General features: G+C 42.1%; 29 protein-coding genes (1 of these 29 cut by a window edge). 13 read left to right on the top strand and 16 right to left on the bottom strand.

Going from position 1 to position 40,446, the window contains the following annotated elements:
* Together HUS61_RS15800 and HUS61_RS15805 are read left to right on the top strand one after the other, a co-directional pair.
* On the top strand, positions 1-788 hold the end of the coding sequence (locus HUS61_RS15800) for a monovalent cation:proton antiporter-2 (CPA2) family protein (RefSeq protein WP_175083097.1). Its footprint begins 1,084 nt before the window's first position; the window shows 788 of its 1,872 coding nt (coding positions 1,085-1,872); its start codon lies beyond the left edge, outside the window; its stop codon occupies positions 786-788.
* A 651-nt stretch (positions 789-1,439) separates the two neighbouring features.
* Complete coding sequence (locus tag HUS61_RS15805) at positions 1,440-1,760, top strand: hypothetical protein (RefSeq protein WP_175083098.1); 321 nt, start codon at positions 1,440-1,442, stop codon at positions 1,758-1,760.
* Between the two features lie 311 nt (positions 1,761-2,071).
* Here HUS61_RS15805 and HUS61_RS15810 read toward each other — a convergent pair whose 3' ends face one another.
* From HUS61_RS15810 to HUS61_RS15820, 3 genes are all read right to left on the bottom strand, one after another.
* Positions 2,072-4,615 (bottom strand): TonB-dependent siderophore receptor, encoded by a 2,544-nt coding sequence (locus HUS61_RS15810; RefSeq protein ID WP_175083099.1) that lies wholly within the window; start codon positions 4,613-4,615, stop codon positions 2,072-2,074.
* A 315-nt stretch (positions 4,616-4,930) separates the two neighbouring features.
* Positions 4,931-5,581, bottom strand: coding sequence for a UPF0149 family protein (locus HUS61_RS15815; RefSeq protein ID WP_175083100.1), 651 nt, complete (start codon positions 5,579-5,581; stop codon positions 4,931-4,933).
* 82 nt (positions 5,582-5,663) lie between these two features.
* A complete protein-coding gene (locus tag HUS61_RS15820; protein WP_175083101.1) occupies positions 5,664-6,623 on the bottom strand; it encodes a sensor histidine kinase in 960 nt (319 codons plus the stop codon).
* 95 nt (positions 6,624-6,718) lie between these two features.
* On the opposite strand from HUS61_RS15820, the gene HUS61_RS15825 reads away from it, so the two are divergent.
* Positions 6,719-8,026 (top strand): HD domain-containing phosphohydrolase, encoded by a 1,308-nt coding sequence (locus tag HUS61_RS15825; RefSeq protein ID WP_175083102.1) that lies wholly within the window; start codon positions 6,719-6,721, stop codon positions 8,024-8,026.
* 78 nt (positions 8,027-8,104) lie between these two features.
* Entirely contained in the window at positions 8,105-9,127 is a 1,023-nt protein-coding gene (gene hemH, locus HUS61_RS15830; RefSeq protein ID WP_054553442.1) for a ferrochelatase, read from the top strand.
* Between the two features lie 60 nt (positions 9,128-9,187).
* Here the strand turns inward: hemH and HUS61_RS15835 are convergent, their stop codons facing one another.
* Together HUS61_RS15835 and HUS61_RS15840 are read right to left on the bottom strand one after the other, a co-directional pair.
* On the bottom strand, positions 9,188-10,336 hold the full coding sequence (locus tag HUS61_RS15835) for a benzoate/H(+) symporter BenE family transporter (RefSeq protein WP_175083103.1): 1,149 nt from the start codon (positions 10,334-10,336) through the stop codon (positions 9,188-9,190).
* A gap of 142 nt (positions 10,337-10,478) precedes the next feature.
* Positions 10,479-11,426, bottom strand: coding sequence for a RimK family alpha-L-glutamate ligase (locus tag HUS61_RS15840; protein ID WP_175083104.1), 948 nt, complete (start codon positions 11,424-11,426; stop codon positions 10,479-10,481).
* 195 nt (positions 11,427-11,621) lie between these two features.
* Here HUS61_RS15840 and HUS61_RS15845 point away from each other — a divergent pair, with 195 nt between their 5' ends.
* Positions 11,622-12,158 carry a hypothetical protein gene (locus HUS61_RS15845; RefSeq protein WP_175083105.1) on the top strand — a complete coding sequence of 179 codons (537 nt, stop codon included), beginning with the start codon at positions 11,622-11,624 and terminating at the stop codon, positions 12,156-12,158.
* Positions 12,159-12,837: 679 nt separating this feature from the next.
* On the opposite strand, the gene HUS61_RS15850 is transcribed toward HUS61_RS15845, so the two are convergent.
* Genes HUS61_RS15850 through HUS61_RS15865 form a run of 4 tightly spaced genes read right to left on the bottom strand, consistent with a single transcriptional unit; the run spans position 12,838 to position 19,557 of the window.
* Positions 12,838-14,031, bottom strand: coding sequence for an alkaline phosphatase family protein (locus tag HUS61_RS15850; RefSeq protein WP_175083106.1), 1,194 nt, complete (start codon positions 14,029-14,031; stop codon positions 12,838-12,840).
* 12 nt (positions 14,032-14,043) lie between these two features.
* Positions 14,044-15,801, bottom strand: a complete 1,758-nt coding sequence (locus HUS61_RS15855) for a hypothetical protein (protein WP_175083107.1) — start codon at positions 15,799-15,801, stop codon at positions 14,044-14,046.
* A gap of 17 nt (positions 15,802-15,818) precedes the next feature.
* Complete coding sequence (locus HUS61_RS15860) at positions 15,819-18,134, bottom strand: PEGA domain-containing protein (protein ID WP_175083108.1); 2,316 nt, start codon at positions 18,132-18,134, stop codon at positions 15,819-15,821.
* A 10-nt stretch (positions 18,135-18,144) separates the two neighbouring features.
* Positions 18,145-19,557: a glycerophosphodiester phosphodiesterase family protein gene (locus HUS61_RS15865; protein ID WP_258536034.1), complete on the bottom strand. Its 1,413-nt coding sequence runs from the start codon at positions 19,555-19,557 to the stop codon at positions 18,145-18,147.
* Positions 19,558-19,775: 218 nt separating this feature from the next.
* Here HUS61_RS15865 and dgt point away from each other — a divergent pair, with 218 nt between their 5' ends.
* A complete protein-coding gene (gene dgt / locus HUS61_RS15870) occupies positions 19,776-21,233 on the top strand; it encodes a dGTPase (RefSeq protein ID WP_175083109.1) in 1,458 nt (485 codons plus the stop codon).
* Positions 21,234-21,342: 109 nt separating this feature from the next.
* Positions 21,343-23,643 (top strand): hypothetical protein, encoded by a 2,301-nt coding sequence (locus HUS61_RS15875; RefSeq protein WP_175083110.1) that lies wholly within the window; start codon positions 21,343-21,345, stop codon positions 23,641-23,643.
* 314 nt (positions 23,644-23,957) lie between these two features.
* On the opposite strand, the gene HUS61_RS15880 is transcribed toward HUS61_RS15875, so the two are convergent.
* Both HUS61_RS15880 and HUS61_RS15885 read right to left on the bottom strand, forming a co-directional pair.
* Positions 23,958-24,650 (bottom strand): hypothetical protein, encoded by a 693-nt coding sequence (locus HUS61_RS15880; RefSeq protein WP_175083111.1) that lies wholly within the window; start codon positions 24,648-24,650, stop codon positions 23,958-23,960.
* 78 nt (positions 24,651-24,728) lie between these two features.
* Positions 24,729-26,039, bottom strand: a complete 1,311-nt coding sequence (locus HUS61_RS15885; protein WP_175083112.1) for a BamA/TamA family outer membrane protein — start codon at positions 26,037-26,039, stop codon at positions 24,729-24,731.
* Between the two features lie 137 nt (positions 26,040-26,176).
* Here HUS61_RS15885 and HUS61_RS15890 point away from each other — a divergent pair, with 137 nt between their 5' ends.
* Entirely contained in the window at positions 26,177-26,869 is a 693-nt protein-coding gene (locus HUS61_RS15890) for a LysR family transcriptional regulator (protein ID WP_175083113.1), read from the top strand.
* 90 nt (positions 26,870-26,959) lie between these two features.
* Here the strand turns inward: HUS61_RS15890 and HUS61_RS15895 are convergent, their stop codons facing one another.
* On the bottom strand, positions 26,960-27,685 hold the full coding sequence (locus HUS61_RS15895; RefSeq protein ID WP_175083114.1) for a hypothetical protein: 726 nt from the start codon (positions 27,683-27,685) through the stop codon (positions 26,960-26,962).
* Positions 27,686-27,837: 152 nt separating this feature from the next.
* A complete protein-coding gene (locus HUS61_RS15900) occupies positions 27,838-28,710 on the bottom strand; it encodes a nuclease-related domain-containing protein (RefSeq protein ID WP_175083115.1) in 873 nt (290 codons plus the stop codon).
* 358 nt (positions 28,711-29,068) lie between these two features.
* On the opposite strand from HUS61_RS15900, the gene HUS61_RS15905 reads away from it, so the two are divergent.
* Positions 29,069-32,221: a DUF3427 domain-containing protein gene (locus tag HUS61_RS15905; protein ID WP_175083116.1), complete on the top strand. Its 3,153-nt coding sequence runs from the start codon at positions 29,069-29,071 to the stop codon at positions 32,219-32,221.
* Between the two features lie 12 nt (positions 32,222-32,233).
* Here the strand turns inward: HUS61_RS15905 and HUS61_RS15910 are convergent, their stop codons facing one another.
* On the bottom strand, positions 32,234-33,316 hold the full coding sequence (locus tag HUS61_RS15910; RefSeq protein WP_175083117.1) for an HNH endonuclease: 1,083 nt from the start codon (positions 33,314-33,316) through the stop codon (positions 32,234-32,236).
* A 243-nt stretch (positions 33,317-33,559) separates the two neighbouring features.
* Positions 33,560-34,153 (bottom strand): bifunctional 2-polyprenyl-6-hydroxyphenol methylase/3-demethylubiquinol 3-O-methyltransferase UbiG, encoded by a 594-nt coding sequence (locus tag HUS61_RS15915; protein WP_175083118.1) that lies wholly within the window; start codon positions 34,151-34,153, stop codon positions 33,560-33,562.
* Positions 34,154-34,453: 300 nt separating this feature from the next.
* Between HUS61_RS15915 and HUS61_RS15920 the strand changes: the two genes are divergently transcribed.
* From HUS61_RS15920 to HUS61_RS15935, 4 genes are all read left to right on the top strand, one after another.
* A complete protein-coding gene (locus HUS61_RS15920) occupies positions 34,454-35,224 on the top strand; it encodes an EAL domain-containing protein (RefSeq protein WP_054563209.1) in 771 nt (256 codons plus the stop codon).
* 310 nt (positions 35,225-35,534) lie between these two features.
* Positions 35,535-36,536 (top strand): alpha/beta fold hydrolase, encoded by a 1,002-nt coding sequence (locus HUS61_RS15925; protein WP_175083119.1) that lies wholly within the window; start codon positions 35,535-35,537, stop codon positions 36,534-36,536.
* Positions 36,537-36,903: 367 nt separating this feature from the next.
* A complete protein-coding gene (locus HUS61_RS15930; protein ID WP_055022127.1) occupies positions 36,904-38,049 on the top strand; it encodes a porin in 1,146 nt (381 codons plus the stop codon).
* Positions 38,050-38,061: 12 nt separating this feature from the next.
* A complete protein-coding gene (locus HUS61_RS15935) occupies positions 38,062-38,469 on the top strand; it encodes a phosphate ABC transporter substrate-binding protein (RefSeq protein ID WP_175083120.1) in 408 nt (135 codons plus the stop codon).
* Positions 38,470-38,525: 56 nt separating this feature from the next.
* Here the strand turns inward: HUS61_RS15935 and HUS61_RS15940 are convergent, their stop codons facing one another.
* A complete protein-coding gene (locus HUS61_RS15940; protein WP_175083121.1) occupies positions 38,526-40,151 on the bottom strand; it encodes a methyl-accepting chemotaxis protein in 1,626 nt (541 codons plus the stop codon).
* Between the last annotated feature and the right edge of the window lie 295 nt (positions 40,152-40,446).

The following is a 40,446-nucleotide window of genomic DNA, read 5'->3' on the forward strand; positions in this document are numbered from 1 at the left end:
CTTACAGTGTGTCTAATAATGTTTTAGCCGCAGCCGTTGCCGACCAACTATTACTGGTTGTGACCTTATCAATGCTGCTTTCGCCGGGGTTATTTATTCTTTATCAACGTGTGATAGCACCGCGCTTTATTTGTGAGCAAGCAGGAAAAGAAACAGAAGAGTTCCCTGATGATAGCCATGTGATCATCGCAGGCTCAGGCAGAATGGGTGGACTTGTTGACCGTATTTTACAAGCTGGCGGCTATAAAACCACCGTGATTGATTACAACTACAAACAACTTGAGGCCCTTGAGCGTGTTGGTATTCGTAACTTTTTTGGTGATGCCACTCGACCAGATCTACTCAGTGCTGCAGGCATTGAAGATGCAAAACTGCTGGTTGTTGCACTTGATGATGCCGAACAAATAACTAAATTAGTTCGTTACGCGATGCAAAATTATCCGCATTTACATGTTGTTGCCCGCGCTGTAGACCGCCATCATGTATACGATTTATGGGCTTACGGTTGTCGAGATATTATTCGCGAAACTTACGACAGCACTATGCGTATGGGCCGTTCAGCCTTTGAAGCACTCGGTATTGAACGAGAAAAAGCCCAAGAGATGGTCGATATTTTCAGTGAGTTTGATAAAGAAATGCTACGAGAAGCTGCCGATGTCTACGAGATCGGCGTGCCATTCGAAGAAAACCATGCCTATATCGAACGTATCACCAAATTATTCGATGAAAAAGAACCCGAAATAAAACAACAAATGCGCGAGATATGCGAGCGAGTTAAAAGGGACTAGGTTCGAGGGGTTAGGGACTAGGGACTAGGAGCTAGGTTCGAGGTGCGAGATACGAGATGCGAGGTGCTGGGTGCTAGGTGCTAGGTGTGAGAATAAACGCGATATAAAATCGCTGCTACGAATTTGATGTCGTTTGTAGGAATGGCTTCAGCCATGAGCTCCCAAACACCACACCTATGTAAAACCAGTAGACGTAGGCGTGAAACTTGTTTCGCGCGCCATGCAAGCATAACGCCTACGTAGCAGCGGCTTTATTCCGCGCCATTGGTGAGGGATGCGAATTATGAGATGAGATGTTCGAGGCGCTAGGTGCGAGATACGAGATGCGAGGTGCTGGGTGTGAGAATAAACGCGATATAAAATCGCTGCTACGAAAATTTGATGTCGTTTGTAGGAATGGCTTCAGCCATGAGCTCTCAAACACCACACAAATGTAAAACCAGTAGACGTAGGCGTGAAATTTATTTCGCGCGCCATGCAAGCATAACGCCTACGTAGCTAGGTTCGAGAGAAACGCGATATAAAATCGCTGCTATAGGCTCGTATCTCGCACCTCGAAACTCGAAACTCGAAACTCGCGACTTTCCCCTTAACTCTCGTAACTTACCGAAATATAAAGGTATTAAATAATGTAATAAGGAGTATTACAGTATGGAAACGCTTAATAAAAAGGAAAAGCTACTATCTATTTTGTTCGGATTGGCAGCAATTATTAATTTAACTGTCGGTATTTATTTGCTTATATTACAAGGCCTAGACTGGTTTGAGTTCATTAGTTGTCTAGCAATTTCACTTATAATTTTAGCGGGTAGCTTAAACCCAAAGCTATTCTTTAAACCGGTAAAAAACATATTTTCACCACACTTCACTTTAGAGCCAATAATTAATTCGACTGTCTACTACACAATTATAGTTGCAGGTTGGATTTTGTTATTTGCAAGCATTCTACTAAATAGACTTTGGAGTGCTTAAATGCATATGAAAACTCAAAAAAGCGAAATAAAACGCGATATAAAATCGCTGCTACAAACTCGAAACTCGAAACTCGAAACTCGCAAACTTTCCCCTTGCAACTTTCTCCTTGCAACTTTCCCCTTGCAACTTTCCCCTTGCAACTTTCCCCTTGCAACTTTCCCCTTGCAACTTTCCCCTTGCAACTTCCCACTTGCAACTCTCTAATTAAAGACAGCTGTCATTAATTAGAGCGACAAATGTCGGATACTACAATTAAGCAAAAAAATAGCGCCGTTAGGCGCTATTTAAGTTTCATATCAACTTAGGAATTAAAAACTAAAACTTAGTTTTGCGTAGTAGGTCATACCATCAAAACCATAAGGTAGTGCACGAACAGGGTATTTGAATGCTTTATTCGTAATAAAATCAAGCGCTTCATCTTCGCCTAGCTCGTCTGGCGTTACATCAAAGATATTATCAATACCCGCCGATAGCATGAGTTCGTCAGTTAGCTGATAGCCCACGTTAACATCCACTAATACCGCTGATTCTACCGTGCTTGTGTCTTTAAACTCACCGGTAGGTGATAACTCATCAGGCAAGCCAATGTGGTCATTACCAAAGTATTTAACGTCTGTTTCACCATAGTAGTTAAAGCGTAGCATGCTGTTGAAATCACCACGATCGTATTCAAACGTTAGCGTTGCACGCTCACCAGGTTGACCGTCTGTTAAGAAACTACGTTGTAAATCATCAAGGGCGATTGACTCAGGAATCCCCTCAGGTGCATTTACATCATCAATTTCAGTTTCGTTAATGTTACCCGCAAAGGTTGCTGAGAAATTACCGTTATACAAATCGGTGCGGTACGAAGCAATAATATCAACCCCTTTGGTGGTTGAATCAACTGAGTTTGAGAAGTAGTTAGCTTGCTGTGCCCCTGTTGCATTAAGCGCAGCCACGGCCTCAGCACTAAACGAAACATCGTCCGCAGACATTAAGCTGCCAAGGGTAATTCTGTCTTTAATAGCAACATGGTAAAAATCAACGGTTAGCGATAAATCGCTAGTTACGTTGTAAACAAAACCTGCACTTAAGTTTTCTGAGCTTTCAAGGTCAAGGCTATCAACGCCAAGTGCAGATGGGAAATCAGAGCCCGCTGTTGCTGTGAATGATTGCAATAACACACCACCAGCACCTAAGTTGGTGGTGTAGGCTGTATAGGCACTTTGTTGCAGTGATGGTGCTCTAAAGCCAGATGAAATCGCACCACGCACGGCAAAGTCATCGGTAACTTCATAGCGCGTTGCGAGCTTACCAATGATGTCATCACCGGCATCAGAGAAGTCTTCATAACGAAGCGCTGTGCTTACTTGCCATGCGTCCGTGATCAGCGTTTCGGCATTTACATAAAATGCATAGCTGTGACGGCTCTCTTTGTTTGACGCTTCAGGGCGCAAACCGTTATAAGCTTGGAAACCACACTCAGCAAATACGCTGCTGTCATTTACCGCAGGGTATGAGCTATCTGAGTTAGCTAAACCACACGCATAAGAGGCTTCTTCGCCCGGCACGATTTCATAGTTTTCTTTACGGTATTCAGCACCTACAGATACATATAAAGGCTCGCTGCGACCAATATCAATAATACCATTAAGGTCTGCATTAACGGTTGTTTGATCAAATCTAAAACCACCTGAGTATCCGCCTGAAGGGCCCGCGTTAGCAGCAATATCAGCATCACTTGCATCTGGGTTATTCGCCACATATTCAGCAGCATACGACGCATTTAGAGTATTTTTTGAAGTGAAATCATAGCTGTTTTCACCATATACGGCAGATACGTCATAGCTCCAATCTGGATTTAACTCTCCGCGCAGCCCTAGTGAAAACGAAATATCTTCGGCTTCGTTATCAATACGAGGTAAAAAGCCATCGCCATATACTTGCACAACGTTCTTCGCTGCTTGGTCAAAGTTACGGTAAAAACCATTACCTAGCGCAGTACGGTTTGAGTATCCGCCAAATGAGTAAAGCTCGGTCTCACCAAATGGTAATGCCATGTTATAAAACACAGAGGTAAATTCGCTATCCGCATTACCCTGTCCCCAACGAACTTCGTCAGACAGCGTACCTGCAGGTACATCAACTGAGCCACCAGTATCACGCTCTGCGCGGTTGGTGCCATCAGCATCACGGTATTCTAAAGAAAAGTTAATGAAGCCGCCTTCATCACCTAAATCAAAGCCACGGTTTAAACCCATTGAAATAGTGTCACCATCGCCTTCACCTGTGCTACCTGCTTGCACATAGCCCGTTGTAACACCCGTTGAATCGTTTAACGATAAGTTGATAACACCGGCTATCGCATCAGAACCATATTGCGCAGCAGCACCATCACGAAGTACTTCAACGCCTTTTAACGCAGTAAGCGGAATCGCGTTCATATCAGTACCCGCAGCACCGGCACCTACAGTACCATTTAAGCCAAAAATAGATTGGTTATGGCGGCGTTTACCATTGATAAGCACTAACGTTTGGTCTGGCTGTAAACCACGAAGAGTCGCAGGTCTAAATAAGTCAGAGCCATCTGACACTTGCGTACGAGAAAAGTTAAATGAAGGAGCCGTCGCTTGCAGACTTTGGCCCAGTTCAGTGAAACCACCTTTGTTTAAGTCGTCAGCATCAATCAAATCAACCGGCGATGTTGATTCGGTAGCTGTACGATTGGCAACCCGCGAGCCTAATACAGAGATTTGTTCGATGTTTTTATCTGCTTTTACAGCAGATGCTTGCTCTGCTGCCTGCACTGAAGTCGCAGAAACAGCCACACTAACCGCAACGGCCAGCATACTTAAAGAATGTGTTGTCATGTGTATCCTGTTGATATTCCGGCTTTCCTTAAAACAAAAAGACGCCCCTTTTGGAGAAATTAAGAAAAGCACTAAGCACGTGTTGTTGATTTTAGAAATCACGATTTTGAAAGCTAACTCAAGCCTGCGAATTAACTCTTGCAAAACATCCTATCAACAAATCCACAAAATGAAAGAAAAATCAGGTACGACTTAGGTATAAATATTTCCATTTGTAGTATTAATGGAATTTTTAAGGTTGGAATTATTCGTTTTTCAGTAGAAATAAGCAAAATAATGCAACTATCAGCTTATCTCTACTGAGGAGGGAAATGTTTACTTATCTTGCTCAAGCATCGCCAGTTTTTCATCTTCAAGCATTAACGCCATAGTGGCAATCTCAGATAAGCTCTCGTCTAGCGCATTAAGGAAGGTGACAAACCCTTCGCCTAGTTTTTCTGGTTCAGGATGATTTGCCAGCGCCTGATCCCACATTGCAAAAGTAGTAAGTAAATCGAGTGTTGCTTCAAAATTATCAATAAACAACTGGCCATCTTCGCTTTCGTTTTCTTGCTGCGAATCAGCCTTGAGTAAAAATTGTAAATCGCTGTGCCAAATATCTTGGTTCACGATATACGCCGCAATATACCCGCTACAAAAGTCTTGCAATGCTTGGCTTGGTTCATTGCTGTTAACTTCATTTGGGTATAATTCGGCTAAGATTTTCTTTTGTTCAACTTGTGCTTCGGTTACATTGTCGAGCAGCTCAATCATTGCATCGCGCGGCTCTGAATCTGTCATTAAGGTGTTGAATACAGCTTCATCATTATCGGCAATATAATTTGCTAACTCTGACTCACCAAAAAACTCTGAGCAGGCTAACAAACCAGACATATAGCCAATCACTTGATCCAAGCTGACTTGATTAGTTTCGCTTTGACTAGCGAGGTAATTTTTAAATACATCCGAACTTTGTTGGTTAAGCATATTGAGCCTTTACATGTTGTTTTGGTAAGGGTGTATTCCTACCCTAGCGAATTCACAAATTTTTGCAACAACTGAAATGCTGTCAGCTAGTTACAGTCTTCCTGACCTGACTTTGTACCGGGAACACGCAGCTAATTCGTGTGCCCATTCCTTCTGTACTTTGAATATCAATGCACCCTTGATGTTCATGCACTATGGCATAGACCATAGTCATGCCCATGCCGGTGCCTTCACCAACAGGTTTAGTGGTGTAAAAGGGATCGTATATTTTCGCAATGGTTTCTTCTGACATACCGGCGCCATTGTCTTCAACATCGATATAAATATGCTGCTCAAGTTCATACACAGCAACGGATATTTCAGCTTTTGCGCTTAAATTATCACAAGCTTGTTTGGCATTAATTAAGATATTAACAATCACTTGGCTTATGGCGGGTAAGTTACACCAACTTTGTGATATCGGACTGTATTGGGTATGCAAATGGCAATTACGAAGTTGATTAGCAAGTAGTTTAACGGCACTTTTTACCGCCTCGGTCATATCGGCAAATTGCTTGTCGTGACCTTTTGGCCGAGAAAAATCCAGTAAATTGGCAACGATTTTACTGATCCTTTGCAAGCCTTGTGAGGTGTCGCTTATTAGTTCAGGTAAGTCATCAGCCATAAAGCGAAACGAGTGCACTTTATTAAGCTCTGTTAACTGCTTACAAAACGTGGCTTTATCAGTATCGTTGCAGGCAAATTCATCACATACAGCAAGTAACTCGCTAAAGTAATTACAGTAATTTTTTAAACAATCGACATTACTAATGCTATAGGCAAGAGGGTTATTTATTTCATGGGCAACCCCAGCACAAAGAGTGCCTAAAGTGGCCATTTTTTCGGCTTGAATGAACATAGCTTGATGATGCTCTAAGTCAGCAATTTTTTGCTCAAGCTCACTGTTTAATGCCACTAGAATACGGCTTTTGTCTGCGAGCAATTGTTCAGCTTCTTCTCTGGCCGCTTTTTCTAACAAATAGGCTTGCTTAAAGTCATCCATATTCGTCTCAAACTCTGTTTGTCTCTTTTAAAACCTAGCACAAGGCTTGATTTAAGGCTATGTTATTGATTAACGATGACTCATAGTAAAACGGTATGGCAGAACAAGTTAGCAAGCAACATATTCAGGTTTTATGCATTGATGACGACGAAATCGTCTTGAGGACTCTTTTGCGCCTGTTATCAGCGAATAACATCACTGCAAAAGCATGCTCAGATCCACTTGAAGGGCTAAAGGTTTTGGCTACTTATAGCTTTGATGTGATCATTTGCGACATGCGTATGCCAAATATGGACGGCGCCGACTTCTTTGCGCAAGCACTTAATATTGACCCAGAACCACACCGGATTTTGCTAACCGGTTACTCAGATATCGACAACACCATTGCCGCCGTTAATAGAGGTAAAATCCATGCCTATATCCAAAAGCCATGGCAAAACGAATTACTGCTACGCAATATTAGTGATGGCATAGAAAAAACCTCATTAAAGCGCCAAAACAAGCAGTTAGAGAAAAAAATCAAAGCGCAAAACAGCCAGTTAAAAGAGCTCAACAACAACCTTGAGCAAATGGTAGAAAAGCGCACTCTACAAATTCGAAAAGTGCTCAAACAACTAGAAGAAGTCAACGAACGTGAAAAACAAGAGCATCGCAGTACTTTTGAGATTTTATATAACTTTATAAACGCCAATCCGTACCTGGATGGTATGCAAGCGCAAAACATCGCCGCTACCAGCAAGCAAATTGCAGAGCAACTTGCTTTAGATAAACAACATATCGAAAGAGCTGAAATGGCAGGTTATCTTGCACAAATAGGCTTGCTCGCCATGGAGCCTGAGCTTTATAAAAAGCCAACAAGAGAACTAACCGAAAACCAAAAAAAAATCTTTTACACCCACCCAAGTACCGCTCAACTGATGCTCATGCCAGCGACCCATTTACATGATGTCTCTGAGGCTATTTATTACCAGTTTGAGCATTACAATGGCTCGGGCACGCCGAAGGGCTTAAAGGGCAAAGAAATACCAATTACGGCAATGATTTTAGCGGTAGCCCGCGATTTCTGGCAGGCTATTGCGCATATCACAGTGCAAGATAACAGCCGTTACGAAAGCGCACTTGATCAGCTACGGCTATACAGCGGCACTCACTATCACCCAAAAATTTTAGACGTATTAGATAGCATTAAAATAACCTGTGCGAGCGATCAAAAAGTCGGCACCATGAAAATTATCTCGGCTCAAGATCTTAAAAACGGTATGGTGCTTGGGCACGCACTAAGAAGCTACGACGGTATCTTGTTATTACCTAAAGGGCATGTGTTTGGCGCAAAATCAATTGCAAAACTGCAGCAGCTTGAAGCAAGAAAACCGAATCCTTTCAGGATCATGATCAAAAATTAGCGAATAAAGTGATCACTTAGTCAGCTTACTTCGTTACAATGTGATTTATATTACGATTACTTCATATAGGAGCACTCAGTGTCGCGATTTTCCGCCATTACCGATAAGCCTCATGACGGCCGATTCAACAAAAAAACGGGCATTTTACTGACCAACTTAGGGAGCCCAGACGCCCCTACTACCGCGGCACTTAGAACTTATTTACGCGAGTTTTTATCGGACCCTCGCATTGTCGAGATCCCACGTTTTATTTGGATGATCATCCTTTATTGCTTTGTCCTTACGTTACGCCCAAAACGCTCAGCAGCACTTTATAAAAGCATCTGGACTGAAAACGGCTCACCGCTCACGCATATTACCCGAGAGCAAAGCAAAAAATTGGCAGCCCTTTTAAAAGACAAAGGACACCACGACACTGAAGTGGTCATGGCCATGCGCTACGGGAACCCTTCAATTGAAGCGGGCCTTGAAGAGCTGCGCGAAAAAGGCATCACTCGCGTGATTGTACTGCCAATGTACCCGCAATATTCAAGCACCACGATTGGCTCAACGTTTGATGCTGTATCGAATGTTCTTCGTAAGTGGCGCTGGGTGCCTGAGCTACACTTTATTAATGGCTATCACGACAACCCGACATACATTGATGCCCTAGCCGCTAGCATTAGCGAAGATCTAAATGCCCATGGCACGCCGCAAAAATTGGTGTTTTCGTACCACGGTACACCTAAACTGTTTTTAGAAAACGGCGACCCTTACTATTGCTTTTGTATGCAAACCACCCGTTTAGTAGCAGAGAAACTTGGCTTTGAGAAAGACTTTGCTGTAACAACTTTCCAAAGCCGTTTTGGTAAAGCTGAATGGTTGAAGCCATACACAGACGCAACCCTTGAAAGCTACCCTGCTGAAGGTATTAAAGACGTTGCAATTCTAAGCCCTGCATTTAGTGCCGACTGTTTAGAAACGTTAGAAGAACTCGAAGGCGAAAACCGAGAAAACTTTGAACACGCAGGCGGTGAAAAGTACCGCTACATTCCTGCATTGAATACCCGCGATGACCATATCAATGCGATGTTTGAAGTAATAAAACCATTACTTAAATAACGAAAGGCCCTGGCTATTATATACAGTAACTAGGGCCTTTTTTAATGTTGAAGCGTGTCATTAATCTTTACGTGTCATAACCAAGGTCACCGTACCTGCAACAATCCCCCAAAATGCAGAACCAACCGAGAACAAAGTTAGGTTTGAAGCTGTAACTAAAAAGGTCACGATAGCAGCTTCGGTATAATAAGCCTCTGTTAAGGCTTGCTGTAAGCTGCTCGCAATGGTGGCAAATAGCGCAATACCTGCCAACGCCAAAATTAATGCCTGTGGCAAACTTGCTACCAAACCGACCAAGGTTGCCGCAAGGAGCGCCATAATAATGTAAAAAACACCACCAGCAATGCTTGCCCAATAACGTTTGCTTGGGTCTTTATCGGCCTCAGGGCTCATACAAATGGCAGCCGTTATAGCCGCCAGGTTAATGGCATAACCACCAAATGGTGCAATAAATACATTTAATAGTCCGGTTACATTTAGCGCTGCCGATACAGGGGCTTTGTATTGGTGCGCTTTTAAAACAGCAATACCCGGTAAGTTTTGCGACGTCATGGTCACAATAAATAGCGGCAACCCAACACTTATCATAGCGTTCAAGTCAAACTCAGGCGCAATATAAGCAAACTCGCTCATTTTCCACTGCCAGCTAGAGGTATCAATTTGCCCTGTTACACCTGCCATTAAAAATCCCGCCACAACCACAGCAAGCATAGCAAAGCGTGGGAAATAGCGCTTACCACATAAATAAACAGCCACCATTAAACCAATGACTAAAGGTAGCTCATTCATAAAGTTGAACACATCAATACCAAAATTCACCAGCACGCCTGCAAGCATGGCACAGGCCAGTTGGCTAGGGATCTTGTTCATCATTTTTTCGAACACGCCGGTAATACCAGATAAAAACACCAGCGCAGCAGAGAACATAAACGCGCCAACAGCTTGGTTTAAGCTATAACCTTGGGCACTTGAAATAAGGAGTGCCGCTCCGGTTGTTGACCACGCGATAAGAATGGGCACTTTGTAGTAATAAGACAACGCAATCGAGCTGACGCCCATCGCAAGACCAAGCATTAACACCCAGCTGGCAACTAAATCAGGTGTTCCACCTAACACCATAACAACCTGATAAATAAGCGCGATTGAACTGGTAAAGCCAATAATAACGGCCACTAACCCCGCGGTTGCTCGACTGATGAGCTGACTCATGTACACACACTCCTTGGCAATTAAAAATCTACCATATCCTATGATTTGCCAGATGGCACTGTACACTTTTGTAGTATTTTAAGATTTATTTACTATACAGATGACGCAAAAAAGGCGTGTTATAAACACGCCTTTTGAAAGTTTACACGGCCTCTAAACAAGGCTCTTCGACAACTTTTGGCTTATCAAAAATGCCTAAACGAATACGAATGAAGTGCAAGATTTCTTTGGCGACATCAATACCCAACGCACCTTCTAAGCCTTCAAAGCCAGGGCTTGAGTTTGCTTCACAAATTTTAAAGTGCTGCTCATCAAACAATAAATCAATGCCAGCTACATCAAGGTTAAGTACGTTCGCAGTTTGGGTTGCAAGCCATTCGATTTCTGGCGTAATAGGAAATGACTTACCTGTACCACCAGCACTGACATTAGCTTTAAAGTTTTTACCCTGTGAGTTACGTTCCATACACGCAACAGCACGGCCACCGATAGTAAGTACTCGCAAATCACGACCATGACTCGACTTAACAAACTGCTGTAAAATGATGTTTGCTTGTGGGTTTGCCGCTTCAATCAGCTGCATTAAGTCATCAAACTCTTCTTTTGATTTTGATAAGAACACGCCACTGCCCTGCGAGCCCGATAACGTTTTAATAACCACAGGAAAGCCAATCTGCTTTTCAACCAAATCAATATTCACCGGAAACTTAACCAACATGGTATTCGGCGTAGGTAAATTACATTCAGCAAGAATTTGCTGTGTAAACAGTTTGTCTTTCACTGTTTCGATTGATTGCGAGCTATTGACACAATAAACGCCTAAACGCTCAAGGTGGCGAATAATCGCCAGCGCAAAATAGGTTGTACTTGCACCCATGCGAGGAATAACAAAGTCTGGTAATTCAACAGATTGACCATCAATTAAGATACTTTTACCGTCTTCACGGGTAATAGTTAGATCAAATTGATCTGGCGAGTAAACTTGTAAATCTATACCCTCTTCTTTGGCTGCAGCAAGTAAACGTTCTACTTCATAGGTTTCTTGCTTTAACAAGCCTTGGCTATCTTTATAAATGATCCACCCGCGCATGGTCGGTACCTCTAGTCTTGGAGTTTCGGTGACAAAAAAACGCGGATTATGCTCAGCATTCAGAGCCGAGTAAAACAAATTAATTTTATCGACACGATAATAAAAACCACTACTTAGTGATTAACTATTGACCAAGTTGTTAACTTGAGGTAAAAACTAACAATGAGTTAACATAAAACCCCGTAAGAGAAACATGTGAACAGGACGCTTGCATTAATCTTCATTCTGCCACTTACAGCATTTGCACTGAATGAGTGGCATATTCAAAGTGATGGTTTTAAAACAAAACCAAGCACACTGCAGTTTGTTGCCTCTTACAAAGCAGAAGCCGATCAAATAGCCCCACAGCCCATTGTGAACTTAACTGCGCCACTTAATCAGCTATCTAATCATGCGCACGATTACCTATACAAACAAGGCCGTTTGCCTGACCAATTAGCAAACACCGCGTTCAGCGAATTTGATTTAGACACCCTAAAAACCCTACAACCTGGCGATCACTTTATTTTAGTGATCGACGAATACCTCAGTTACACCGTCGAAATTAGTAACATCATCGAAGCCAGCAATGGCGATAGAAGTGTATTTGGCAAGGTCAATGATCAAACTAAAACAGGCCATCAAGCCGTGATGACCCTCACAGAAAACACCCTACAAGGCCAATTTGATGCCGGTAATCAAAGCTACAAGTTTCAAAGCCATGGTGAATACGGGTGGGTAACGAAGTTGTAGGTTACTAGTTGCTAGTTTCAAGGGGAAAGGGGAAAGTTAGCGAGTTTCGAGATTCGAGATACGAGGTGCGAGATGCGAGATGCGAGATACGAGTTTCGAGTCTGTAGCAGTGATTTTACATCGCGTTTGATTGATTGGTTTATTTTTTAAAATAAAAAGGTTTACATGGATTATGTTGGGTATCGCTCCGCTCGACCCAACCTACCCTAAAAATGTGCAGTTCAAATGCAGAGAAAAGCACACGACCTAACCAACCCCACAGTTCGTCTGATATCTAATATCTGACCTCTAACGACTAAAAGCCAGCGATTTTACATCGCGCCCTAACGCCTTAATCCTAGCACCAGCTCCTAGAACCGAATGCCTTAATTCGTAGGCGTAAAACTTGTTTTGCGCGGCTGAAAGCTGAAGGTTGACCGCTCTGATTCAGGTTTGATTCGGCACTAAAGTACCTCCTACAAGAGCTCCTACAAGGCTTAAATCGCTGAGAAGAACACTCGACCTAACCATTCCCACAGATCGACTGACATCTAATATCTGACCTCTAACGACTTAAAGCCAGCGATTTTACATCGCGTCCTAGTGCCTAGAGCCTAGCGCCTAATACCCAGCTCCTAGCTCCTTTCCCCTTTCTAACTTTACTCTTTCCCCTAGCAACTTTCCCCTCGCCAACTCACACCTACTCTTCAATCGCCGGCCATAAACTTGCACCGTCGCTGTCGATTGGGCTTAAAATCTCAAGGCCTAGAATTTTGGCGATCAGCGGGTACACATCTAAATTACTAACTTCATCTAAACGGAGGCCTTGTTTAAAGGCGGGGCCGGTGGCGATAAAGGTTGCGGCCATATCTTCGCTATAAGCGTAACCATGGGTGCCTAAATAACCGGCCATTTTACTGTCGGTAAACACCCGAGGCGCGTCGGTTTGTAAAATAATATCGCCAACGCGTGGGCCTTTATCATAGTGATAATCATGCTTTTGCTGCTCACTTAGCACGATATAGCGACCATCTGCAGCTTTAGCGAGCTTTTTACTGAATCCGCTGATGTCTGCTTTACTATCTGGTTTTGCATAATATAAAACCCGAGGGCCGGTGTTTTGCACTATGAAGTTTTCGTCTTGCGGCAGGCTATCAATTTTAATGCTAAGGCTTGGATCAACAGACGCCATACCGTGATCAGACACAATCACTAAGTTAATGTTTTCATCAAGCGCTTTTAAACGGCTCGATAAATCAGCCATTAAACTATCTAGCTTTTGCACTGCGTCATAAGTTTCATTAGCATCAGGGCCAAACTCGTGCCCCATGCTATCGACCAACGAAAAATAACTTATCACTAAACGTGGGCGCTGTGCTTTTGGCAAGCTCAACCACTGAATAATCTGATCAACACGCTTTTGGTAATCACTGTGTTTTGAATAATGATAAAAGTAATCAGGAAGCATGCCGTTAAAGCGCGCATCTGATTCAGGCCAAAAATAGGTGGCGGCTTTTAAGCCTTGCATTTGTGCAAGGTTCCAAAGCGGAATGCCATTTACCCAAGTGCTGTCGTCTTTCCCTTTACCCATTTTGTAGCAGTCGTTACGCTCAGTATCACAAAAGCGGTTCTCGACAATGCCATGATTAACAGGCAATAAGCCGGTAATAATCGACAAATGATTCGGGAAGGTTTTGGTCGGATAAACAGGGCGCATTTTGTTTGCTCTCACGCCCTGTTCACTGATTGCTTTTAAGTGCTTTGCATGGTGTTTTTCAATGTAATCCCAGCGAAATCCATCTATCGAAATAAGTACCACAGATTGCTCTTGCTCCGCTTTTACAAGAGAGCTGAACGCTAATAAACCCGCTAAAACTAATTGCCAAATACGCATGCGAAACCCTTTTTAGTTCAATTTGTTAATTTGCTCAGAAACTTTACCAAACTGTTTTGAAAATTTTGTGATCATGCTTTCAAGCTTTTTCACACTACGCTTTAAACGTGAGCCGTTTATTTGGCTATAAATAAAGCCCCAAACGCCTGTAACCACACTTAACACAATAAACACAGCAACTGGTAGGCCATCTAAGTGTTCAACCACTTGCGGGTAATTATTGAGTAAATCAATGCCAGCATCTGGTACAAGTGTATTTACTAATGGGTAAAAATCACGGGCGTCAAAGTACCACGCTAGCCCTACTGACGTAAGACCAAGCAATACCATACGGTTAAAGCCATGCACCATACCAAAGTTTCTGACTGAAGAATTGTTGTACTTAATGTCTTTACTCACATTAACCGCATACTCACGGTAATACTCAGAGTAACGCTTAGTATCAACACTGCTGTAGGCGTAATACACCCAATCACCAATATCAACAGAGCCCAGTAAATCTTCACCCGCTTTAAAAATAAACGGCTCACCCGATGCGGTTTCGAGCATGATTTCACCTTTTAAGGTGGTGCTACGATTACGATAAACCTCAACGCGCTCTTTTACATCGCTGCCAACATACATGCCACCGCGATAGGTGGTTGTGGTTTCTGTAGTGGTCACTGTTTGGCGACTTTCATTTGCATGTGCGCTTTGCTCTTTTTCTAATACTTTGCCAAGCACTGCACAATGACTAATGGTGCCTTTTTCGTTACGTGCCCAAACATTTTTATGCTCATAAGCGTTTTCATATGCAAGGCTATACTCATCCATAATGGCATGCTCAAGCTGGGCAATACTGGTTGGTTTTGTTTTGCTTGGCTCTAACGCTTTTTGAATGCTAATGGCTTGCTCATCATCTTTTGCAAGTGATTGTTCTTTTTCAGCAATCGCTTCAACGTGTTGCTTAGCGCCACAGCAATAACAATGCGCAGCATCTTGGCTAATACGCTGCTGGCAAGAGATACAAATAACATCTGACTTACTCGGCGTTCTTGCCAGCATGTTATAACCCAATTGATTAAGGGTGGTCGATAGCATCACATCTGTTGCCGCTAAAATCGCATCATACTTTGCTTCTTGTTTGGCTTTAGCTTTTTTATGGTAGTTGTGCTCTGCCATAAATACCCCTATTGCCACAGGCAATGACGCAAGTAGCGCAGGCAAAAACTCAAGCTTTGCAGCAAACAACATGATTAAGAATGTAATAACACTTAGCACAAGCCACAAAATGGTTCCGCCAGTGTAGTTTCGGCTAATGGTTTTGTCCCAGCTGCGATATTGTTGATCGGCAAAATGCACAATCACAACTGGCATAAAGCGGTCATTTTTAACTACCCGCCTAGCATTGCCATCAGCAATGCGATAATTAAGCGTTAACGGTGTTTCCTGAAAAGCAGTGATTACATTGCCCTTTTGTAGGTTAGCAATTACATCTTTTTCTGCATCAACACTAAACTCATGAATAATGCCGTCTTTGTCTTCTACTTCTAGCCACCAATAACCATATAGCATGTTGTCGTTATTGGTTTTATAACGGCGCTTATAGTAATACATTGATTTCACAACGCCTGTGATCGTACTCGCTTGTGGCGCATAATTTTTTACATCAACTAGCAAGTCAGGGCTGAGTTCTTCAACCGTGTGCATTTGTCTTTTTTGCTCAAGAGCTTCTCCACAATCACAACAGTGAAGATCGGTGGCATATACCGTAGTTTGGCAATGTTGCATTTTCATTCCTTGCTTAATTAATTGCTTAAATCAATGGTTAATGTTTGTTCGCCAGCATCTACTTGGTGCCAACGTCGATACGTTTTATACCCAGGCGCCGACACTTGAATATCATAAGCGCCAGTTTTTAATGTCATGCCGGGGCGATATTTAGGGCCGATATTCATAATGCGAATAGTGGCGTTCACCGGGTTTGTAGTAATGGTAAGTTTAGTTTTTTGCTCAACCAGATATTGTCTACGCTGTTGCTGCTCAGCACTTAAACTGGCATCGCCGTGGCGCAAAATATCAACCTTGGCTAAAGCATGGCTCAGCGGGCTAAAGTTCTCGTAAATATGCAGTTTTTCTTCAAACTTTAAACCAAGCGGATGCAGTAAAGGCTGGGCATGCAAAGTCCAACGAATCGCATAACTAAACACCGGATTGCTCGACTCATCGACCTTGTCTAAAAAGTAGTTAACAGGGCTTTGGTCGTCTTCGGTAAAGGTGTTATGCACAAACATTACTGGCACTATCAAAATCAGCGCAGGCATAATCAGCTTTTGCAAAACAGATACAGCAGTGGTTGGTTGCTTTTCTTGCTTGGGTTTAATCAATTGCCACAGTTTTAACGGCAGCTTGCTAAAGGTTAAGCAAATCAAAAACAGTGACAACGACATCGAGATAGGCGGAATAATCACCGAACGCAATGCTTGCTTACCGTACTCGGCATACTCGCCACCATCAGCAAATTTACCTTCTGAGCTATTGAGCATGGCTAGGTATTTGTCAGTGCGTTTTGCAATGTTTGGATCAAGCACCTTGTCTTTAAAGTTCTTTTTATTCCAATCGGCACGAATGTTTTTTACGTATAAATCACCCATTCTATCGGCAATTTTTGCTTGAATTTGCGGGTGTAGTTGAAACGCAACCCAGCTTAAGTTTGGCTTTAAACTCATGCCGCGTTTACGCATTTCGCTTTGCCATTGTGCATTAGCTTCACTTGTAACCTTATTGGATACAGCATTAGCAAACGCTTGGCGTTGATTCACATTCCAGTTGCTTTCAAGCTGTAACCCTTTGCTGGCAAAATGTCCTCTAAGCTTCTTTTGTGTTGTTTCGTGAGCACGAAACGCCATTAAGTTTTCAATCGTAAATGGGTAGCCCGTTTCACTCACAAACATCTTATGAAAGTTCGGGTGCTGTAAAAAACGCAGCTGATAATGATCTGGGTCATCGGTGTATTTGTAGCGTTTATCTTTAAAGCCGCCATCACCACCGGTTGCTAAACTAGCAGCCTGTAGTGCGGTATAAACACCACCAGTGAGCACACCCATTAAAATAGTGCCTGCGGCATTTTCAGCAACCGAAACATCTTCTTCAATAAGCCAGTAATCAGGCTCAATGTAGCCAATACCCGCTTTTAAAATATTGCTTCGGTAGTCTGCTGCTTCGCGTTCATAACAACGATTTCGGCGGTCTTTTTCGCTGCTTTTGTCATAACGCTCACGGCATTTTGCAATGCTGTGGTGGTAATCATAAATCTTCGGGCCATACTTTTGTGCACGTGCTGACGCTTTTGCAATATGGGCTTTTTGCGCTTGTTGGTACTTGTTCCAGCCGCTATTGATCTCTTGTTCAACTTGCTGCCAATAACCTTGCTCGCGCTCACCGATACTTGCCAAAGTGCTGTTGTACTTTTTACTACCATCAGCATAGGCTTTGTATTTAACCACCAGCTCATCATATAACTGGCTGTAGTTTTTATAATGTTTATCAAAATCTTGATACGCTTTTTTCTGTACAAACGCAGCAATAATCTTTCGCTTATCTTGCTCTAGGTTGTCTGAAAGGGCGGCATCGCTATACAGTAAGCCACCAAACAGCGCCAAAAAGGTCAGGTTTTCTGAGCTATGTAATTGCTCAGGGTTGTAATCAAGGTCGTTCACTTTAATCGAGTTAATCGCCAGCGCGTCTCTAAGTGCAGCACTGTAGGTAGCAAACTGGCGCTGCTCTGCGGTTGAAGGCTCAATTAAGGTTTTTTCAATGGCATATTTTTGGCCAAAAAACACCACCGGCCAAACTAAGCACAATAAAGCGATAAACGAGATAATGCCACGGCCTACTTTGGCAACCATGGCTTTAGGTAAAAAGTCAGCTAACAGCAGTGCAACACCTACTCCAGATACAGCTCGGCCATAAATTTCGAGGTGTTCAAGGTCTTCAGCAGAAGGCGTTCCTAAACCGACTAAAGAGACTAACTGGGCATTAAAAATTGCCTCGGGTATTAAATATAAAGTAGCTAAAACAAGTAGCAAACAGCGCCACCAAAACGGCTTTATTAAATCAGTCATAGTCTTGTTCTTATTGTTTTTTACGCAGTTCTAGTTCAACAGCAGGATCTGTTTCTAGGCTAAAATCTTCATCGGCTTGGCGAGTCCCTATTTCTAAATTAGGTGCTGAAGGAGCCGATGTTACTTTGGGAATATAAGTCTGTGCTTGGGTTGACTTAAGTGTGCCGCCCACCGCTGGATAAAGCTGGTTCCCTTTATAAGCATACAGCTCATCTAGGCGTTCTAAATCAAGGTCTGCGGGCATGCTGGCAATTAACTTAGCGTCTGCTTCATCGCTAAAAAACGGCTGCATTTTTGGTAATTCGAATACAGAACAAAAGCCATAAACGGTGTCATCCATGATCACAGAATCAGGGCGAAGTGAGCGTGACTGCGCTAATAAGCTGCGCTCATGGTAGTCGTGGCCGTTAATAGAATAAGTGGCAATCATAATACCGCGCGCTTTAGCGACTGGTTTTAAGCGTGCTGCACTTTGCTCGTAATGACGAATATCAAGCACATAACCAAAATTACGTTTGAGCTGCTTGGCTAATTTATCGAGCTTAACTGGGCTGTCGTAACGTTTTTCACGATGATGGCGATTACCTAGTGCTTGTAGGCTCTCAAGTTCTTCTTTGTTACGCTCGTAAATGGGGTCGCTACCGGCACCACGCTTAAGATCGCTTGCTAACTTATTCATCGAGGCTTTTGCCGGTGATTGAATAAATGCCAAGTAAATATCCGGATTAATGTCACGCATACGGGTCAGATTGCGCATTTCTAAACTGCTAAAAAAGTAGTTACCGCCGCCAACAAATTCATATGCTAAGTAATCAAGCATTTTTAAATCATTTACTGAGGCATTTGATTTTATTTCTATATTCAATTTTTGATGGGGTTTGCGATAGCGCGCAAACGTGGCAGCAAGCTCTCTGAATGAAGGTGGTATATCATCGGTAAGTAACCCGGTATCTTGGTTACGATGACGTAAATAACCCCACTCTTTTTTATAGCTCATCGACTCAATTTTGCGGCGCTGGTTATCAACGGTGCCAGTTTCTCGACCAGTACGGGCATCATGATGCACAACCCACACATCGTCACGGGTAATTCGCACATCAATTTCAACAACATCAAAGTTGTTGTCGATGGCATCTATCACCGCGTTAAGTGAGTTTTCGGCATAGCGAATTGAGCCACGGTGGCTCTGCAAATTAAAGTTACTGCATTGCCTAGCAGAGGCGTAGTTGATATTACCAAGTTGGCTTTCATAAAACCCTCGTGCATACAGTGCACCCTGCTTGGCCTTAATGGCATTTTTTTCGGCCACCGTTAAGGTGCTTTCAGCGCTTGGCTCTGGGGTGCTCTTACAAGCCGTTAAACCAATAAAACACAGAAGAATACTAGCTAGTAGCCATGGTTTTTGAGACAAAGTTTGCATCATTGCTTTATAGCCAAAAGGCTTTCCTTTCTAATACAAGATAATGAAGAAGTGCGTAAAACTGAATAATATATGAATAAAGGCCACGATTTAAAGTAATAACTTTAATAAAAATGAATATTTTAATTTAAGATACAAGCTGTTAGATTTAATTTAATAAATAGCAAAATGTTGCTAACAAAACGCAAAAGCCCGACTTTACCGCTTTGTGGGAATATAAAATGATCGATTTTGGTAAAAAAATAACGCCTGCGCGCGAAATGCGCTCTACCAATAATTTACACACTGCGCTTGAAAGTGATCGGGGCCGCATTATTAATAGTGCAGCAATTCGCCGTTTGCAGCAAAAAACCCAAGTTTTTCCACTCGAACGAAATGCTGCAGTGCGCTCAAGGCTTACCCATTCGCTTGAAGTACAACAAGTGGGCCGGTTTATTGTGCAAACCATTTTTAATAAGCTCAGTGATGCAAAACAAAAAGAATATGGCTTAGCTGGGCTTGAGCGCGCGCTAGAAAGCCTAGTAGAAATGGCGTGCCTAATGCACTACATAGGCAACCCGCCGTTTGGTCACTTTGGCGAAGCAGCCATCAACCAATGGTTTGATAAACACTTAGACGCACTGACTCCTGAGCGCTGTAAAGGCATTGGTATTAGTGTGATCTTTAAACACCTAGCCCAAGACATAAAAAGTTTTGAAGGTAATGCCCAAGGTATTCGCATAATTCATTCATTACTTTCTCTAAACTTAACCTACAGCCAAAGTGCCGGAATTTTAAAATATACACGCCCGGCCAGCATGGCGAAAATAGACAGCCCGCAAGATAAAAACTACTTGATGAAAAAAGTGGGTTACTACTTCAGCGAAAAGCCGTTTATTGAAGCCCTGCAAACTGAACTCGAAATTGAGCAATACTGCCGTCATCCTGCTAGCTACATTATGGAGGCCGCTGACGATATATCGTATTGTTTGGCCGATATTGAAGATGCGGTAGAAAAAGGCATTATTAGTGTTGAGTCGCTTTGCGAAAAGCTAAAAGAGCAATACACCCGCACACTCACAAACCTAACCATAGACGATACCAAACACAGCGACTTTGCCGAAAAAGCCATTGATTATGCGTTAAGTAAAGCGCAAGAGCAGCCGTACAATTTTAACAGCGAATTTTTTATCTACCTGCGCGTGACCTTGCTACACCCATTAGTAAGCTACGCAGCAGAGCGGTTTATTAATAATATTGAAGCCATTTACCACGGTGATTTTAATCAAGCTTTACTAGAAGATCGCAGTCACTTGCACGCCGTCACGCTCACCTTAAAACAAGTGGCATTAAAGCATGTATTTTGCCACAAAGAAGTAGAGCGTTTAGAGCTACAGGGTTATCGTATAATTAGCGGTTTACTTGACTGTTATAAACCTTTACTAGCCCTTGATGCTGATGCTTTTAAACGCGTGTTAAAAGGCGATCAAAACTACTTAATTGAAACTCGTCTTGTTAAAAAACTATCTAATAAACATTTAAATAGCTACCAAAAAGCCATTGATGCCCTAAAAGCAGAACCGGATCATTTTGCCGCCTACGAATTTTATTATCGCTGCCGCTTAATTCAAGATTACATAAGCGGAATGACTGACCAATTTGCTTACGACGAATACCGTGCGCTCATGGTAATAGATTAACCACTACGAATACGCTTAATTTGTTAACCAAATGTGGATAAATTACTCGTCTCAGCTTAGAATTAATTAACTGTTAGGTCATCGACTAAACCTTACTGGTCCGGAACTTATGCCAATTATAAAAACAACTTTTCTCTTATTACTCCTAAGCTTAAGCTTTACGAGTAAAGCGCAGTACAACGAAGCCATGTGTATTTTGTTAAAACAGCAAATGCATGAGTACCGCTTTAACACCAGCAATAAAAACTATCGCTCAGCTGCCAGAAACTATGAGAAAAACTGCAAAAATCCAACGCCAGTAAACAATGCAGCTGCTTTCGAAAAACTAGAACAACAAACAAAAGAAGTAGCACCTGTTAATTCAACTGCAGCGGCTAACCCTAGGGTGCACTCAGGCGCTATTCAAGCAGAACCTGAAGAAACTACGGCACCTATTGCAGAGCAAACCGTTGAACCTATCGAACAGCAAATGCCAGCAATTGAGCCTGAAGTTCAAGAACCAGAGCCTGCCGAACAAACAAGTGCCTCTGCAGAACAAACCGAAATACCAGCAAAAGTTGACCGTATTACGATTTCTGATGCTCCTAAAGAGCCTGTAGTAGAATCAACTACTAGCTCTGCTATTCAAGATCAAACCACTGAAATTAAAACCCAAAGTGTTGAGGCTGCAACTGCTGAAAAACCAGCTGAACCTGAAGTAAAAGCAGAACCGGCACCAAAACCTGCGCCAACACCTGCACCTATGCCAGAACCTATTCCTGCAAACAGCGATAGCTCTTCAAGCTCATTATTAATGCCAAGCTTAATTGTGTTGTTGGTATTACTTGTTGCAGGTTTAGTGATTGTGCGTATTCGTCAAAGCAAAAAAGCAGACGCCGATTTAGAACTTGAACAAAGCTTAATGCAAGCTAAAGCCATTAAAGCAGCTGCAGAAGCACAAGCAGCTGCTGAAAAAGAAGCTGATGAACTCAAAGCAGCAACAGCCGCAGTGCTGGCCGAAGAACAAGAGCACCCTCATGAAGACAGCTACCCGCTTGCCAACGATACATTTACAGCAACCGAAACTGACAATAATGACGAGTTTTCTGAGCTTATGCACTTTAGTGCTCAGCGTGATAAAGAAGAACAAGAGTCTGAAACTTCACCTGAACAACCACCAGCAGAAGACTTTGCTGATGCCCATCAATTCGAAGATCTTGAACTTGGCTACGACGAGAAAAACGCTAACGACGCTGATGACGACTTCTTAGATGAACAACGTGAGTTAGAACAAGAGCTCAAACTAGCAAGCCTAGAAGATTCATCGTATAGCATCAACGAAGAGGCTGAGCCACAAGCTGAAGAGGTTGAGCAAGACGAACCAGAATTAGAAGAACCGAGTTATACTGCTTCGTCATCATTTGGCTTTGACGAGTACTCAACTAAAGAGCCTATTGAAGACGAGCCTCTTACACCTGAGCCATTTGCAGATACTGATAACAATGAACCAGAGAAGCCAGAATTAGAAGAGCCAAGCTTTACGAGTTCGTCATCGTTTGGCTTTGATGAATACTCAACTAAAGAGCCGATTGCTGACGATGAACCAGTGTTAGCTGAAATCGAAGAACTTGAAAAGCCGGAACTCGATGAGTTTGAGAAACCTGAAATAGTTGAACTGGAGCAGCCAGAAATTGAAGAGCCAAGCTTTACTGCATCTTCATCTTTCGGTTTTGATGAGTATTCTACAAAAGAGCCTATTGCTGACGACGAGCCAGTGTTAGCCGAGATAGAAGAGCTCGCAAAGCCTGATATCGATGAGCTTGATAAACCTGACATAGATAAACTTGAGAAGCCAGAAATTGAAGAGCTAAGCTTCACGAGTTCGTCATCATTCGGCTTTGATGAATACACAACAAAAGAGCCTATTGCTGAGGATGAACCGTCTAAAGATGAAGTGCCTGAATATGACTTATCGTCATTGATGGGTGATGATTTATCGTTTGCTGATCATTTTAATGAAGATGAGCACACAGTCACTGCTCCAAGCACAACAGACGAGCACGACGACATCAGCGATGATGATTTAGCAAAAGCCTTACAAGCGTTAGAACAAGAACTACAAGATGAACCAGCTTCCGTTAATGTAGAAGAGCCGTCACTGCCAGCGGTAGAAACGGTTGATTTGTCTGACGAACTGAGTGAAGACGATAAGCTTGAAGAGATTGATAGCGACTCTGACAACGACGCCGACAAAGAGCCAGAGCAACAAGATGATAAGCCGTATAATCCATTTGCGAACTTATCACTTGATCCAAGCTGGGATCCAAACTCTGACGAAAAGCCTGTGATAGAAAGCAAAACCAAACAGCCAAAATCACAAGCCCTAATTGACGCAGAAGAACGCGCCAAACAGTTTAAAACGGATGAGTGATTAAGTTTCGAGGTGCGAGATGCGAGGTGCGAGATGCGAGGTGCGAGATTCGAGGTGCGAGGTGCGAGTCTGTAGCAGCGATTTTACATCGCGTCCCAGCACTCAAGTCCCAGCGCCTAATGTCTTCACCATAGGCGTGAAACTTGTTTCGCGCTTCTGAATGAAAAGGTTTACATGGATTATGTTGGGTATCGCTCCGCTCGACCCAACCTACCCTAAACATGAGCAGTTCAAGTGCTGAGCTGAACTTAAAGCCTAGCTCCTTTACCCTTTCTAACTTTACTCTTTCCCCTTTCCCCTCGCTAACTAAACACTCACTTAACCACTGGCCGTGGGCGCATTAACCAATGGAAAATAAATATCAAACCAAAAAACACCGACACGGCTAAAACACACAATACAATAATGTTGGTTGGTAAAAACGAATCGGTGCTGTAGCTGTAGCGCTTTAATTCTTGCTCGGCGGTTAACTTAGCTCGTTCGGCTTTGCTAGGTAAAACAAACTCATGAAACGAGTCTGTTGGTTTTGCTTCTGTACGGGCAAGTTGTGCACTTTTTTGCTGCCATAACATATCAAATTGCTGAAACTGAATTTGCTTATTTTCAAGGCACGACTCAAGGTTTTGCAACTGTAACGAACGAGCAGCACAACGTGGCGGCATCACATAAAAGCGGTCCCATGCAGCTTGTTTGCTTATGTAGGCTTGCTCAGTTAATGGCTTTGCCAAGGTGTTTTCAAGTTCAGTAATATCAGGGTTATACAAAGACGACTTTAGCTCAGCTATTTGCTCTTCACTAAAGCAAGTTTCAGATATTCGCGCCGATAAGCTTTGAATGCGCTGTTTATAGGCTTCAATTTTGTCGAGAAGATTGGTTTTACGCAGGGCTATTTGTAGCTCTATACGTTCGGCTTGCATGCTTTGACATGCTTCTGAAGGAGCACTTTGATGCGCCCAAGCAAAAGCGGGCAACAACAAGGCTGTTGTCATTAAAATCCGTTTAATCATTAATTTACGTCACTGTAAAAGTTAGGGGTACAGATTATCAGTTTCTAATAAAACTGCAACAAATCTGAGCCAATTTCACTAAAAAGGCTGATCTATCATCACCCAAAAATTTGCCCCTTCTTTTGAATTAGCAAGCTCTGTTCGAACGACTAACCCCGACATCATAGCTCTTAGTGAAACACCATAGTCATAATGATAGTCTTGCCACAATGCATCCAAGGTTAAATGAGGCGACACACGACCAGCTTCAACAAAGCCAACTAACTGAAACCAATCCAGCTTCAAAAACTTTAGCCAATTTACATCTGCTATTGGATTATATTTTAGGGTATAGCGATATTCGAATGCCCCATAAATAGCGGCTTTGTCATGAAATCGATAAAAATCATAACCCCGTAAACGCTTAAACCCTCCTAGTGTAGCGCCTTCGTTGTACGGTGCTGCATCAGAGATAAACTTAGTGCCATCAAGAGTGTGATTTACTTGCCAGCTGGGTGAATAAGCAGCCCAAAAATTAAATGCTAAAATACGCTGATGAGCAAACTCACTTGCTCCTAAAGAAATAAACTTACTGCCATTAAACTGCCACAAATCCCAATCATAAATATCGTCACTCCCTGGCATTGATTGGCTATAGGCAAGATACTGCCTGCTTCCGTAACTTGGGTTAGTTGCAAAATCGGTGTTGTCATAGAGCAGGCCAAATTCCATTGCTGAAATACTGCCATCTTGTGTACCCTCATTAAATTCAAAGCTTTGCGAGCGCCTAAAATAGCGTGCAGTTGCAACCATTACACCCGATTCCAACGGGTTCCACTGTGCCCCACCCGATGGCTCAGAAACCAACAAGCCATTTTTAAGTTGGTAACGCACCATACCTGTTTGCGATGTTGCGCCAAACGGTAAAGCGTATTCGATGCGGGCATCAAACCAATTCGAGCTACCATCGGCTTCTAAATAAACCTCGTTTGAAGAGTCATTACTACCGGGGAACACGGCGTTGTCAGCAATGGGCACTTTATGGCCTCCGGTATAAGCTCGCTGATCAGGAAAATATGCAGCCATGCCACTGGCACTAAAATACCAGCGTTCTGAATCTAACACCTTATAGTTAAACAGGCCTGCCCACGCGCCTTCGCTCACATCACCTTTAAATGCAGTAGCGCCAACGGTCATTTGTGGTTGATGGTAACCTTTGATCATGCCACCCACACCAAAGTTAAGCCCCATGGTATCGGTGCTAAATAAGTAGGGAAGCACTAAAGACTCGTGCTTTTTATTCGCGCTCTCAACACGCTCAATACTTGCTTTTACACGGGAAATATCAGCATTGGCCGTTAGGCTTGCAGCCACACAAACGCCACAAAAAATAAATTTAAAGTTAAGCATTACTAGCTCCTTTAGTAAGCGACTTAAATAAGCATAGCTGGTGCTTAAAAACTTTAAAATGATTTAACGCAAATGTTACTGATGAAGTTGATAAAACTGCTGATCATCTAAAACTGCAACGCACAGCCCGAGGCATTGTGTTAACCGCCAAAGGCGAATCACTGTATAACGAATTAGGCGAACAAGTGCTCGCACTTAGCAGCCAGCTTGAGCAATTAAATGACTCGCCCGCCGCAAAAGAGTTTTACCTGTTGTGCCCACAAAACATCATTGCGGGCCCACTGATGGGGGCCGTTAATCAGTTTGCGATGGAAAACCCTGCACTAAACCTCCACATTTACCCAAGTAATGCCAACAGCCAACTAAGCCAAAAACGTTTTGACTTAGCCATTCGCATCGGCGAACAACAAGACTCAAGCTACTTTCAAAAGCGCCTAGGCATGATCGCAATAAAGCTGATTAAAAAGAAAGATGCCCCAACATCAAGACTGATATTGCCCTATTCAGAGTCACAACTACCCAGCGGTTTGCTTAATAAATTAAAAACCGAGTATGAACATATAAGCTTTTGCTTTGATGTTACAATCGCCAGAAAAATGGTTGAAGCGGGCTATGGCGTTGGCTTGCTACCCATGAGCGAAATTTGCTGTATAGACGACACCAGCAACTTTAGTTATATCGATTCCCCCCACAGTATTCCCGCAAGGCCAATTTACGCCCTCTGGCCACATTCACGCACTCCATCAGCGAATGCCCTGTTGTTGATAGAACAACTCCAAACCAGTATTGCAGACTCACCAAGTTTACAAGGAGAGGTGTTGGTACTTTAGTTGCGAGATGCGAGATGCGAGATGCGAGATGCGAGATGCGAGATGCGAGATGCGAGGCATTGTAGGTCGGGCTTTAGCCCGTCAACCAACTCAATCTTTAAACCAACGATAAAGACCAAACACAAACAACATGGCTGCAATGCCAGCCAAGGCTAATTGCCAAATTTTAAGGTCATTCAACTTTGTAAATTGCGGACCAACACTCTCATCTAAAGGCGGCGAAGCTTGCTGAATTGGTGGCTCGGTTATCGGGCTCTTTATTGCAACTTTGCTTGTGGCTTTGTTTGTATTTATTTCTGTAATGGTCGGCTTTACTGTAATAACTACATCTTTGTATTCTAATTTTTGTTTACCGCTCCAAGCCGATTCAAATAGCGCCTTTTGCTCTGCTTTATTTTCGCTACACCATACAAAATCAGCTTGCTGAATATTCTTCGCTCTACAGCGATCCGGTAATTGATAAAATTGCCCCCAAGCATGGCGCTTTTTATCGTCATTATATGAATTTGAATACACCGTAGAGTTATGTACTTTGGTGTTTAAAAGTGCGGTAGGGTTCGAGCGATACGTATAATTACCGCCATTACCAGAACTTCTTTTTGGGTGTTTGCAGTGTCTCGCCAACAGCGTAAAAAGCTCATCTAAACGCTGATTCCAACGTTCACCTTGCCTAGCCGTGTAGCTACGATTCATTCTCTTACGAATGCCCTCGCGCTCAGCCTCAATGCTATCACAGCGACTCTTTGAATATTGCTCTTCAGCAACCGTGTTGAAACTCACAAGTAAAGTAGCGAGTAATAAAATCCATTTATTCATAACATTACATCTGTGTAATTTGGTTGTAATTACTCCCTATGTGTTAGCTAGGGAGGTACTTATTCGATAAAAGCTAGCTAAAACAATTGCTTTATAAAACTTTCGATGCAAATTACCTACTCAAACTAAGCATTAAATTTAGTCTCTATCAATTAAACCTTAGAAATATTTAAGCTTCTTTGCACAGCTTGATAGCAAATAGCTTTTTGCATAGCTCCATCTATTTGGTTTTGGCGCATCGACAATATAGTTTTTGCTAACTGTCTATGGGAAACAATAGGAAATGGTGGTCGCTGCTTCAACTCTATAAACCAACCTGGAAAGCACAATATTGGGGTTATTTTTGTTTGAAAACCAGTTGCTTCACTTAACCATTTATAAACCCAATTTGCTTGTATTTTTGCTTGTTCAATTGGCTTGTTTTCACTCCAAGATGGAAAGGCAAGTAGATTATTTTCGAATCGGACTTTGTAGTTTGTATCATCTTTAACGCGCTTATGCCTTCCTTTTGTTTCAATCGCAAAAACACCATTAGGCCCAATAACTAAGTGATCAATATTAAACCCATCAGCTTGAATATCATGAAATATTTGATACCCATGAGATTGAAGCTCAATTAATTCAGATGCAACAGCTAACTCAGCGTCTCGTCCTAGTTTTAGTTTAATTAACTGGTCTGATTCAAACCACGATTTTCTGGCGGTGTAAATTAAACCGACAATAATTACAACTATAAAAAAGTAGTTCAATTGACCGCTTGCCAACATTTCGGTAATCCCTTTGAGGGCAAACGGCATTGTAATAATCAATGTAGCTAAACCTATGTAACCAACAACATTAAAGACCTTATCGTTTACTTGATCGTTAAGTGTTTGTGCGGCTACTCGAGTAAATTTTTTTCGATCTACAGGTAACTTGGCTTGCTTCTGATGAAGCCATACTCTTAAAAAAATAACACCTAATATTGAATATATTCCTCCTATTACAAATAAGAGGCTGAGTCCTTGTGCTATGAAGTTATCCATTTCAGATCCTTGTTCTGTTAACTCCCTCTTTATACATCAATTATTTAATAATGTCGCGTTGGCGACGGCAACCAAAGAGAAGTAAACGCCGACTTCTCTTTGGAATCTCTCGGCGCCCCGAGGTTCACACTGTTCCTTCAATTTGAATAAATTAAATGAACGTAAACAGCGTAGATAAGCCATCCGTGGCCAAGCTAGGCCTTTTACAGCATCCATGCTGTAAATTACTCATAATTAATTCAATTTCGGGTGTGAACACGGGGAAAACCTAAGCAATCGCCTGCAACTGAACAATGAGTTATTTCTTGTTTTCATTAGCTATTTCAGTAAACTGGCTGTAAATAACAGGGAGTGGTTTATGGAACAGGTTGGCATTTACGAGCAGCTTATTACTCAAGTGATTGAGCAGAATTTAGATCGTAAGCAATTTTATGTAGGAGAACGCCAACTAGAATGTGCCGAAGCCGCAACTTGGTTAGCTCGATTTTTAGGAAAGCTAGTCGCACATGCGATTGATGCTATCCCCCACTCTAAAGATCGATTAAGCGAACAAATTGATTTAGCTAATAACTTAGTTTTATGGCTTAAAGATCATATTAAAGACGATGAGCTAATCAATGAAAACCTCATAGATAGCCAAGGTAAAATTCTTACAGCTCTATTCAATACTGAAAACCCTGTAGCAACTAATCTCAAAGACTACTCAAACAGCATTTTCCCACTAACAGGCCTTACACAAAGTGAGTTATTTAGCGGCGCAAATGCAGGCCTATCTCTTGAGACTGAGCTTAAAAGAGAAATTAAATCAGCTGATACCATTTATTGGCTCGTTTCATTTATCAAATGGACTGGACTGCGGATATTTAAAAGTGAGCTAGAAGCCTTTACAAGAAAAGGTAATAAGCTAAAAGTAATCACCACCTCATACATGGGTGCAACAGACGCGAAAGCAGTTGAGTTCTTAGCTAGCTTACCCAACACAGAAGTAAAACTAAGCTACAACAATCAACAAGAACGTTTACACGCTAAATCTTACTTATTTATGCGTAACACTGGTTTTCATACTGGCTATATTGGTTCATCAAACTTATCGCATTCGGCACTCACCAGCGGCCTTGAATGGAATTTAAAAATCACCGCGCAAGAAATACCGCATATTATCGCTAAAACCAAAAGCACCTTTGAAACCTACTGGCAGTCGCCAGATTTTGAATTATTTAGCGGCAAAGTTGAATGCAAAGAAAAGCTAATAAACTCACTTAATGAGCAGCGTGGTAAAGGCCAATCAAGTAACCAGTTTTATTTTGATATCACACCAAAAACTCATCAATTAGCTATTTTAGAAAAACTAAGTGTTGAACGGAGTGTTCATAATCGATTTAGAAACTTAGTGGTGGCTGCAACAGGCACTGGCAAAACCATCATATCGGCATTCGATTTTAAAAACGTGTATGACAAAAAGTCAAATGCCAATTTTTTATTCGTCGCGCATCGAGAAGAGATCCTCACTCAAGCACAAAGCGCCTATCGTGGTGTGCTAAAAAATAACGATTTCGGTGAGCTTTGGGTCGGTAACTACAAACCTCAACGATACAACCAGTTATTTGCCTCAATTCAGACTCTTAATAATCAAATCGACAACATGAAGTTGAGCGCTGATTTTTATGATTACATTGTTATCGATGAAGTACATCACGTAAGCGCAGCAAGTTACCGCGGTATTCTTAACCTCTTTAAACCAAACATTTTATTAGGCTTAACGGCCACTCCGGAAAGGCAAGATGGTGCAAATATTTTGGAAGATTTCTGTGGTGTAATTGCTGCAGAGATCCGCTTACCAGAAGCAATAAACCAACGCCATCTGTGCCCATTCCAATACTTTGGGCTTGATGATGATATAGATTTAAGCAAAATAACTTGGCGTGGCGGTCGTTATGATATTAGCGAATTAAGTAAGCTCTACACTGGGGAGAACAACCGCGCTAAAAAAATCATCTCGAGCCTCAATGAAATCGCCACTAATATTCACACAATTAAAGCTTTAGCATTCTGTGTTAGCCAAGATCATGCTGAGTTTATGGCTAGTAAATTTAACCTTGCAGGTATAAGTGCGGACGTACTTACCAGTAAAAATACTCATGAGCGAAATCACAAACAACAGGCGCTTAGAAGAGGTGAAATAAAGATCCTCTGTGTAGTAGATATTTTTAATGAAGGGGTCGATATCCCTGAAGTTGATACTTTGCTCTTTTTACGACCAACTGAAAGCCTAACGTTATTTTTACAGCAGTTAGGACGAGGCCTGCGTTTACCTGACAATAGCCAAAAACAATGCTGCACCGTTCTAGATTTTGTTGGTAACGCTCGCCCAGAGTATGACTTTGCTAATAAGTTTCGAGCTCTAATTGGCAAAACTAACCAGTCAATAAAAGCCGAAATAGAAAATGACTTTCCGCATTTGCCGTTGGGTTGCAGTATAGAGCTGCAAGAACGTACCCAAAAAGCAATTTTGCGTAATATTCAACAGGCAATTAATAGCAAAAGGCGCTTGCAACAGCTTATAAGCAGCTATTCACAACATACTAACGCCCAACTATCTCTAAGTAACTTTCTAACCATAAACCCTCAAGTGACGTTAGAAGATATTTATAAACCGAAGGAAAATAAGCTCGGTGGCTGGTACTGGTTAAAAGGCGATGAAATACCAGTAGAGCAAGTCGATATTTACGCTGCGTATTATCGTGCAATCAACACTCAATTACTTAGTTGCAACTCACTGAGCTATTTGAGCTTTTTACGCGATTTATGTAACAGCGACTTTAGCATTGAAGTAACGCCTAAAAATCAACAATACGCTCTAATGGCTCATTACAATTTTTGGGATAATACCGGCACAAGTCTGGGGTTTAAATCTATTAAACAAAGCTTACAAGCACTAAAAAACCCACTATTACAACACGAGTTATCAGAAGTGATTACGCTTTTAATAAATCGTATTCACCAACAAGAAAGTGAATTAACGTGCCTTCCTAATCACGCAATAAAATTACACAGCCGCTATACTCGCCAACAAATATTAGCTGCATTTGGCGCACATACGTTTGATAAAAAATCGACTGCACGCGAAGGCGTATTAGAGTTCAAAAAACAAAATTTAGAATTACTTTTTGTAACTCTCAACAAATGCGAAAAAACCTATTCGCCAACAACGCTATACCATGACTATGCAATCAGCCCTACTCAGTTTCATTGGCAAACGCAAAACAGCGCACGACCAGAACACGGTAAAGGCTTAAGTTATATTCAGCACCAACAAACTGGAAAAACAATCTTGCTGTTTGTGCGGGAACAAAGCAAAGACGAAAACGGTAGAACAATGGGATTCGTTAACTATGGCGAGGTTAAATACCAAAGCCACAATGGCAGCCAACCAATGAATATTACTTGGGAGCTAACAAACCCCATGCCAAGTGAAATGTGGCATGAGGCAGGGAAGTTGGCTGTAGGTTAAAACCTAAGCTTATTAAGAATCATATTTGTACTTTGTCTGCGCGACTAGATCTAATGCGTGGACATTTTTACTTCCCGCCAACTCAAATCTATCTTTTGCAAGCCAAAGTTTTGCGCCATTGCTGCTAGCAACTTGGTATGCCCAGTTGCTTACAGCAAGGGATTTATCTGCATCACAATGAAAATAGTGAGTTAGTTCATCAGTGAGTAGCTGACTGTGGCGATCTAGGTTTTGCTCTTGCCAACGTTCACGGTGTAATTGTGCGGCTAAAAAGTCGCGTTTGCTGTTATTACAACTTCGATGGGCGGCAACAAAATTATGGCCTAAATCGTTAGCGTAGCGAGCAAAAGGAATAAAGTGATCAACTTCTATCGCGCTCGTGAGTGGCTTTTGACAATAAAAGCATTGGCCTTTTTGTATTTCGACTAAAACTGGTTTTGCTTTGTTAAGTGCTGTGCGGTCGAAACCAAATAAAAAGTCATGCAGTTGGCTTTGAGGGCCAATAAGCGCTTGATTGTGCTTAATGCTCTGAATCTTTTGTAGCCATGCGTTTTTCGCTAAATAGACAACTAAATCGTAAAAGCGTCTAAAGCAAGCGGCTATGCCTGCATTTAGAGTGATATAGCTTTTGCCTTTTGTGTGCGGATATAAAAAGCACTCTTCTTGTTTAGCTAGAATTTGTAAGCGCCACAATGGGCCTGTTTTTAAAGTGTCTAAAGCTGCTTTGTAAGTGGTGTGCCAGTAAGGGCTTAATTTTAGCTGGCGTAAGCTACGAATATTGTTTTGCTGGCACTCATATAGCACCGCAATTACTTTTGATTGCGCACCCGAGTTTTGTTTAAGTAAAGCACTTTCACCACTATGAGCAGAAGAAAATGGCACTGCATGGTGCCAATAAAGATCTATTAACTTTTCAGCCAGCCTAGCGAGGTCGATGTTTAACTCGCTTGCTTCATACATCATTGGATGCTCAACACAAACATCAGCCAACGCATGCAATAGTGCAAACTTATAGGTAGCACTAAAATCACCTTCCACCAGCATACGCTGAATGTAAGCAATAAAATCGAGTTGCTGCTGCATGGCTATCATCAATCAAGCCTTATGTGTACTTTTTAAAAGTGCTTTAAAGTTCATGAACTGTTCCCTGTTTTCGCCGGCATATTTGCCACTTATGCCTATAACGCATTGTTGTAGCTTGCATATTGGTGATTTAGTTTAGGAACAATCTAGCATGAAAAGCTATTGCAAATATAGGATTTTAGGTAGAGCTATACTCTAAAACCCATACAATATTGGGAAAGTTGCGGTATAGCCTGCTATACCGCATATAAACGACTATATCGTTCTTCTGTGCAAAATAGCGTTTAGCCATGTTTCTGTGGCGCGCTCTGGGCGTTGATCGGCGCTTTGCCATGACTTGAGGATAAACAGGTCGGTGCCTTTAATTATGCTCTCAAGGGCTTGTTCGTTTAGGTCGGTAAATTCGCGACCGTTGTGTTCCCTCTCGCCTTCGCCGTATTTAAACGATACATACACGATGCCTTGTGGCTTTAATGCGCGGGCAAGGTTATTAAATGCGTCGGTTAAGTCGTTTTTTGCTACGTGAATAAGGCTTGCGCAGCACCAAATGCCGTCGTATTTGGCAACGTCGTTTAGCTCTAGAAAGCTGCTTACTGCTACGTCTTGGTTTAAATATTCTGACGCCAGCTTTGCCATAGCTGGGCTGATATCGAATGCATCTACGCTATAACCGCGCTCTTTAAAGATGAAAGCATCGCGGCCAGAGCCACAACCGGCATCGAGTAAAGCGCCTTTTTTTGGGATCAGCGGTAAGAATTCGTCGTAAAGTTCATTGAGGTCTACATCGAGTGTGGCATCTACAAATGCTTGCGCATTTTGGTTGTAGTATTCGACGGTTTTGGATGCCATTTTACTTCCTTTATATTGGCAAGATTGCTTGGCGCTAAAATATCATTAAAGCTGGGTAACGCAAAGGATGAAATGTGATTTTAGATGCTAAGAATCAACGATTTTAGAATGGATATTAGAAGTTAGTTGGAGGAAGGAAGAAGGTAGTAGTTACGAGGTGCGAGGAACGAGGTGCGAGATGCAAAGGTCGAGATGCGAGAGACGAGATGCGAGATTTTATACTTTTAACTCAACAACATTGCACAATTAGCAATTTACTTGCACTATTAAGTATTAAGAAGACTTTAGTCTGAGGTAAGCATGCACGACAAGCAAACTCATTGCCAGCCAACAGGTTGCAATAACTGTAAAGACAAATTAGAACTTGGTTTTGATTTTACAATGGCTTTTCAGCCAATTATTGATTGCACCGATAAACATATTTTTGGCTATGAGGCTTTAGTTAGAGGGCCTAATAATGAGTCGGCTTATTCTGTTATCTCACAAGTTAACGATGAGAACCGTTATACCTTCGACCAGCTTTGTCGTATTAAAGCTATTTCGCTTGCAGCTAAGCTGAAGCTTGATTCTATTTTGAGTATTAACTTTTTACCTAACGCGATTTACAAACCTGAGCGCTGTATTAGAACAACCCTTGAAGCTGCTAAGCAATATGACTTTCCGGTAGAACAAATTATGTTTGAATTTACCGAGGTTGAAAAGGTTGAAGACAGTACGCACATCAAACGTGTTGTTGAGTATTACCAATCACTCGGTTTTATTACCGCAACCGACGACTTTGGCTCTGGGTATTCTGGTTTAAATTTATTGGCTGATTTTCAGAGCAATATTATTAAGCTCGATATGGAGCTGATACGCGATATTCACTTAAATAAAGCACGCCAAATCATAGTGAACCATTGCATTGCCATGTTTGAAGAACTTAACATCACCGCCCTTGCCGAAGGCATTGAAACGGTTGAAGAATATCAATGGTTGCGCCAAGCCGGCGTAAGTTTAATGCAAGGGTATTTCTTCGCTCGCCCAGGGTTTGAGAGCCTGCCAGAAGTTGATTTTAGTAAGTTGGGGTAAGTACGAGAATCGAGTTGCGACAAAACAAGAGCCTTCAGCTTTCAGCCGTAAGCCCTCGGACGCGCGAAACAAGTTTCACGCCTACGGTGAAGACATTAGGTGCTAGGCGCTAGGGTTTAGGAGCTAGGCTCTAGGACGCGATGTAAATTCGCTGGTTTCTCGTATCTCACATCTCGTCACTCGCACCTTTCCCCTTTACTCTTTCCCCTTGTACCTTGCTAACTTCTTCCAGTATTTAATCGTATTTGTATTATAAATTTTTATTTAGGATGCTAGGCTGAATATTCTTTAAGCATATTGAGAAAGGATAATGATGTTTTTACGCATACTGTTAGTCTCAGCACTTGTTTTATGGTCTTCTGCAAACCTAGCCGCTAAAGAGCAGTCTCTTAGTTTTGATGCTGAGTTAAGCAATTATCAATACGACTTACCTGTACAATTTTTTAATTTTTCGTCACAAAATACGCCATTAAAAATGGCTTACTCTTACCTTAAACCTAGTAATAATATGCCTACCGTTGTGCTTATGCATGGCAAAAACTTTAACGGTCATTATTGGACCAATACTGCCAAGTACCTTAATAGCAAAGGCTATGGAGTATTGATCCCAGATCAAATTGGTTTTGGTAAATCATCAAAGCCCGCCGATTATCAATTTTCGTTTGCTGTATTAGCCAATAACACTCATCAGCTAGTGTCATCTTTAAATATTGAAAACCCCATTGTACTTGGCCACTCAATGGGCGGCATGCTAGCAAGCCGTTACAGCCTGATGTTTTCTAGCCAAGTTAGTAAACTCATTTTGCTAAACCCAATTGGTTTAGAGAACTATTTAAATTATGTGCAATACAAAGACACCGATTTTTTCTTTAAAAATGAATTGGCTAAAACACCTGAAAAGGTTATTGCTTACCAGAAGAAAAACTATTACGACGGTAAATGGAATAGCTCCTACGAGCAATTAACCCATTTTATTAGTGGTCAAATTCAAGGCCCTGATCATAAGCATATGGCGTGGGTTAATGCTAAAACCTACGATATGATTTTTACGCAACCGGTCATAACACAGTTTGATCAGTTAAGCATGCCTGTGTCTTTAATTATAGGCACCCGCGACAGAACTGGCCCTGGCCGCAATTGGAACAAAGCAAATGTTGACCATGAGCTTGGCCGTTACGATAAATTAGGCAAAGCCGCGGCAGCTATGATCCCAAAATCGCAATTAATTGAATTAGACGATATTGGCCACCTTCCTCACATCGAGGATTTTGAACGCTTTAAAGGCGCATTAGACAAAGCGTTATCATTTTAATTCTGGTCGCGCGAAACAAGTTTCGCGCCTACGTGTAGCAGCGGGTTTATCCCGCGTCATCAGATGCTAGGTTCTAGGAGCTAAGCCCTAGGACGCAATGTAAAATCGCTGCTACCTCGAATCTCGAATCTCGAATCTCGAATCTCGCATCTCGCATCTCGCATCTCGCATCTCGTAACTATACTCTTTCCCCTCGAAACTCATAACTCGCAACTTCCCCCACTTTTAGTACCGTTTTTGTGAAAAATAACGACTTATTCGTTGATGTAGTTACAATTTATCTGTAACTTGTGTCGCCCATTTCGCTACGCACGACTATAATATTAAGCGAAATCAACATTTTCATACTAAATACTAGGGATACACAATGAAAAAACTTCCTATTGCATTGGCTCTATGTGCTGCTTTTGTGTCTGCAAACACAATGGCAGAGGTTCGCATAAACGGCTTTGCTTCTATTGTTGGCGGTAAAGCCCTTGACGACGACGCAACTCTTTACGGTTACGATGACGATATTTCGTTTAAAAACGAAAGTATGTTCGCATTACAGCTTTCTGCAGATTTACAAGAAAAGCTGAGCGCTACGGCACAAATTGTGGCGCGTGGTAGTGATGATTTTGATGCTGAGTTTGAATGGGCTTATTTAACTTATGAGTTCAGCGATGAGCTACAAGTGAGTGCTGGTAAAATGCGCGTGCCGTTTTACCGTTATTCAGACTTTTTAGACGTTGGTTACACTTACCGCTGGGTTCGTCCGCCGCAATCTGTTTATAACCTTCCATTTTCAACGTATGAAGGCTTAAGCTTGTTACACAACACGCAATTAGGTGATTGGGATTCAACCGTTCAAGTTATTTACGGTAGCTTCGATGGCAACATTGCTGTGGTATCGGTTAATGGCGATACAGAGCTTAATGATATTGCTGGTATCAACTGGACGATGAGCTACGACTGGTTCAGCGCTCGTGCTGCGTACTTTGTAGCTGATACAACAATTGCAATTGAAAACGACACCGATGCAGGTGTTGCACTTAATGGCCTTGAGCAAACTCTTCGCGCTGCAGGCTTTGTTGATCAAGCTGATGATATTGCGGTAGACGAAGATGATGGTTCTTTCTTCGCTGTAGGCTTTTCAATTGATTACAACGACATTCTATTTGATGCTGAATACACTGAGTTTGAAGTAGAAAACAGTGCTCTTGCTAAACAAACTCAATACTACACGTCTGTTGGTTACCGTATGGATGAGTGGATTGTGCACTTAACTTACGAAAATAACGACGACAAACATGATAGCAACCGCTACAACGCGCTACCTGCAGTACCAGCTTTAAACGCAGGTATTAATCAGGTGCTTGAAGGCGTTAGAGCAAAGAGCAACGTGTATACCATTGGTACGCGTTATGACTTCCACCCATCAGCAGCATTGAAAGTAGATTTCAGCCGCTTTAAAGATGACATTTCAGATACAGAAACCGACGTTGTTGCTGTTGCTGTTGATTTAGTTTTTTAATTGGAGTTCATAATGAAAAAATTATTAATCGCTACAGCAATGACTCTTTGCTCGCACGCTGCATTTGCTGATGTTGCTGTTATTGTGAACCCTGCAAATGGCAATGCTATTGATGAAGGGACAATCAAAAAGATTTACCTTGGCAAGACCAAGTCATTTGATGATGGCACAAAAGTAAACCCGGTAAACCAAGACGGCAACAGCGTAAGCGATGAGTTTAACGATAAGGTTGTTGGTAAGTCGAGCAGCCAACTTAACGCTTATTGGTCGAAACTGGTATTTACAGGTAAAGGTACTCCGCCTGAGAAACTAGCAAACGATCAAGCTGTTATTGATTTTGTTGCAGCCAACGGCGACGCCATTGGTTATATCGATGCAGCAAAAGTAACTGATAAAGTTAAAGTAGTAGGTACTTTTTAAGTTATTACTACGGCTAATAAAAAACCAGGCAATGCCTGGTTTTTTATGCGCTTAAATTACTCGACTTTAAATTTAGCTGTGGCGTCGAGTAACGAGTCAGACAGGTAATGAAGGTTCTTCGCTACATCACGTACCGCCGACAATGAGTCCATTGTTTCTTCAAACGACATATGCATATTCGACACGTTATCAACAACCATACTAGCAACTGATGTTTGCTCTTCGGTAGCTGCGGCGATTTGCGAATTCATACCGTTAATTTCTAAAATCTGCTCAGAGATTTTATCAATCGACTGCCCTGTATTTTCTGCTGCTTCGGCATTGTTTGTAGCCATATCTCGGGCTGAGTTCATTGCATTTACTGCATGGCTTGCTGCGGTTGTCAACGTTGAAAGCAGCTCTCTGATTTCGTTGGTTGAGTGCGATGTTCTTGATGCAAGCTCTCGTACTTCATCTGCTACAACAGCAAAGCCACGGCCTTGTTCACCTGCACGCGCAGCCTCAATAGCCGCGTTTAATGCTAGCAAATTGGTTTGCTCCGCAATTGAAGTGATCACATTCAAGATTTGTGTAACATTTTTAGTGTCATTTGCCAGCTGGTTAATTGTTGAAGCCGCTTGGTTTATTTCTTCACTTAATGTTTTTGACTCAGTAACAGAGCGCTGTATTTGCGTTCTGCTTTGCTCAACTTCGCGCTCGGCTGTTTGCGCAGCTTGTGATGCATTTGCCGCTGAATGAGAAATATCAGCAACACTTTGACGCATTTCTTCCATCGACTGCTTAACTATTTCGGCATCGGATGTTTGTTTCGTTGTAGCACGCTCAGCACGTTCCATACCTTGCACAAGTCGCGTTGAGTTCTCCATTAATGGTTCACACACAGCTATTACCTCAAGTACCGAGCCTTTTAATAGCTGAATAAACGCATTGAAGTTAATTGATACCTGACCAATTTCGTCTTTAGCGTGTACTTCAAGTTGTGTGCTTAGTGAGCCTTTACCGTCGGCTAACAGGCGTAAGTTATCTGCCGCAGCGCTAGCAGATGAGCCAATTCCACGGGCAATCCAAATTGAGGTAACCACCAATAAAATAAGTGATACAACAGACACAATAAGCATTAAGTTTAGTGCGTTGTCTGAACGGGCTTTGGTTGCTTGTACAAGTTCAAAAAAGCGGTCGTCTGCGCGGGTTTGTGCACGTTTAAATCCCGCTAAAACAGCTTCATATTGCTGTGTTTTTTGCTGTGCTTGCTGTTGAATTTTACTAAAGTCAGCGGTGCCGTCGATCATTGAAGTGGCAATCGTCGACGAGGTTTGTGCATAAAGCTCTAATTGTTTTTTGGTATCGGCATGCACATAGCTGTCGTTAATGCTAATGATATTTTGTAGATTTTCGTTAATCGTTTTATACGTTTGCGCAGCACTATCCACTAAGTCTGACTCACCAAAAGTGACTGCTTGAGTGTATAACTCATCTAGTTTTTCGAGTAGCGCAACGTTTGCTGAAGTGAGTTTAACGACTTGATATGACGACTTTTCTAGCTCGTCGAGCGAGACCTTGTTGTCATTCATGGCTATAAAATTGGTTACTACTATGATCACGAATGCCGTTATGGCAATGCATGTTATGGCGTGTATTTTTTTTGTGATGCTCAAGTTATTGAATGAAATACTTGCAGACATTGAATCCACCTTTGCTGTCATATTACTTAGTATTATCGCCCGATTTCCCTAAAGTATTAACTATATTTATATATTTTCAGGTTTTTTTCTTATTTAGTGCCGTTTGTGGGAGGGTGGCGAAGAGCGAGAAGAAAAAAGTGGTTAGAGGTCAGATATTAGATATCAGCCGAAATGAGGGGTTGTTAAGGTCGATTGTTCTTCTCTGCAATGACAACCCTGTAGGAGATGTATGGACTCCTCCCCCAAATAGGGTGAGTACGGTATAAAGAGATTGGACAATTACTTTTACCAATAA

This window comes from Pseudoalteromonas sp. 0802, from assembly GCF_013350085.1.
GTDB lineage: Bacteria > Pseudomonadota > Gammaproteobacteria > Enterobacterales > Alteromonadaceae > Pseudoalteromonas.

Excerpts from the sequence above, each read along its gene's own strand:
- HUS61_RS15855 (WP_175083107.1), bottom strand. The coding sequence starts at position 15,801 with ATGCAACATTGCCAAACTACGGTATATGCCACCGATCTTCACTGTTGT.
- HUS61_RS15915 (WP_175083118.1), bottom strand. The coding sequence starts at position 34,153 with ATGGCATCCAAAACCGTCGAATACTACAACCAAAATGCGCAAGCATTT.
- HUS61_RS15920 (WP_054563209.1), top strand. The coding sequence starts at position 34,454 with ATGCACGACAAGCAAACTCATTGCCAGCCAACAGGTTGCAATAACTGT.
- HUS61_RS15835 (WP_175083103.1), bottom strand. The coding sequence starts at position 10,336 with ATGAGTCAGCTCATCAGTCGAGCAACCGCGGGGTTAGTGGCCGTTATT.
- HUS61_RS15935 (WP_175083120.1), top strand. The coding sequence starts at position 38,062 with ATGAAAAAATTATTAATCGCTACAGCAATGACTCTTTGCTCGCACGCT.
- HUS61_RS15860 (WP_175083108.1), bottom strand. The coding sequence starts at position 18,134 with ATGACTGATTTAATAAAGCCGTTTTGGTGGCGCTGTTTGCTACTTGTT.
- HUS61_RS15900 (WP_175083115.1), bottom strand. The coding sequence starts at position 28,710 with ATGGATAACTTCATAGCACAAGGACTCAGCCTCTTATTTGTAATAGGA.
- HUS61_RS15815 (WP_175083100.1), bottom strand. The coding sequence starts at position 5,581 with ATGCTTAACCAACAAAGTTCGGATGTATTTAAAAATTACCTCGCTAGT.
- HUS61_RS15850 (WP_175083106.1), bottom strand. The coding sequence starts at position 14,031 with ATGCGTATTTGGCAATTAGTTTTAGCGGGTTTATTAGCGTTCAGCTCT.
- dgt (WP_175083109.1), top strand. The coding sequence starts at position 19,776 with ATGATCGATTTTGGTAAAAAAATAACGCCTGCGCGCGAAATGCGCTCT.
- HUS61_RS15925 (WP_175083119.1), top strand. The coding sequence starts at position 35,535 with ATGATGTTTTTACGCATACTGTTAGTCTCAGCACTTGTTTTATGGTCT.
- HUS61_RS15905 (WP_175083116.1), top strand. The coding sequence starts at position 29,069 with ATGGAACAGGTTGGCATTTACGAGCAGCTTATTACTCAAGTGATTGAG.
- HUS61_RS15885 (WP_175083112.1), bottom strand. The coding sequence starts at position 26,039 with ATGCTTAACTTTAAATTTATTTTTTGTGGCGTTTGTGTGGCTGCAAGC.
- HUS61_RS15820 (WP_175083101.1), bottom strand. The coding sequence starts at position 6,623 with ATGGATGACTTTAAGCAAGCCTATTTGTTAGAAAAAGCGGCCAGAGAA.
- HUS61_RS15865 (WP_258536034.1), bottom strand. The coding sequence starts at position 19,557 with ATGATGCAAACTTTGTCTCAAAAACCATGGCTACTAGCTAGTATTCTT.
- HUS61_RS15895 (WP_175083114.1), bottom strand. The coding sequence starts at position 27,685 with ATGAATAAATGGATTTTATTACTCGCTACTTTACTTGTGAGTTTCAAC.
- HUS61_RS15825 (WP_175083102.1), top strand. The coding sequence starts at position 6,719 with ATGGCAGAACAAGTTAGCAAGCAACATATTCAGGTTTTATGCATTGAT.
- HUS61_RS15805 (WP_175083098.1), top strand. The coding sequence starts at position 1,440 with ATGGAAACGCTTAATAAAAAGGAAAAGCTACTATCTATTTTGTTCGGA.
- HUS61_RS15880 (WP_175083111.1), bottom strand. The coding sequence starts at position 24,650 with ATGATTAAACGGATTTTAATGACAACAGCCTTGTTGTTGCCCGCTTTT.
- HUS61_RS15875 (WP_175083110.1), top strand. The coding sequence starts at position 21,343 with ATGCCAATTATAAAAACAACTTTTCTCTTATTACTCCTAAGCTTAAGC.
- HUS61_RS15930 (WP_055022127.1), top strand. The coding sequence starts at position 36,904 with ATGAAAAAACTTCCTATTGCATTGGCTCTATGTGCTGCTTTTGTGTCT.
- HUS61_RS15810 (WP_175083099.1), bottom strand. The coding sequence starts at position 4,615 with ATGACAACACATTCTTTAAGTATGCTGGCCGTTGCGGTTAGTGTGGCT.
- HUS61_RS15840 (WP_175083104.1), bottom strand. The coding sequence starts at position 11,426 with ATGCGCGGGTGGATCATTTATAAAGATAGCCAAGGCTTGTTAAAGCAA.
- HUS61_RS15940 (WP_175083121.1), bottom strand. The coding sequence starts at position 40,151 with ATGTCTGCAAGTATTTCATTCAATAACTTGAGCATCACAAAAAAAATA.